Annotated in this window: 56 protein-coding genes (1 of these 56 cut by a window edge); 30 read left to right on the top strand and 26 right to left on the bottom strand. The window is 54.7% G+C overall.

Annotation, left to right across the window (positions count from 1 at the left end; all coding sequences use genetic code 11):
- The 3 genes from secB to QVF11_RS14910 all read right to left on the bottom strand — a co-directional run.
- Positions 1–445, bottom strand: partial view of a protein-export chaperone SecB gene (gene secB, locus QVF11_RS14920; protein ID WP_110276985.1) — the 5' portion only. 23 nt of this gene lie to the left of the window's left edge; only the first 445 of its 468 coding nucleotides appear in the window; it begins with the start codon at positions 443–445; its stop codon lies beyond the left edge, outside the window.
- 59 nt (positions 446–504) lie between these two features.
- A complete protein-coding gene (gene grxC / locus QVF11_RS14915; protein WP_112215937.1) occupies positions 505–756 on the bottom strand; it encodes a glutaredoxin 3 in 252 nt (83 codons plus the stop codon).
- Positions 757–850: 94 nt separating this feature from the next.
- Entirely contained in the window at positions 851–1282 is a 432-nt protein-coding gene (locus QVF11_RS14910; protein ID WP_112215936.1) for a rhodanese-like domain-containing protein, read from the bottom strand.
- Between the two features lie 246 nt (positions 1283–1528).
- On the opposite strand from QVF11_RS14910, the gene gpmM reads away from it, so the two are divergent.
- From gpmM to QVF11_RS14895, 3 genes are read left to right on the top strand one after another with little or no spacing between them, the layout of a single operon-like run.
- Positions 1529–3073, top strand: coding sequence for a 2,3-bisphosphoglycerate-independent phosphoglycerate mutase (gpmM, locus tag QVF11_RS14905; RefSeq protein WP_287858012.1), 1545 nt, complete (start codon positions 1529–1531; stop codon positions 3071–3073).
- Positions 3074–3082: 9 nt separating this feature from the next.
- Complete coding sequence (envC, locus tag QVF11_RS14900; RefSeq protein ID WP_110276982.1) at positions 3083–4354, top strand: murein hydrolase activator EnvC; 1272 nt, start codon at positions 3083–3085, stop codon at positions 4352–4354.
- Positions 4355–4357: 3 nt separating this feature from the next.
- The gene (locus QVF11_RS14895) at positions 4358–5293 is read left to right on the top strand and encodes a divergent polysaccharide deacetylase family protein (protein WP_185930813.1); all 936 of its coding nucleotides are present in this window, start codon (positions 4358–4360) and stop codon (positions 5291–5293) included.
- On the opposite strand, the gene QVF11_RS14890 is transcribed toward QVF11_RS14895, so the two are convergent.
- From QVF11_RS14890 to kbl, 3 genes are all read right to left on the bottom strand, one after another.
- Positions 5290–6087, bottom strand: a complete 798-nt coding sequence (locus QVF11_RS14890; RefSeq protein ID WP_287858010.1) for a glycosyltransferase family 2 protein — start codon at positions 6085–6087, stop codon at positions 5290–5292. The genes QVF11_RS14895 and QVF11_RS14890 overlap by 4 nt on opposite strands.
- A 160-nt stretch (positions 6088–6247) precedes the next feature.
- Positions 6248–7273: an L-threonine 3-dehydrogenase gene (tdh, locus tag QVF11_RS14885; RefSeq protein WP_004855475.1), complete on the bottom strand. Its 1026-nt coding sequence runs from the start codon at positions 7271–7273 to the stop codon at positions 6248–6250.
- A gap of 9 nt (positions 7274–7282) precedes the next feature.
- On the bottom strand, positions 7283–8476 hold the full coding sequence (gene kbl, locus QVF11_RS14880) for a glycine C-acetyltransferase (RefSeq protein WP_112215933.1): 1194 nt from the start codon (positions 8474–8476) through the stop codon (positions 7283–7285).
- A 341-nt stretch (positions 8477–8817) separates the two neighbouring features.
- Between kbl and rfaD the strand changes: the two genes are divergently transcribed.
- From rfaD to QVF11_RS14855, 5 genes are all read left to right on the top strand, one after another.
- Entirely contained in the window at positions 8818–9762 is a 945-nt protein-coding gene (gene rfaD / locus QVF11_RS14875) for an ADP-glyceromanno-heptose 6-epimerase (RefSeq protein ID WP_110276979.1), read from the top strand.
- Between the two features lie 116 nt (positions 9763–9878).
- The gene (gene rfaF / locus QVF11_RS14870) at positions 9879–10937 is read left to right on the top strand and encodes an ADP-heptose--LPS heptosyltransferase RfaF (RefSeq protein WP_287858006.1); all 1059 of its coding nucleotides are present in this window, start codon (positions 9879–9881) and stop codon (positions 10935–10937) included.
- 3 nt (positions 10938–10940) lie between these two features.
- On the top strand, positions 10941–11912 hold the full coding sequence (gene rfaC, locus QVF11_RS14865) for a lipopolysaccharide heptosyltransferase RfaC (RefSeq protein ID WP_287858005.1): 972 nt from the start codon (positions 10941–10943) through the stop codon (positions 11910–11912).
- The gene (locus QVF11_RS14860; protein ID WP_112216015.1) at positions 11912–12820 is read left to right on the top strand and encodes a sugar glycosyltransferase; all 909 of its coding nucleotides are present in this window, start codon (positions 11912–11914) and stop codon (positions 12818–12820) included. Before rfaC ends, QVF11_RS14860 begins: the two co-directional genes overlap by 1 nt.
- Complete coding sequence (locus QVF11_RS14855; protein WP_167492714.1) at positions 12798–13964, top strand: O-antigen ligase family protein; 1167 nt, start codon at positions 12798–12800, stop codon at positions 13962–13964. The genes QVF11_RS14860 and QVF11_RS14855 overlap by 23 nt, the downstream gene beginning before the upstream one ends.
- 194 nt (positions 13965–14158) lie before the next feature.
- Here QVF11_RS14855 and QVF11_RS14850 read toward each other — a convergent pair whose 3' ends face one another.
- Together QVF11_RS14850 and QVF11_RS14845 are read right to left on the bottom strand one after the other, a co-directional pair.
- Positions 14159–15241, bottom strand: a complete 1083-nt coding sequence (locus tag QVF11_RS14850; RefSeq protein WP_287858003.1) for a glycosyltransferase family 9 protein — start codon at positions 15239–15241, stop codon at positions 14159–14161.
- A 21-nt stretch (positions 15242–15262) separates the two neighbouring features.
- Complete coding sequence (locus QVF11_RS14845; protein WP_112216017.1) at positions 15263–16225, bottom strand: polysaccharide deacetylase family protein; 963 nt, start codon at positions 16223–16225, stop codon at positions 15263–15265.
- A gap of 111 nt (positions 16226–16336) precedes the next feature.
- Here QVF11_RS14845 and rfaQ point away from each other — a divergent pair, with 111 nt between their 5' ends.
- The 7 genes from rfaQ (at position 16337) to coaD (ending at position 23270) form a co-directional block, all read left to right on the top strand.
- Positions 16337–17413 carry a putative lipopolysaccharide heptosyltransferase III gene (gene rfaQ / locus QVF11_RS14840; protein WP_287858002.1) on the top strand — a complete coding sequence of 359 codons (1077 nt, stop codon included), beginning with the start codon at positions 16337–16339 and terminating at the stop codon, positions 17411–17413.
- Positions 17410–18537, top strand: coding sequence for a glycosyltransferase family 4 protein (locus tag QVF11_RS14835; RefSeq protein ID WP_287858000.1), 1128 nt, complete (start codon positions 17410–17412; stop codon positions 18535–18537). The genes rfaQ and QVF11_RS14835 overlap by 4 nt, the downstream gene beginning before the upstream one ends.
- Before the next feature lie 2 nt (positions 18538–18539).
- Positions 18540–19634, top strand: coding sequence for a glycosyltransferase (locus tag QVF11_RS14830; RefSeq protein ID WP_287857998.1), 1095 nt, complete (start codon positions 18540–18542; stop codon positions 19632–19634).
- Between the two features lie 30 nt (positions 19635–19664).
- A complete protein-coding gene (locus QVF11_RS14825; RefSeq protein WP_112216021.1) occupies positions 19665–20654 on the top strand; it encodes a glycosyltransferase in 990 nt (329 codons plus the stop codon).
- 92 nt (positions 20655–20746) lie between these two features.
- A complete protein-coding gene (gene waaA, locus QVF11_RS14820; RefSeq protein WP_287857995.1) occupies positions 20747–22021 on the top strand; it encodes a lipid IV(A) 3-deoxy-D-manno-octulosonic acid transferase in 1275 nt (424 codons plus the stop codon).
- Complete coding sequence (locus QVF11_RS14815) at positions 22021–22791, top strand: glycosyltransferase family 2 protein (RefSeq protein ID WP_287857993.1); 771 nt, start codon at positions 22021–22023, stop codon at positions 22789–22791. Before waaA ends, QVF11_RS14815 begins: the two co-directional genes overlap by 1 nt.
- A gap of 2 nt (positions 22792–22793) precedes the next feature.
- Complete coding sequence (gene coaD / locus QVF11_RS14810; RefSeq protein ID WP_004106901.1) at positions 22794–23270, top strand: pantetheine-phosphate adenylyltransferase; 477 nt, start codon at positions 22794–22796, stop codon at positions 23268–23270.
- A 69-nt stretch (positions 23271–23339) separates the two neighbouring features.
- On the opposite strand, the gene mutM is transcribed toward coaD, so the two are convergent.
- The 8 genes from mutM to radC form a co-directional block, all read right to left on the bottom strand.
- A complete protein-coding gene (gene mutM, locus QVF11_RS14805) occupies positions 23340–24149 on the bottom strand; it encodes a bifunctional DNA-formamidopyrimidine glycosylase/DNA-(apurinic or apyrimidinic site) lyase (protein ID WP_112216024.1) in 810 nt (269 codons plus the stop codon).
- Positions 24150–24212: 63 nt separating this feature from the next.
- Positions 24213–26534 (bottom strand): energy transducer TonB family protein, encoded by a 2322-nt coding sequence (locus tag QVF11_RS14800; protein WP_287857991.1) that lies wholly within the window; start codon positions 26532–26534, stop codon positions 24213–24215.
- Positions 26535–27908: a DNA-binding protein gene (locus QVF11_RS14795; RefSeq protein WP_287857989.1), complete on the bottom strand. Its 1374-nt coding sequence runs from the start codon at positions 27906–27908 to the stop codon at positions 26535–26537. It abuts the gene before it with no gap.
- A complete protein-coding gene (locus QVF11_RS14790; RefSeq protein ID WP_287857988.1) occupies positions 27898–28623 on the bottom strand; it encodes a PP2C family serine/threonine-protein phosphatase in 726 nt (241 codons plus the stop codon). Before QVF11_RS14790 ends, QVF11_RS14795 begins: the two co-directional genes overlap by 11 nt.
- 4 nt (positions 28624–28627) lie before the next feature.
- Positions 28628–29305: a vWA domain-containing protein gene (locus QVF11_RS14785; protein WP_287857986.1), complete on the bottom strand. Its 678-nt coding sequence runs from the start codon at positions 29303–29305 to the stop codon at positions 28628–28630.
- A 201-nt stretch (positions 29306–29506) separates the two neighbouring features.
- Positions 29507–29674, bottom strand: a complete 168-nt coding sequence (gene rpmG / locus QVF11_RS14780; RefSeq protein WP_003024094.1) for a 50S ribosomal protein L33 — start codon at positions 29672–29674, stop codon at positions 29507–29509.
- A 20-nt stretch (positions 29675–29694) separates the two neighbouring features.
- The gene (gene rpmB, locus QVF11_RS14775) at positions 29695–29931 is read right to left on the bottom strand and encodes a 50S ribosomal protein L28 (RefSeq protein WP_002436699.1); all 237 of its coding nucleotides are present in this window, start codon (positions 29929–29931) and stop codon (positions 29695–29697) included.
- Positions 29932–30273: 342 nt separating this feature from the next.
- Positions 30274–30939, bottom strand: a complete 666-nt coding sequence (gene radC, locus QVF11_RS14770) for a RadC family protein (RefSeq protein ID WP_287857983.1) — start codon at positions 30937–30939, stop codon at positions 30274–30276.
- 172 nt (positions 30940–31111) lie between these two features.
- Between radC and coaBC the strand changes: the two genes are divergently transcribed.
- The 4 genes from coaBC (at position 31112) to QVF11_RS14750 (ending at position 34706) form a co-directional block, all read left to right on the top strand.
- The gene (coaBC, locus tag QVF11_RS14765; RefSeq protein WP_287857981.1) at positions 31112–32326 is read left to right on the top strand and encodes a bifunctional phosphopantothenoylcysteine decarboxylase/phosphopantothenate--cysteine ligase CoaBC; all 1215 of its coding nucleotides are present in this window, start codon (positions 31112–31114) and stop codon (positions 32324–32326) included.
- Positions 32304–32762, top strand: coding sequence for a dUTP diphosphatase (dut, locus tag QVF11_RS14760; RefSeq protein WP_167492712.1), 459 nt, complete (start codon positions 32304–32306; stop codon positions 32760–32762). The genes coaBC and dut overlap by 23 nt, the downstream gene beginning before the upstream one ends.
- A 175-nt stretch (positions 32763–32937) precedes the next feature.
- Positions 32938–33534, top strand: a complete 597-nt coding sequence (gene slmA, locus QVF11_RS14755; protein ID WP_110276960.1) for a nucleoid occlusion factor SlmA — start codon at positions 32938–32940, stop codon at positions 33532–33534.
- Positions 33535–33689: 155 nt separating this feature from the next.
- Positions 33690–34706 (top strand): SMP-30/gluconolactonase/LRE family protein, encoded by a 1017-nt coding sequence (locus QVF11_RS14750; RefSeq protein WP_287857978.1) that lies wholly within the window; start codon positions 33690–33692, stop codon positions 34704–34706.
- A 37-nt stretch (positions 34707–34743) separates the two neighbouring features.
- Here QVF11_RS14750 and pyrE read toward each other — a convergent pair whose 3' ends face one another.
- On the bottom strand, positions 34744–35385 hold the full coding sequence (pyrE, locus tag QVF11_RS14745) for an orotate phosphoribosyltransferase (RefSeq protein ID WP_287857975.1): 642 nt from the start codon (positions 35383–35385) through the stop codon (positions 34744–34746).
- Positions 35386–35450: 65 nt separating this feature from the next.
- Positions 35451–36167, bottom strand: coding sequence for a ribonuclease PH (gene rph / locus QVF11_RS14740; RefSeq protein WP_110276957.1), 717 nt, complete (start codon positions 36165–36167; stop codon positions 35451–35453).
- 125 nt (positions 36168–36292) lie between these two features.
- On the opposite strand from rph, the gene QVF11_RS14735 reads away from it, so the two are divergent.
- The gene (locus QVF11_RS14735; protein WP_110276956.1) at positions 36293–37156 is read left to right on the top strand and encodes a YicC/YloC family endoribonuclease; all 864 of its coding nucleotides are present in this window, start codon (positions 36293–36295) and stop codon (positions 37154–37156) included.
- A 60-nt stretch (positions 37157–37216) separates the two neighbouring features.
- Here the strand turns inward: QVF11_RS14735 and QVF11_RS14730 are convergent, their stop codons facing one another.
- Entirely contained in the window at positions 37217–38476 is a 1260-nt protein-coding gene (locus QVF11_RS14730) for a chloride channel protein (protein WP_287857970.1), read from the bottom strand.
- Between the two features lie 274 nt (positions 38477–38750).
- Between QVF11_RS14730 and QVF11_RS14725 the strand changes: the two genes are divergently transcribed.
- Positions 38751–39368, top strand: a complete 618-nt coding sequence (locus QVF11_RS14725; protein ID WP_110276954.1) for a trimeric intracellular cation channel family protein — start codon at positions 38751–38753, stop codon at positions 39366–39368.
- A gap of 5 nt (positions 39369–39373) precedes the next feature.
- On the opposite strand, the gene ligB is transcribed toward QVF11_RS14725, so the two are convergent.
- The gene (gene ligB / locus QVF11_RS14720; RefSeq protein WP_287857966.1) at positions 39374–41050 is read right to left on the bottom strand and encodes an NAD-dependent DNA ligase LigB; all 1677 of its coding nucleotides are present in this window, start codon (positions 41048–41050) and stop codon (positions 39374–39376) included.
- Positions 41051–41307: 257 nt separating this feature from the next.
- Here ligB and gmk point away from each other — a divergent pair, with 257 nt between their 5' ends.
- The 7 genes from gmk (at position 41308) to fpr (ending at position 49297) form a co-directional block, all read left to right on the top strand.
- Entirely contained in the window at positions 41308–41931 is a 624-nt protein-coding gene (gmk, locus tag QVF11_RS14715; RefSeq protein ID WP_112216035.1) for a guanylate kinase, read from the top strand.
- Between the two features lie 54 nt (positions 41932–41985).
- On the top strand, positions 41986–42261 hold the full coding sequence (rpoZ, locus tag QVF11_RS14710) for a DNA-directed RNA polymerase subunit omega (RefSeq protein WP_004106927.1): 276 nt from the start codon (positions 41986–41988) through the stop codon (positions 42259–42261).
- 18 nt (positions 42262–42279) lie between these two features.
- Positions 42280–44400, top strand: coding sequence for a bifunctional GTP diphosphokinase/guanosine-3',5'-bis pyrophosphate 3'-pyrophosphohydrolase (gene spoT / locus QVF11_RS14705; protein WP_142513443.1), 2121 nt, complete (start codon positions 42280–42282; stop codon positions 44398–44400).
- A gap of 214 nt (positions 44401–44614) precedes the next feature.
- Positions 44615–45304: a tRNA (guanosine(18)-2'-O)-methyltransferase TrmH gene (gene trmH / locus QVF11_RS14700; RefSeq protein ID WP_112216037.1), complete on the top strand. Its 690-nt coding sequence runs from the start codon at positions 44615–44617 to the stop codon at positions 45302–45304.
- 5 nt (positions 45305–45309) lie between these two features.
- Complete coding sequence (recG, locus tag QVF11_RS14695; RefSeq protein WP_112216038.1) at positions 45310–47391, top strand: ATP-dependent DNA helicase RecG; 2082 nt, start codon at positions 45310–45312, stop codon at positions 47389–47391.
- A gap of 53 nt (positions 47392–47444) precedes the next feature.
- The gene (gene glpX, locus QVF11_RS14690; RefSeq protein WP_112216040.1) at positions 47445–48455 is read left to right on the top strand and encodes a class II fructose-bisphosphatase; all 1011 of its coding nucleotides are present in this window, start codon (positions 47445–47447) and stop codon (positions 48453–48455) included.
- A 95-nt stretch (positions 48456–48550) separates the two neighbouring features.
- Positions 48551–49297 carry a ferredoxin--NADP(+) reductase gene (fpr, locus tag QVF11_RS14685; protein ID WP_287857958.1) on the top strand — a complete coding sequence of 249 codons (747 nt, stop codon included), beginning with the start codon at positions 48551–48553 and terminating at the stop codon, positions 49295–49297.
- On the opposite strand, the gene QVF11_RS14680 is transcribed toward fpr, so the two are convergent.
- On the bottom strand, positions 49298–49726 hold the full coding sequence (locus QVF11_RS14680; protein ID WP_004126694.1) for a DUF805 domain-containing protein: 429 nt from the start codon (positions 49724–49726) through the stop codon (positions 49298–49300). It abuts the gene before it with no gap.
- Positions 49727–49838: 112 nt separating this feature from the next.
- Between QVF11_RS14680 and QVF11_RS14675 the strand changes: the two genes are divergently transcribed.
- Both QVF11_RS14675 and tpiA read left to right on the top strand, forming a co-directional pair.
- On the top strand, positions 49839–50438 hold the full coding sequence (locus QVF11_RS14675) for a DUF1454 family protein (RefSeq protein WP_112216043.1): 600 nt from the start codon (positions 49839–49841) through the stop codon (positions 50436–50438).
- Between the two features lie 108 nt (positions 50439–50546).
- Positions 50547–51314, top strand: a complete 768-nt coding sequence (gene tpiA, locus QVF11_RS14670; protein WP_112216044.1) for a triose-phosphate isomerase — start codon at positions 50547–50549, stop codon at positions 51312–51314.
- A gap of 105 nt (positions 51315–51419) precedes the next feature.
- Here tpiA and QVF11_RS14665 read toward each other — a convergent pair whose 3' ends face one another.
- The 5 genes from QVF11_RS14665 to QVF11_RS14645 form a co-directional block, all read right to left on the bottom strand.
- The gene (locus QVF11_RS14665; protein ID WP_112216045.1) at positions 51420–52724 is read right to left on the bottom strand and encodes an SLC13 family permease; all 1305 of its coding nucleotides are present in this window, start codon (positions 52722–52724) and stop codon (positions 51420–51422) included.
- Positions 52725–52822: 98 nt separating this feature from the next.
- Positions 52823–53545, bottom strand: a complete 723-nt coding sequence (locus QVF11_RS14660) for a GntR family transcriptional regulator (RefSeq protein WP_112216046.1) — start codon at positions 53543–53545, stop codon at positions 52823–52825.
- 62 nt (positions 53546–53607) lie between these two features.
- Positions 53608–54648: an ADP-ribosylglycohydrolase family protein gene (locus QVF11_RS14655; protein WP_287857950.1), complete on the bottom strand. Its 1041-nt coding sequence runs from the start codon at positions 54646–54648 to the stop codon at positions 53608–53610.
- Between the two features lie 9 nt (positions 54649–54657).
- On the bottom strand, positions 54658–55617 hold the full coding sequence (locus QVF11_RS14650) for an aminoimidazole riboside kinase (RefSeq protein ID WP_142513446.1): 960 nt from the start codon (positions 55615–55617) through the stop codon (positions 54658–54660).
- 10 nt (positions 55618–55627) lie between these two features.
- Complete coding sequence (locus QVF11_RS14645) at positions 55628–56962, bottom strand: MFS transporter (protein ID WP_287857947.1); 1335 nt, start codon at positions 56960–56962, stop codon at positions 55628–55630.
- Positions 56963–56977 lie beyond the last annotated feature (15 nt).

Raw genomic sequence — 56977 nt, 5'->3', positions numbered from 1 at the left:
CACCTTCGCCAGACTGCTGCTGCAGATAGTTCATAAACAGCGCATCGAAGTTCACTGGCGCAAGGTTCAGTTGCGGGAAGGTACCGCGAGAAACCAGGCTGGTGATGCACTCACGCGCGTACGGGAACAGAATGTTCGGGCAGTATGCGCCGAGGCAGTGCGCCATCTGGGTGCCGTCGATGCCTTCGATGGAGAAAATACCGCCCTGCTGTACTTCACACAGGAATGCAGTTTCTTCGCCAAGGGAAGCGGTTACGGTGACACGCAGCACCACTTCATACACGCCTTCAGCCAGCTGGCTGGAAGCAGTATCCAGATCAAGTTTAACTTCCGGCTGCCAATCTTTCTGGAAAACTTGCGGAGCGTTTGGCGCTTCGAAAGAAATATCCTTGGTGTAGATACGCTGGATCTGGAAAGTCATTTCGGTGCTGTTTTGTTCTGACATAGTAAAACCCTTTCGTGTTGTCCTTAAGTACGCCTGTCCAATGGGGATGGGCGCAAAAATTAGCGCAAGAGGGGATCGAGTCCACCACGTGAATCAAGCGCGTACAAGTCGTCACAGCCGCCAATGTGCTGCGCATCAATAAAAATCTGCGGAACCGTCGTCCGACCGCTGCGCTGAATCATCTCTTCACGCTTCGCAGCATTGCCATCGATTGGCAACTCGTTGAACGCCACGCCCTTGCTCTTCAGCAGCGCTTTCGCACGCACGCAGAACGGGCAGGTCGCTTTGGTATAGATATCAATATTGGCCATGACTTCACTCCTGTTTTTACCCCCGAGGGTTTTACGCCGCAGCATCATTCTTCCCTTGGGGGGAAACGCGCTGCGTCATAAAGACGCGGGTAAATTATTTACCGCGTACCAGCGGAAGATTCTCGCCGCTCCAGCCTGCGATGCCTTCTTTCAGTACGAAGACCTTTTCAAAACCGGCTTTGTTCAGCGCGCTGGCGGGTTCTTGTGCCTGCATACCGGAACCGTCTACCACTATAATGGGTTGTGCTTTGTGCTTTTCCAACTCACCGACGTTATTTGCTTTGATATCGGTCGGCAGCAGGTTAACAGAACCCGCAATATGGCCTTTACGGAAATCGTCACGCTGACGCAGGTCGACAACCACGGCATCTTCTTTGTTGATTAGGCGCGTCGCTTCACCGCGGGTGATGACTTTAACTTTCGACATCAGCCCTTTAAAGGTGGTGAACAGCACCGCCACCAGCAGCGCGACCCACGCGATGCTCAGGACGGGGTGACGGCCGATGAATTGCATAATTTCTTGCATGGGGGGTTACAACTCCCGACTAAGTGATAAAAAAAACCAGGGAAGGAGTATACCTGTGCATTGCAGCAAATACAGCCAGTGAGCGCGATGTAATGTATTTTCTGCGGCCCGTCACGAAAAAAAAGCACTCTCAGCGGAATGATGCCGTCTGGCCGCTCCCTTTCTTTGATCTTTTACGGTGATTTGATCGATTCAGCTGTAGTAAAATTACGCAAATTTTCTGTCTTTGAGCATGAGGTTGTCGCAATGTCGGTTTCTAAAAAACCTATGGTACTGGTGATTCTGGATGGCTACGGCTACCGCGAAGACCAGCAGGATAACGCTATTTACAGCGCTAAAACCCCCGTTATGGATGCATTGTGGGCGAAGCGTCCGCATACCCTGATTGATGCTTCCGGCCTGGAAGTGGGTCTTCCGGATCGTCAAATGGGTAACTCCGAAGTGGGCCACGTCAACCTTGGCGCAGGCCGTATCGTGTACCAGGACCTGACCCGTCTGGACGTTGAAATTAAAGAACGCACCTTCTTCGCCAACCCGGTGCTGACCGCAGCGGTTGATAAAGCCGTTGCCGCGGGCAAAGCTGTGCATATCATGGGTCTGATGTCTCCGGGCGGCGTTCACAGCCACGAAGATCACATCCTGGCGATGGTTGAACTGGCCGCTGAGCGCGGTGCAGAAAAAATCTACCTGCACGCTTTCCTCGACGGCCGTGATACCCCGCCGCGCAGCGCTGAAAAGACGCTGGTTCGTTTCGAAGACAAATTTGCCGCACTGGGCAAAGGCCGTGTCGCCTCAATCATTGGTCGCTACTACGCCATGGACCGCGACAACCGTTGGGATCGCGTTGAACACGCTTACGACCTGATGACCCAGGCAAAAGGCGAGTTCCAGGCGGATACCGCCGTTGCTGGCCTGCAGGCCGCTTACGCTCGCGATGAAAACGATGAGTTCGTAAAAGCGACCGTTATCCGCGCCGAAGGCCAGGCCGATGCCGCCATGGAAGACGGCGACGCGCTGATTTTCATGAACTTCCGTGCCGACCGCGCCCGTGAAATCACCCGTGCCTTCGTCAACGCCGATTTCGACGGCTTTGCGCGTAAGAAAGTCGTTAACCTCGATTTCGTGATGCTGACCGAATACGCCGCCGATATCAAAGTTGCTTGTGCTTACCCACCGGCCTCGCTGGCGAACACCTTCGGCGAGTGGATGGCGAAAAACGACAAAACCCAGTTGCGTATCTCCGAAACTGAGAAATATGCGCACGTGACCTTCTTCTTTAACGGCGGCGTTGAAGAGCCGTTCAAAGGCGAAGACCGCATTCTGATCAACTCGCCGAAAGTCGCGACCTACGATCTGCAGCCGGAAATGAGCTCCGCTGAGCTGACTGAAAAACTGGTTGCTGCTATCACCGGCGGTCAGTACGACACCATCATCTGTAACTACCCGAATGGCGATATGGTTGGCCACACCGGAGTGATGGAAGCGGCAGTCAAAGCGGTTGAAACTCTGGATCACTGCATCGATCAGGTGACCAAAGCCGTTGAATCCGTCGGCGGTCAGCTGCTGATCACCGCAGACCACGGCAACGCCGAGCAGATGCGTGACCCGGCCACTGGCCAGGCTCACACCGCTCACACCAACCTGCCGGTTCCGCTGATTTACGTTGGCGATAAAAACGTGAAAGTCGCTAACGGCGGTAAACTTTCTGACATCGCGCCAACCATGCTGACGCTGATGGGAATGGAAATCCCGCAAGAGATGACTGGCAAGCCGCTGTTCATCGTGGAATAATCCTTCCCCATGAGGGGAAAGGCGACTTATTCAAATACATGGATCGCAACGGCAGTTCGGTCCGTCCTGTACGCCAGCGCGCTTAGCGCTGGCGTATTGCTGTGCGCCGCATCTGCCCACGCCGATGACCGCGACCAGCTGAAATCTATTCAGGCCGATATCGCCGCCAAACAGCGGGCGATTAAACAACAGCAGCAGCAGCGCTCTTCCCTGCTCGACCAGCTTAGAGCACAGGAAGAAGCCATCTCCGCCGCCGCGCGTCAACTGCGTGAAACCCAGAACACCCTGAACCAGCTGAATAAGCAGATCGACGAAATGAACGCCGCGCTCGCTAAGCTGGAACGTCAGCGTGCGTCGCAGGAACGCAATCTCTCTGCACAGCTTGATGCTGCATTTCGTCAAGGGCCGCATACCGGCATCCAGATGATCCTTAGCGGTGAGGAGGGGCAGCGTAATCAGCGTCTCCAGGCCTATTTTGGTTATCTGAACCAGGCACGTCAGGAAACCATCGCCCAGCTCAAGCAGACCCGCGAAGACGTGGCGGTGCAAAAAACCATGCTGGAAGAGAAACAAAGCCAGCAGCAAACTCTGGTTTACGAACAACGCGCCCAGCAAAACAAGCTGGAACAGGCGCGTAACGAGCGTAAAAAGACCCTCGCCAGCCTTGAATCCTCTATTCAGAAAGGCCAGCAGCAACTAAGCGAATTACGGGCTAACGAATCGCGCCTACGTGGTCGTATCGCCCAGGCGGAAGCGGCAGCTAAAGCGCGCGCGGAGCGTGAAGCCCGCGAGGCGCAAAGCGTTCGCGATCGCCAGCAGGAAGCCTCGCGCAAAGGTACCACCTACAAACCCACCGAGAGCGAACGCTCGCTGATCTCCCGAACCGGCGGTCTTGGCGCACCTCGCGGCCAGGCATTCTGGCCAGTACGCGGATCAATTCTCCATCGCTATGGCGAACAGCTGCAAGGTGAACTACGTTGGAAAGGGATGGTTATCGCTGCGTCTGAAGGCACCGAGGTCAAAGCTGTTGCCGATGGTCGGGTTATTCTCGCCGATTGGCTGCAGGGTTATGGCCTGGTGGTAGTCGTTGAACACGGCAAAGGCGACATGAGTCTTTACGGCTATAACCAAAGCGCGCTGGTCAGCGTCGGCACTCAGGTCCGGGCGGGCCAGCCGATTGCTCTCGTAGGCAGCAGCGGCGGTCAGGGCCGTCCGTCGCTCTATTTCGAAATTCGCCGCCAGGGTCAGGCGGTCAATCCACAGCCGTGGTTGGGAAGATAAGTTTTGCTTCAATTTCGCACAATTGCACTCGCGGTAACCACTACGCTGGTTATGGCGTCGCCGGTTTTTGCCGGCAAACTCTCCATTGTTATTGACGACTTTGGCTATCGTCCACAAACCGAAAACCAGGTGCTGGCGCTGCCAGCGACGATCTCCGTGGCCGTACTCCCTAATGCACCTCATGCTCGAGAAATGGCGACAAAAGCACATAACCTCGGCCATGAGGTGCTGATTCACCTGCCGATGGCGCCGCTGAGCAAGCAGCCGCTGGAAAAAGATACGCTCCGCCCGGATATGAACAGCAGCGAGATCGAGCGCATAATCCGCGAAGCTTATGGCAAAGTCCCGTACGCCGTGGGGCTGAACAACCATATGGGCAGCGCCATGACGTCAAATCTGTTTGGTATGCAGAAGGTGATGCAGGCTCTGGAGCGCTACAACCTCTATTTCCTTGATAGCGTCACTATCGGTAACACCCAGGCCATGCGCGCGGCGCAGGGCACTGGTGTGAAGGTGATCAAGCGTAAGGTGTTTCTCGACGATACGCAGAACGAAGCGGATATCCGCTATCAGTTCAACCGCGCAATCGCTCTGGCACGGCGCAACGGTTCGGCTATCGCCATCGGTCACCCCCATCCAACTACGGTGCGCGTGCTTCAGCAGATGGTGTATAACCTGCCGCCGGATATAACCCTGGTACGCCCGAGCAGCCTGCTCAACGAGCCGCAGGTCGATACCTCAACGCCGAATATCGCGCCGCCGCCTGCACAGCCGCCGCGCAACCCGTTCCGCGGCGTGAAATTGTGCAAACCGAAGCGTCCGCCGGAGCCTGTGAACGCCAGTCGCTTCTTTACTGTTCTGAGCGAAAGCATCAGCCAAAGCGCGCTGGTGCAGTACTATCAGTTGAAGTGGCAAGGCTGGGATAACCCCACTAACTAAATTTGCCGGGAATCCGGGCGCTTTTCCGCCACGGGTTCCTGCTTATCCTGATGGGCGTACCAGGCCTTGAAGTATTTGAGAAAGCTGTAAAAGGTCGCGTAAAGTCCGGTGACTACGCCAACTTTCCCCTTGCGCCACGCCCCGCTGAACAGATACCACTTAAAGAAAGCGCCAATTGCGCTGATAACCCCGCGTCCAATCGACGGCCTGACCTTCTGGTATTTAACCAGCCGCGTAGTATAGCTATTGAGCTTATTGAACACTTCATGCAGGGAGAAGAAGGTATCGTGGCGCACGAAGCCTGGCAGCTTGCTGGAGTGCTTATAGCCGACAACCTGATCGTCCACCGGTCTATCGTTAAAGCGCGCAACGGTACGATTAAATAAACGCACGGGAAAATCCGGCGATGAGACCGGGTAAATGGTTCGAACCTCTTCACCCAAAACGAACCAGTAGCGCGGCAGACGCCATGCGCAGTCAGGTGCAGGTTCATCGCCAGCTTTCAGCGCCAGAATAGCCGCCACGACATCATCATCGAGAATTTCATCGCTATCCATACACAACACCCAGTCATGGCTGGCCAGGGATGTCGCGTAGTTCATTTGTGCGCCGTGAGCGGTATAAGGATGGTGGTGAACAGTAAGACCGAATTGTTGGCAAATCTGCAGCGTGGCGTCCGTGCTGCCTGAGTCGATGACGATAAATTCATCGGCCACCTTAAGCAAAGGTGGTAAAACCTCCCTTAATAAGCGGGATGAATTACAGGTCAATAAGCATACAGAAAGTTTAAGCATAGTGTTTGTGCGGTTAAACGACGATTAAACTGACTGTATAAACGAATAGGCAAGAAAGCGATTTAGAAAAAGTGCGGAGTGGGTTAAGAATCAGAAAAGTGCAGGGTAACTCTCAAAAAAGCGCCCGCAGGCGCTTTTTTTATATACAACTCGAGTGGAATTAATCCCAGCTAAGAATCACTTTACCGGACTGGCCGGAGCGCATGGCGTCGAAGCCCTGCTGGAAATCATCAATGCCAAAGCGATGTGTGATGATCGGCGAGAGATCCAATCCAGACTGAATAAGTGCGGCCATTTTGTACCAGGTTTCAAACATTTCCCGGCCGTAAATCCCTTTGATAAACAGCCCCTTGAAAATCACCTTGGTCCAGTCGATAGACATATCTGACGGCGGGATGCCAAGCATGGCGATACGCCCGCCGTGGTTCATGGTATCCAGCATGGTGCGGAACGCCGGCGGAGCGCCCGACATCTCCAGACCCACGTCAAAACCTTCTGTCATCCCCAGTTCGGCCATCACATCGTTAAGGTTCTCTTTCGCGACGTTCACCGCCCGGGTCACGCCCATTTTGCGCGCCAGTTCCAGACGGTATTCGTTCACATCGGTGATCACCACGTTACGTGCACCGACGTGTTTCGCCACTGCCGCCGCCATCACGCCAATCGGGCCTGCGCCGGAGACCAGCACGTCTTCACCGACGAGGTCGAAAGAGAGCGCGGTGTGAACGGCGTTACCAAACGGGTCGAAAATCGACGCCAGATCGTCAGAGATATTGTCCGGGATCTTGAACGCGTTAAACGCCGGAATCACCAGATATTCAGCAAAGCAGCCCGGACGGTTTACGCCGACGCCCGTGGTATTGCGGCACAGATGCGTACGCCCGGCGCGGCAGTTACGGCAGTGACCGCAGGTAATATGCCCTTCGCCGGAAACGCGATCGCCAAGCTTAAAGCCGCGCACTTCCTGACCGATACCCACCACTTCGCCCACGTATTCATGACCCACAACCATCGGGACCGGAATGGTTTTTTGCGACCACTCATCCCAGTTGTAGATATGCACGTCGGTACCGCAAATTGCGGTCTTGCGGATTTTAATCAGCAAATCGTTGTGGCCGACTTCCGGTTCCGGTACGTCGGTCATCCAGATGCCTTCTTCCGCCTTCAGTTTGGATAACGCTTTCATCTCACACCCTTAGGCAATGACGCCCAGTTGTTTACCGATGCGGGTAAAGGCTTCCACCGCACGTTCAATTTGTTCAGGGGTATGCGCCGCAGACATCTGGGTGCGAATACGCGCCTGGCCTTTTGGTACCACCGGATAGAAGAATCCAGTGACGTAAATACCTTCTTTTTGCAACTCGCGCGCGAACGCCTGCGCCACGGAGGCTTCACCAAGCATCACCGGGATAATGGCGTGATCGGCACCCGCCAGGGTAAAGCCCGCAGCGGACATTTTTTCACGGAACAGACGCGCGTTAGACCACAGACGATCGCGCAGCTCGCTGCCCGCTTCCACCATTTCCAGCACTTTAATCGAGGCGGCGACAATTGCCGGAGCCAGCGAGTTGGAGAAAAGATACGGACGTGAACGCTGGCGCAACCACTCAACAACCTCTTTACGCGCTGCGGTATAGCCGCCGGACGCGCCGCCCAGCGCTTTGCCTAAGGTACCGGTGATAATATCGACCCGGCCCATCACATCGCAGTACTCATGAGAGCCGCGACCGTTTTCACCGACAAAGCCAACGGCGTGAGAGTCATCGACCATGACCAGCGCATCGTATTTATCCGCCAGATCGCAAACGCCTTTCAGGTTGGCAATGACGCCATCCATTGAAAATACGCCGTCGGTGGCGATCAGCACATGACGGGCCCCCGCTTCGCGAGCCTCTTTCAGGCGGGCTTCCAGCTCCTGCATGTCGTTGTTGGCGTAGCGAAAGCGCTTCGCTTTGCACAGGCGTACGCCGTCGATAATTGACGCATGGTTCAGGGCATCGGAGATGATCGCGTCTTCTGCGCCAAGCAGGGTTTCAAACAGGCCGCCGTTGGCGTCAAAGCAAGAGGAGTACAGAATCGCGTCTTCCATACCGAGAAAATCCGCCAGCTTCTTCTCAAGCACTTTGTGGCTGTCCTGGGTACCGCAGATAAAGCGCACAGAGGCCATGCCAAAGCCGTGGCTGTCCATTCCGCTTTTCGCGGCGGCAATCAGTTCCGGGTGGTTCGCAAGGCCCAGATAGTTATTGGCGCAGAAGTTAATCACCTGGCTCCCGCCGACGGTGATATCCGCCTGCTGCGCCGAAGTGATAATCCGTTCTTCTTTAAACAACCCTTCCGCGCGCGCGGTATCCAGGTCATTGGTTAACTGTTTGTAGAAATCACCACGCATTGCAACTCTCCAGATTCGGCAAAATTTGGCACATAATTACCCTAAATAATTCGAGTTGCAGGAAGGCGGTGACGCAGCGAATCCCCAGGAGCTTACTCTGGTAAGTGACTGGGGTGAGCGAGGAAAACCAACGTACCTGTAACTTGAAGTATGACGGGTATATTACCTAAAGATATACGCTGATACGAGATGATGCATTCCTGAATGAATTATTTGCAGCATAAATCACGAGACCCTCTACACCTTTTCGGCGAATGGCTGAAGCCTTTCCGATGTGGTGATATGATATGAGTATTCATGTCCGGATTGTCTCCGGGCACCCTACTTCAAAGGTTACAGTTATGATCATCGTTACCGGCGGCGCAGGCTTTATCGGCAGCAACATCGTTAAAGCACTGAATGACCAAGGCATTACCGATATTCTGGTTGTCGATAATCTGAAAGACGGCACCAAGTTCGCGAACCTGGTTGACCTGAATATCGCTGACTACATGGATAAAGAAGACTTCCTGATCCAGATTATGGCGGGTGAAGAGTTCGACGATATCGACGCAATTTTCCACGAAGGTGCCTGCTCTTCCACCACCGAGTGGGACGGCAAGTACATGATGGATAACAACTATCAGTACTCTAAAGAGCTGCTGCACTACTGCCTGGAGCGTGAAATCCCGTTCCTGTACGCCTCTTCCGCGGCGACCTACGGTGGCCGCACCAGCGACTTTATCGAGTCCCGCGAATACGAGCAGCCGCTCAACGTTTACGGCTACTCCAAGTTTCTGTTTGATGAGTACGTTCGCCAGATCCTGCCGGAAGCAAACTCGCAGATCGTTGGCTTCCGTTATTTCAACGTCTACGGGCCGCGCGAAGGCCACAAAGGCAGCATGGCCAGCGTTGCGTTCCATCTCAATACTCAGTTGAACAATGGCGAAAGTCCGAAACTGTTCGAAGGCAGCGACGGCTTTAAGCGCGACTTCGTCTACGTCGGCGATGTTGCTGCGGTAAACCTGTGGTTCTGGGAAAACGGCGTCTCCGGCATCTTTAACCTCGGCACCGGCCGCGCGGAATCCTTCCAGGCGGTCGCGGACGCCACTCTGGCTTATCATCAGAAAGGCAGCATCGAATACATTCCGTTCCCGGATAAACTGAAAGGTCGCTACCAGGCGTTTACCCAAGCGGATCTGACTAACCTGCGCGCAGCGGGCTACGATAAACCGTTTAAGACCGTGGCCGAAGGTGTAACGGAATATATGGCCTGGCTCAACCGCGACAGTCATGCGAATTCATAAAATCATTCGGGCAGTATCAAGGCGGCAACTGAGTGAATCTTCAGGAACATAGGATAACTATGTGACTGAAGTGAACGAAGGCAGCCAACGCAGAGACAGCTTGAAGGATGAAATGAATGAAGATATTGGTGGTAGGCCCGTCATGGGTGGGCGACATGATGATGTCGCAAAGTCTCTATCGTACGCTCAGGGCGCGCTATCCCCAGGCAATCATCGACGTGATGGCACCCGCGTGGTGCCGTCCGCTGCTGTCGCGTATGCCAGAAGTCAATGAAGCGATCCCGATGCCACTTGGTCACGGAGCGCTGGAAATCGGCGAGCGCCGCAAGCTTGGGCACAGCCTGCGCGAGCGTCGTTACGATCGCGCTTACGTGCTACCGAATTCGTTTAAGTCGGCGCTGGTGCCGTTCTTTGCAGGTATCCCACTTCGTACCGGCTGGCTTGGCGAGATGCGCTACGGCCTGCTGAACGATGCCCGCAAACTGGATAAAGAAGCCTGGCCGCTAATGGTCGAACGTTATGTCGGTCTGGCTTACGACAAAGGCGTGATGCGCTGCGCGAAAGACTTGCCGCAGCCGCTGCTGTGGCCGCAGTTACAGGTGACTGAAGGTGAGAAATCGCAGACTTGTAACGCGTTCAACCTCTCATCTGACCGCCCGATTATCGGTTTCTGCCCCGGCGCGGAATTTGGCCCGGCCAAACGCTGGCCACACTACCACTACGCTGAGCTGGCGAAACAGCTGATCGACGACGGTTATCAAATCGCCCTGTTCGGTTCTGCTAAAGATAACGAAGCGGGCAAAGAGATCATCGCCACGCTGAGCACGGAGCAGCAGGCATGGTGTCGCAACCTGGCCGGGGAGACCCAGCTTGAGCAGGCCGTCATTCTGATCGCCGCCTGTAAAGCGGTGGTCAGCAACGACTCCGGCCTGATGCACGTCGCCGCCGCGCTGGACCGTCCGCTGGTCGCGCTTTACGGCCCGAGCAGCCCGGATTTCACCCCGCCGTTGTCGCATAAAGCGCGCGTTATCCGCCTGATTAGCGGCTACCACAAAGTGCGTAAAGGCGATGCCGCCGAAGGTTATCACCAAAGCTTGATCGACATTACCCCACAGCGCGTACTGGAAGAACTAAACGCGCTGTTGACGGAAAAACTGGAAACAGAGGAAGCGTAGCGGATGCGGGTATTGATCGTAAAAACCTCGTCCATGGGCGACGTACTGCACACGCTGCCCGCACTAACCGACGCCGCGCAGGCCTTTCCCGGCATTCGTTTCGACTGGGTCGTTGAGGAAGGGTTCGCGCAGATCCCTTCCTGGCATGAAACCGTTGATCGAGTGATTCCGGTCGCGATTCGCCGCTGGCGTAAAGCGTGGTTTTCGGCGCCGATAAAAGCCGAGCGCAAGGCATTTCGCGAAGCGGTACAGGCGCAAAAGTACGACGCTATCATAGACGCCCAAGGGCTGGTGAAAAGCGCTGCGCTGGTGACCCGGCTGGCCCGTGGCGTTAAGCACGGCATGGACTGGAAGACCGCCCGCGAACCGCTGGCGAGCCTGTTCTATAACCGTCGCCACCATATCGCTAAACAGCAACACGCCGTTGAGCGCACCCGCGAACTGTTTGCCAAAAGCCTCGGCTACGCAAAGCCAAAAACTCAGGGCGACTACGCCATCGCTCGCCATTTTTTGCGCCAGGATGACGGCTCTGTCGCGCCGTATCTGGTGTTCCTGCATGCCACCACCCGTGATGATAAGCACTGGCCGGAAGAGAACTGGCGGGCGCTTATCGCCCTGCTGGCCGACAGCGGCCTGCACGTTAAGCTGCCGTGGGGCGCGCCGCATGAAGAGGCGCGGGCCAGACGCCTGGCGCAAGGGCATGATTTTGTCGACGTGTTGCCGCGCATGAGCCTGGAGCAGGTAGCCCAGGTGCTGGCAGGCGCGCGCGGGGTGGTTTCCGTCGACACCGGTCTGAGCCATTTAACCGCCGCGCTCGATAAACCAAATTTCACGCTATACGGCCCGACCGATCCGGGGCTGATTGGCGGCTACGGTAAGAATCAGTACGTTGTACGTCCCGAAAGCGGCAACTGCACGGGGGATATTGGCGCCACCCGGATTCTGCAATTGTTGAAATCTCAGGAACTGGCTTAATGGGTTCATTGTTTAAGCAGATCTATCGCTACACGCATCGACGAGCCTTTCGCCATAACGAAAATCTCTGGCCGTTTACCCACATCACCCGCGCGGCGAGCGGTGAAATTCGCACACTCGAATATAAGGGAAAAACGGTTCCGCTGGTTAACCTGAGCGAGCTAAAAGATAGCGCACAGGGTGAAGTGCTGCTGACGGCGACGGGTCCCTCGACCCGAAGCATCGATTTTTCTCTGCTGCCGAACAGCATTCCGGTGATGGGGGTAAATGGTGCCTGGCATCTTTCTGATAAGATTAAATTTTCTCTCTATACCATCGTGGATATGGAGTTTTACGACAAAAAACCGGACGTTATTCGTTCGGTGATTAGCCAACCCGATCTCATCCTCTTCACCACCATGCACGGTATTGCCAAAATCCTCGACCGCCATGGCTCAGAGCTTCGCTGTCGTTTGGCATTAATTGAAGACGCCTGTTATAAAATCTACCGGCCCAAAGTCGCCAAAAGCGCGATACAGCAAGCCTGGCGACATATCGATGCTCTGCGCTTTCACCCACAGCGGCAGGATATTTGCTTTAGCACCGATATCCGTCACGGGATTTTTGATGCTGGAACCGTGGTCTACTGGGCGCTACAAATCCTGATGTGGCTGGGATTTAAAACCATTCTGATAACCGGGCTGGATATGAGCAATTTCAACCAGCCGCGATTCTACGAAACGGAACAGGATAAACTCCCCTCCTGGCTGGCAAATAAGGTGGATGACCTGGTCATGCCGTCTTTTTCGCACGCTGCCAACGTGCTGCAACAAAACCATATTCGGGTCGTTAACTTCTCCTTAGAAAGCGCGGTTCCGGAAACGATTTTCGAAAAGGTTTCATTTGATGAGTACTTTAAAAATCAGTAGTTACGCCAGACAGGGTTACACCATTTTCTTTCCTTTGTTTCTGTTTTTTAGCGCTATTTTTTGCGTATCAACCCGGGCAAACAATCTTCTTCACTTATCTATTTTGCTGTTTTTGCTTTCACAACTGAACACAGACAACCGCCGGGCATTAGCGGAGAGCCTGCGCCAGCAGTGGCCGGTCTATGGTCTGCTGGTCGTATTCTGCGTGTACTATGCGCTGAGCAATATTTGGGGCCAGACGCCGCAGCATATCGATTCCCCTCTGACCCACGGCACCTATACCATTTTCTATCTTCTGCTGCTGACGACGCTACTTGGCCATCCTCGCACCCGGCATCTGACGCTGCTGAGCATCGTGGCCGGGATCACGGTGCTGTCTATCTGGACGATGGTTATCGACTTCACCCTGGTCCTCAAGGAGCGACTGGTTTCGCCGGATAATCCCGGCCCGACCAACGTTATCGACCTGGCGGGTTATTGCGGTATTGGAGTTCTTATTTGCGCCATGCTGCTGAAAGAAAAAGGCAGCCACCTTCTGTATGTGCCGATGGCTATCATGCTGGTGATGCTATTTCTGACCCAAAGCCGCGGCCCGATTATCGCCCTACTGGTGGCGTTTGTTTGCACCCTGCATCTGCACGTCTTTACCCGCCGTAATATCTTGATTGTCGCCGCGTTAGCGATGATTCTGGGACTGCTTTTCTTCTTCACCCCCACCGGGGACCTGCTGCTGGCGCGCTTTGAGGAGCTGGGGACGCAAAGCGGTTTGCGCATCAGCATCTGGCATCATACGATCGAGGAAGTGGCCAGCCAGCCGTGGCTGGGGCGAGGTTTTGACTACGAGCTGAACTTTACCAACTACAGCGGCGAACATATCACCACCACCCACAGCGTCTATCTTGGCGCCCTGCTGAAAGGCGGCATCATTGGCCTGGCACTGCTGTTGGCGGTGATTACCGGAGGGCTATGGCAGGCATGGCGCAAACAGCAGGATGGCCGCTACGGACTGGCGATTTTTATCTATGCGCTGATTTTTATGGCTTCGCAGGGGATGTTTATCATCAGCAACCCTCGGGAAACCTGGCCGCTGTTTTGGCTACCCTTAGGCATTGCGCTAAGCAGTCGCCTGAAGACGAAACACTGAATGCGGCACTCTGCACTCTTCCGTCATTGCCCGGTGGCGGCTCGCGCCTTACCGGGCCTACGGAGGTATATAACATGATGATATTGATGTTTTGGTAGGTCAGGTAAGGCGTAAGCCGCCACCTGACAGAAATGCGCGCACCGTATCTACAACAGGTTTGTCATCAGTCTCCAGGGCCCTGACGCGGGCCTTTTTTATACCTGCTTGCGAGAGGCAATAAGGCTATCCACCTGCGCCTTGATGACGGGCCAGACGGCATCAACCGTCATATCAGCAACATTTGTCTCTTCACAGACAACTTGTTCAGCTTTGTCATAGCCCGGGGCCCAGATGATATATCCCGGCAGGCCGGTGTCTTTTAGTTTGCGCTTGTTGTAAACCGCGACCATCGGCTTGTCGAACGCCCTGGCAATATGCACGACGGCGGTATCCGCCGTAATGACCAAATCGCAGCAACGAATAACCTCTACCGCCGAATTAATATTGCTATCAGGCAGATACAGCGCCGAATCCAGTTTTAGCTGACGAATTTTTTCGCTGTGCCCCACCATCACCACACTCACTTTATAAGGCAGCGCATGTAGTCGTTCAATTACAGCAGTAACCTGGTGACGACAAAAGTCTTTATCGGTTGAGGCGGTGAACGGGTTTATCGCGATACGCAGTTCGCTATCCTGCTCCTGAGCGAACAAGCATTTAACTTTTTCCTGCTCACCAGCGTCACCGGGAAGATGATAATGGTAATGCTCACTGGCTACGCCAAATAACCGGACCACTTCTTTATAGCGGGCAGAAATATGGCGGCTACTATCGAAAAAAGAGATCGAATGATCGTAAAGTTTATATTCTTCTTTATTAAAACCAATGACGCAGTCGAGGCGTAAATCGGCGAGTAATTTAAAACGCTCATAGGTTTTAACATCATCAAAATCGACAACCGCGTCAAACCCTGACGCGCGCAATTCATTTAGCGACATGCGGGGTTGATATAAATAGACCTGCTCCAGAAAATCTGCGCCCGCAAGCATGCGTTTACAGATTGGCCCCGTGAGCACGGAAACCTGATAGCCCTGGTCGGCCAGCAGCCTTGCACAGCCGGTTGTAACCACCATATTCCCGACCTTATCGTCCAGGCGCAATAATAAAACATGCCGGATATACTCGGGATTAAAAGGCTGGCGCGCGCTTTTATTTCTGTAACGATAGTTAATTAAACGAAATTTAATTTCGCGGAAGAATGCATTTTTCTTCCGCGTAAACTGCTTAACGATACGCATACGGTACCTGGTTATAGTCTCTTATCGCTGTGTGTGTTTCTGTTGGTAATACTCCGCCAACGTCATTCCCTTCACCTGCGGCGCCAGCCAGCTGAAAAAAGCCTCCAGATCGGCGTATAAGCGCTCGATATCCTGCTCGTTTTTAAACGTTGGGCTGCCGCCAGGCATGTACTCAGAAGAGTGGAGCATATATTCGACGTAGTCATTACCCTGAGTCAACGTCTGTTCCACGACTTTTTTCATCGTTTCGACGTTGCCGCCCATCGGACGCAGCCAGTGAACGGACGGTGAACGCACCTTGCCTCGCAGGCGATCGTAACCCTGCTTCAGACTGTTCATCCACGCAGAATGCTTGTACTGAATGCTCATCGGCACTTCCAGCAGCGGCGACTGCCCTTCACGGCGAATATCGTTCTCATCGAGGAAGTAGGCGTGCTGCGGGAAGTTGCGATAATCGGTACCACCGTCGCCCTGCGGCGCGCCTTTGGCCGTTTTCCAGTTCACCCGAGGGGTGACCGAGCAATCAACCAGATAGCCATACTCCACCAGCAGACGCGCATAGCGCTCATCAAAAGCCCAGCGCCCGGCGCGATGGCTAACCATTTTGGTCTGGAAGGTATCTTCCAGCAGACGAGTCATATAGTCGACTTTTTCTCGCATCGCCGCATCGCTGTACTCAATCAGATACGGTTTATGCCGCCAGTCGTCATCGGTAAGCGGCTCAGTCGGCGGGCTGTTCCAGGCGTGCAGATGCATGCCAACTTCTGCGGTTCCCCGGGCAATCACATCTTTGGCAAATTCGATATAAACCGGGTCGATGGCCATTTCATAGTTGGTCAAATAAACCGGTTTGAAACCATACTTTTCGCAAAGCTGCTGAAAACGCGGTAAATAGCGCGCATTCTCGGTGGTGATGCTGTCATGTTTTTGCCAGAGGTTATCGCCCTCTGTATCAATCGTGATGAGAAATGCGGGTTTGTGCACGAAAACGTCCTCAGGCCATACGTATCGGGTCATGGTAGAGCAAGACAACGCTTCTCTCAATCTATCTGATCCCCTAGAATCGGAACCCTTATCCTGGATGAAGAACAGAGTATGACGCCTGAAACCCGCACTTCCGGCCGCGTAAACCCGGCGCGAATCTTGGTTATCAAGCTTCGCCATCATGGCGACATGTTATTGATAACCCCGCTTATTCACGCGCTAAAACAGCAATATCCCGCCGCGCACGTGGATGTTCTGCTTTATGAAGAGACTCGGGATATGCTCGCGGCGAATGCCGATATCAACCACATTTATGGTATTGATCGGCGCTGGAAAAAGCAGGGAACCGGTCATCAATTGAAGATGGAGTGGCAGCTGATTCGCACGCTCCGCCAGCAGCGCTACGATATGGTGCTCAATCTTGCCGATCAGTGGCCGAGCGCGATCATCACTAAATTAACCGGCGCAGCAACCCGCATCGGCTTTGACTTCCCGAAACGCCGTCATCCGGCCTGGCGTTTTTGCCATACCGCTCTTGCCTCAACCGCACAGCATAACCAGCTGCACACGGTACAGCAGAATCTGTCGATTCTGGCACCGCTTGGGCTAAATGTTGATAATGCGCCAGCGAAAATGGGTTACAGCGAGCAGGACTGGGCCGGCAGTCGCGCGCGGCTGCCGGAAGGGTTTCAGGACAACTATATTGTTATTCAGCCAACCTCCCGTTGGTTCTTTAAATGCTGGCGCGAAGAACGCATGAGTGCCCTGATTAACGCCCTCTCTGAAGCGGGCTACGCGGTGGTACTGACCTCCGGGCCTGACGCCAAAGAGAAACAGATGATAAAAACCATTATGGCAGGCTGCCCCAATGCCCGCCTGCATTCACTCGCCGGGCAGCTAACCCTGCGCCAGCTGGCGTCAGTCATCGACCACGCCCGCCTGTTTATCGGCGTGGACTCGGTGCCGATGCACATGGCTGCCGCACTGAACACGCCGCTGGTCGCGCTGTTCGGCCCCTCCAAGCTCACCTTCTGGCGTCCGTGGCAGGCGCAGGGCGAAGTTATCTGGGCGGGTGATTTTGGCCCTATTCCCGATCCTGACGATATCGACACCGGCACGGACGAACGTTATCTCGATTTAATTCCCACCGACGCGGTTATCGCGGCGGCGAAAAAGGTACTGGCATGAGTAAATTCAGGCTGGCTCTGGTACGCCAGAAGTATCGCCCGGACGGCGGCGCGGAGCGCTTTGTCTCCCGCGCGCTGGAAGCCCTCGACGACAGCGATCTTGAACTGAACGTCATCACCCGCGAGTGGCAGGGGCCGGTGAAGCCCGAGTGGAACATTCACATCTGCAACCCACGCAAGTGGGGACGCATCAGCCGCGAGCGCGGTTTTGCCGAAGCCGCACGCCAGCTGTGGCAGCGCGAGTCTTTCGCCCTGGTGCAAAGCCATGAGCGCATCCCCGGTTGCGATCTGTACCGCGCTGGAGACGGCGTACACCGCCGCTGGCTACAGCAACGCTCGCGCATTCTGCCCGGCTGGAAAAGCCGCTTGCTGTTTGCTGACCGCTACCATCGCTATGTGATGCAGGCCGAGCGCGAAATGTATCAGGACTCTCACCTGCGCGGCGTCATCTGCAACGCGGAGATGATTAAACAAGAGATTATTGAAGACTTCGGCCTGCCGGCGGAAAAAATCCACGTTATCTATAACGCTATTGATAACCAGCGTTTTCTGCCGCCAACGGAAGAAGCCTTTGTTGCGCTGCGCGCCAAATGGCATCTACCGCTGCAGGCGACCTGCCTGATCTACGTCGGCTCCGGCTTTGAGCGTAAGGGGCTGGAAGCGGCAATTCGCGCCATCGCCCCGACCGATCGGTATCTGTTAGTGGTTGGCAAAGATAAAGAGCAGGGCCGCTATCAGCAGCTAGCGAAAACCCTGAACTGCGAGGAGCGGGTGCGCTTTTTTGGCATGCAGTCAGAAACCCTGCCGTTCTATCAGATGGCCGATGGTCTGCTGTTGCCAACGCTCTACGATCCGTTCCCCAACGTGATTCTTGAGGCGATGGCCTGCGGTCTACCGGTCATTACGACTACCGGCTGCGGCGGCGCAGAGTTTATCGTGCAGGGCAGCAACGGCTACGTTTGCGACGCGCTGGATATCCCGGCCCTGCAGGAATCCGTTATCGCTCTGCCCGCCCGTGCCTTAGGTTCTACGCAAGGCGAACGTGCCCGCGAGCGCATCATGGCCTGCACCAGCGAACGACTATCGGCGCAGCTGCTCTCCCTCTATCAGGATCTGGTGAAATAACGATGCGCATACTGTTTGTTATCGACGGCCTGCCCGGCGGCGGCGCGGAAAAAGTGGTGCTGACGCTGGCGGAACAGTTTCTTAAAGAGGGAGAGCAGGTGTCGCTTTTTTCCCTGCGCGACGTCTGCGATTACCCGCTGCCGGAAGGGCTGGACTATCAGGTGATCGCCGACCGCTGCCGCAAACCGTGGCGCAAACTCACCGAGCTGTCCCGGCGCGCGCGCCAGCTTGATGCGGCGATCGATAAAGCAGAACAGCACGGTCGTTTCGATCTGGTGCTGTCGAATCTGCATAAAACTGACCGCATCGTCTCCCGCAGCCGCCTGCTGAACGGGCGTAACGTTTGGTTCTGCCTGCACGGCGTGTTCTCCACTTCCTATCTCGGCCATCGCACCGGTTTTGACCGCTGGATGAAGCAGCAGAAGATCAAGCGCGTTTATCAGGGGCGCAACGTCGTGACCGTTTCCGATGCGGTCGGCAAGGATCTGGTCGAACAGTTCGCTATTCGTCCGGCACAACTGCAAACCATTTATAACCCGTTTGATATCGCCGCGTTGCGTGCCGCAGCTGAAGAACCCAGCCAGCGACCCGATGGCGACTATATTATTCATGTGGGCCGTTTCCACCCCGGCAAACGCCACGACCGCCTGATTGAGGCCTATGCGCAAAGCGGTATAGATGCGCCGCTGGTGCTGCTGGGACAGGGTAAACCGGAGCAGGAGCAGCGCCTGCGCCAGCTGGCGCTGCAACTACAGGTTAGCGATCGCGTCCTGTTTAAAGGCTTCCAGAAAAACCCGCTGCCGTGGATTAAAGGCGCGCGGATGCTGGTCCTGAGCTCCGATAGCGAAGGTTTTGGCAACGTGGTGGTTGAAGCGCTGCTGCTGGATACGCCGGTCGCCAGCACCCGCTGCCCGGGCGGTGTCACTGAAATTCTGATCGGCGAGCTATCGCGCGGCCTGTCAGAGCTAAACAGCCCAGCGCTGGCTCAGACGATGCAAAGCATTTACCATAGCCCGCCTGCCATCGACGCCCTAATGCTGGAAAAATTCAGCGTGGCGACAATTTGTCAGCAGTACCGTCAGCTACGTAGCGCCTGACGCCGTTATTCAACCAGGATCGAATGATTTATGAGTCAAACGCCTTTACTGAGCATCGTGGCCGCCGTCTATAACGGCGAAAAATTCCTTGCGCAATTCTTTGAGTGCCTTGAGCAACAGCAGCTGGAAAGCTATGAACTGATCCTGGTGAACGACGGGTCGACGGACGGTAGCCTTGCGGTCATCGACCAGTGGAAAGACCGCCTGCAAAACGTGATTGTGCTGGAGCAGGAAAATCAGGGGGTTTCGGTGGCGCGTAATACCGGCCTCGCCGTGGCTACCGGTAAATATCTGACCTTCCCGGATATCGACGATAAGCTCTACCCGGGCATGTTCCGCACCCTGCTGGAGATGGCGGAAAAGGGCAATCTTGACGTCGCCACCTGCAACGGCCGCTACGTCTACGAGAGCAAAAAAGATATTCACCCCATTTTTCCACTGGATCGGCTGCAGTCTACCGGCGTTCTGCCCGGCCACGTGTGGTTAAAGCAGGCGTTGGATTCTCGTAAGTTCCTGCATGTCACCTGGTTGAACATCTATCGTCGCGAGTTTATCGCCAGTCACAACTTCCACTTTGAGCCCGGCCTGCGCCATCAGGATATTCCCTGGACCACGGAAGTGCTGCTGGCGGCAGAACGCGTGCAGTACACCAGCGAGCAGTTCTACGACTACTATATTCACTCTGAATCGGTGTCGCACAAGCCGGACAACGACGATACGCTGATGCGTTCGGCGCGCCACTATATGAAGATTCTGGAGATGCTGGACGCCATCAACCAGCGCTATCCGGACAAGGTTCGCGATATTTCCGCCTGCCGTTGGCAGATAGCCAAAGAAGGGCTAGGGATTATCCATACTTTCGATAGCATGAAAGATGAGTCAAAAAAGCATATTATCATTAAAGAGTTCTTTGACCGCGGTATCTGGAACCTGATCTGGAAAAACGCCCGCACGTTCCGCCTACGCTGGCGTCTTGGACGCCGCTATCTGCGCATCAAGCGCTATCGCGACGCGGCGTAATACTGAATCCCTTAGTTTCCGCCAAAGAGATAGCTTTACGCGGGTTAAATGCTTAGAATTTGCCCGCAAAAACATTAATACGGATAAATCGCTTGGAATTGCTTTATACCGCCCTACTCTACCTTATTCAGCCGCTGGTGTGGCTGCGACTGCTGTTACGCAGCCGTAAGGCCCCTGCCTATCGTAAACGCTGGGCGGAACGTTACGGCTTCTGTCAGAACAAGGTAGAACCTAATGGTATTCTGCTGCATTCCGTTTCCGTCGGCGAAACCCTGGCGGCCATCCCGTTGGTGCGTGCGTTACGTCATCGTTATCCCTCTCTGCCGATCACCGTCACTACCATGACGCCAACTGGCTCTGAACGCGCAATGTCCGCCTTTGGTAAAGACGTGCATCACGTCTACCTGCCTTACGATCTGCCCGGCGCGATGAATCGCTTTTTCAATACCGTCCAGCCGAAGCTGGTTATCGTCATGGAAACCGAGCTGTGGCCGAATATGATCGCCACGCTGCATAAGCGTAAAATCCCGCTGGTCATTGCCAACGCCCGCCTGTCCGAGCGCTCGGCGAAGGGCTATGCCAAGCTGGGCAAATTTATGCGTCGGCTGCTGAGCCGTATCACACTTATCGCCGCGCAGAACGAAGAAGATGCTAACCGCTTTATCGCCCTTGGTCTGAAACGTAATCAACTGGCAGTCACCGGCAGCCTGAAGTTTGATATCTCGGTCACGCCTGAGCTGGCCGCTCGCGCCATCACCCTGCGCCGCCAGTGGGCACCGCATCGTCAGGTCTGGATTGCCACCAGCACCCACGACGGCGAAGAACAAATTGTTCTCCAGGCACATAAAAAGCTGCTGGAGACGTTCCCCAATCTGCTGCTGATCCTCGTCCCTCGCCATCCGGAACGTTTTAGCGACGCCCGCGAAATGGTGCAGAAAGCAGGAATGAGCTACACCCTGCGCAGCACTGGCGAAATCCCGTCAAGCAGCACCCAGGTGGTGATTGGCGATACCATGGGAGAGCTGATGCTGCTGTACGGCATTGCCGACCTCGCATTTGTCGGCGGTAGCCTGGTGGAGCGCGGCGGTCATAACCCGCTGGAGCCTGCCGCCCATGCGATTCCAGTGTTGATGGGCCCGCACACCTTCAACTTCAAAGATATCTGCGCCAAACTGCAGCAGGACGACGGTCTGATTACTGTGACCGATGCCAGCTCGCTGGTAACCCAGGTGTCTAACCTGCTGACCGACGAAGATTATCGCCTGTGGTACGGTCGCCACGCGGTGGAAGTGCTGCATCAAAATCAGGGCGCGCTCTCCCGTCTGCTACAGTTACTGCAACCCTATCTGCCGCAGCGGAGCCACTAATGTCGCCTCGACTCTCGGTCGTAATGATCGCCAAAAATGCGGCGGATCTGCTGCCTGATTGTCTGGCATCAGTAAGCTGGGCCGATGAGGTAATTTTGCTGGATTCCGGCAGCAGTGATAACACCGTTGAATTAGCCCGCAGCCTCGGAGCTCAGGTTCATATCAATCGCGACTGGCAGGGTTATGGCATTCAGCGCCAGCGCGCCCAGAGCTACGCCACCGGCGACTACGTGCTGATGATCGATACCGACGAGCGCGTCACCCCAGAGCTTGAGCAATCCATCCGCAGCGTGCTGACCGCGCCAAAAAGCGGAGCTATCTACAGCATCGCCCGGCGTAACTATTTTCTTGGCCGCTTTATGCGCCATAGCGGCTGGTATCCGGACCGCGTAATGCGCCTGTACGAACGTGACCATTACCGCTATAACGATAATCTGGTGCATGAGTCTGTCGACAGCAAAGGCGCGCAGGTTGTCGAACTCTCGGGCGATCTGTTGCATCTGACCTGCCGTGACTTTTCCGGCTTTCAGCAAAAGCAACTGGCCTATGCCGCCGCCTGGGCCCAGGAGCGCCACCAGAAAGGTAAGAAGACCTCGCTGACCGGTATCTTCGGCCATACGCTGGGTGCCTTCGTGAAAACGCTGCTGCTACGCGGCGGCGTTCTGGATGGAAAACAAGGTTGGCTACTGGCGGTGGTCAACGCGCAATATACGTTTAATAAATACACCGAGCTGTGGGCGCTAAGCCGCGGCTACTCGGAGAAAGTGTAATTATGAGCACAAAAGCGATCTATCCGGGCACCTTCGACCCTATTACTAACGGTCATATCGATATCGTCACCCGTGCGGCCAGTATGTTTGATAAGGTGCTGCTGGCTATCGCCGCCAGCCCGAGCAAAAAGCCGATGTTTACTCTCGATGAGCGCATCGCGCTGGCCACCCAGGCAACCGCGCATCTGGTTAACGTTGAAGTGATTGGCTTTAGCGATTTAATGGCCAATTTTGCTCGCGCACAGCAGGCGAATATTTTGATTCGCGGCCTGCGGGCGGTGGCGGATTTCGAATATGAGATGCAGCTGGCGCACATGAACCGCCACCTGATGCCAACGCTGGAGAGCGTGTTTCTGATGCCGTGCAAAGAGTGGTCGTTTATCTCCTCTTCGCTGGTGAAAGAGGTCGCGCGCCACCAGGGGGATGTCTCCCACTTCCTACCAGCTAACGTACATCAGGCGCTGCTGAAGAAGCTGTAGGGCTGTCTTCCCGGAGGCGGCGCTTAACGCGCCTGTCCGGGCTACCGGACCAAGCGCAACTACCGTACTTTACTTCTGGCACTGGCGGCAATAAAACGTCGCCCGCTGCGCATGTTTGCTGCCGATAATTGGCGTTCCGCAGATACGGCAGGGTTCACCTTTGCGGCCATAAACCTGTAATTCCTGGGCAAAATAGCCCGGCTTACCGTCGCTTTGCAGGAAATCTTTTAGCGTGGTACCGCCCTGCTCGATGGAGCGCAACAGCACCAGCTTAATCACCTTTACCAATTGCTCGCACTCGTCGCGTGAAAGCGATGAAGCGAGCCTGTCGGGGTGGATCCCCGCCGAGAACAGCGATTCGCTGGCGTAGATATTACCGACCCCCACCACCAACTTGTTATCCATCAGCCAGGGCTTAATCGCAGTTTTCTTCTTCGCGCACCTCTGCTGGAGATAGTCAGCATTGAAATCATCGCTTAGCGGCTCCGGTCCAAGATGCGCTAACACCGGATGGCCTTCCAGCTCTTTGGTCCACAGCCAGGCGCCAAAGCGTCGCGGATCGGTATAGCGCAGAACCTTACCGTTGCTCATGATCAGATCAACGTGATCGTGTTTCTCTGCGGGCAGCTCTTCGCTCAGAATGCGCAGGCTTCCTGACATGCCCAGGTGGATGATAATCCAGCCGTCGGGCAGCTCCAGCAGCAGATATTTAGCGCGGCGACGCACGCTGAGAACCGGAACGTCGCTCAGGCGATAGATCTCTTCGGAAACCGGCCAGCGCAGGCGTCCGTTACGCACCACGGCGTGCAGGATGGTCGCCCCAACCAGATGCGGCTCAATACCGCGGCGGCTGGTTTCTACTTCAGGTAATTCAGGCATATTTTTCTCATATGAAAACAGCAGGCGTTCCTATTTTACCTCGTTCAGAGGGCAACGACGCGGTTAGTGCTGAAAATTCACACCAACGGTTATCTGTCTACCATCGGGCTGTGGTTTAAATTTCCAGCGCCACAGCATATCGACCGCCCGCGCATCATCATCTTCCACTTCGCTGCTTTTGCTCACCAGCACCAGCGTCGGAACGCCGCTTTTATCAATATCAACGGTAAGCTCAGCCCGTTTATCACCCTGCGTCTGCGGCGTCTTCCACTTAACGTTGAAGAAAGGCGCGTTTAACACCTCATTCTGGTCGATATCAACCGTCATACTCACCGGTGGGTCAAAAGGAACGACCTTTTCATGACGGTCCAGTTTTTTGCTCGCAGGTAAGATTTTCCCGGCTTTTGCGGTATCTTCACCTTTCGCTCTTTCCCCGAGAATATCGGCATAATTCGCGTAAACTTTTGCCGAAAGAATCGCACTATGCTCACCCATGCCAACCCGCATCAGCAGCTTGGTTTTGATATTCGCGATTTTCTGCTCAGTATCCTCAGCAAGCGGTTGTAGCAGCAGAGAGTAGATCATCGCGCCGATATACAGTTCCGGATCGCGCTCGGCCCACAGGCTGCCCCAGGCCATCCACACCTGCGGATCCTCCGGAGCCAGCGCCAACAGCTGCGCCCACGTTGCCCGGTTCTCGTCAAAGGAAGCAAAGCTCTTTCTCAGCGCCAGATCCTTCAACAACGGCGCATAGTACGGATGCGTATCGACCAGCTTTTCCATCGCTTCCGTCATTTCAGTAAAGCCTTCCATTCTGCCTTTGGGACTTTTATCCCGCTTTTTGAAGTAGACAAGCTGTAGATTTCGCGCCTCTTCCGCGCTGAGTTTCTTCTGTGGAAAGAGCGCTTTCATCCGGGTGAACTGAGCGACCATCTCTTGCGCGGCAGTTTCCATCCCGGCTTTATTATGCCGGGCCGCCAGCCGGGCGATACGCGCCGCCCGTGATTCCATCTCCCGATAGTGCTCCTCAGGAGGCAGACGATCGCTGACAAATGTCACCGGCACCAGCAAGCGCTTTCCCTGCGGGTTAGAGTGAAAACGCCACTGCTGCGCATAATGCAACGCCGCTTTGTCAAACTCCGGAACGCCACTACTGCATTCGACCACCACGTTTAATAGATCGCCGCTTACCTCGGTATCCACCGAAAGCACCGCCGTCGCCGACTTGATAAATTTATTTATCGCCGGATAGAGCATCGGAGACACCGTCTCTTTCGTGATTCCATATCTTTCGGCCTCAATGCTCACATGTCCGGGAAAGCGCTCGTTAACCGGACTGACGCTACGCACGGGGCCTTGTTTAAACACGATCGAATGCGCCAGGGGTAAGACCTTGTCGGCCTCCCTATTTTCATTCTCTGCCAGCGGTGAATCGCATGAGCGCGTCTGCATTCTGGCCCGCAGAATTTGCAGGATTTGCCGATCTTCGGGCGGCATTTGCGCAATATACGCCTCTAACCGCTGTTGTAGCGCTGGCTGGCGCGGGCTCTCCTTCAGGCCCTCCGCCATCAATAATCCGCTAGTAATGCTTTGCGTGAGCGGCTGAAACTGCGAATTTCGCACCCGCTCATCATCACGAGACTGGATCAGTGCTAATGCCCAGCCCAGCCAGGCGTCAGGGTTTTCCGGCTCAATAGCGATTGCCTGGCGAAATACTCTTTCCGCCTGCGCTTTATTCTCATCCGTTGTCAGCGTCAGGATGGCCGTTGCCAGCGTCAGATCGCCACGGTCTGGCATCCAGCTCAGGTAATCATCCATCTTCGTGAGGGCTTTCGCTTCCTGCTCGCGATAGCCCAATGCCTGCTGCCAGAGCGCATCAGCGGCGGCGGCATCTTCTTCATTCCAGCCCAGCGGCAGCTCCGTCAGCGGTTTTTTCTGCGCGAGGAATAGCTCGATAATATTGTGCTGATTAAACGGCTGGGTTATATGGTTAAAACGGGCATGACGGTCATATAAAAAATCCTGCCAGGCGGGTAATTCCAGCTGATTCATACTCTGCCAGCGCCGCTGATTTTGCTCGCCTATGGGCACATTGAACAACGTGACACCGATGACAAAAACAATCTGCGCCACGGCGGCTGCCAGATAGCCTTTATTGCGGCGGGTAATCGCCACCCACATCAGGGCGAAAAAGTAGAGCGCGCCCCCCAGCCACAGGCCGTAGAGCAATAAACGCTGGGGAGCATTCAGCGCCGCCGGTAAAAACGAAAGCTTATCCACCAGCATGAAAGGCGCAGACCAGAGAAAAAGCACCATATTCGGCGCAACAAAAAGCGCAATCAAAGACAAGATGACCAACAGGTGTTTTAACTTCGGCGTAATCATTTATGGTTTACTCCGAAGAATCGCCAGCAGCCCCATCACGGCTATCCAGACAAAAATCAGGATTAACGCCGCGTTATCGTACCAGGCATGCCAGGGACCGCTCAGTTGGGTAAAATTACGCGCTAATATGGCCATCACCAGCGTGCTAATCAGGGCCAGCGCGCCATGCCAAACAAATGCAGGAACTTTACTGCGCATATTGCGCCACAGCAGCGTTAACGGCCCAGGCACGGTTGGCTGACGAGGTACCGCAACGGCTGGCGCAACGCGAGGCTGGCGCTTGATGGGCGCAGGACGCTGGCGAACAGTTTGCGTTTGCTTATGCTGCTTCGCCTGCTTTACGCCTTCTACAACCTGTTTTTCACGGGCGCAGACCAGGCATGGCATCCCAGCGAAATGCTGATGTTTCTTACTACAGAGAACAATTTTTTGCGTACTGCGTAGCGCATAAGGACGCAATACCTGTGCCCATTCATCGGCGCAAGGGCGTCGGGCAGGTGAGCCGCTAAAAGCGCGATCGAACAGCTTACGCAGTTCTGTCGGCAGCAGATGGTGGGTACTGGCCGGTACCGGGGTAATATTTTTTGCCGCATTGATACCGTAGGCATAACAGTTGGCGGCGATACGACCGGGTAAATCATCAGGCACCTTCGCTGTTTGCGAGCGACCGCTATAGGGATGAATACCGTGGTTGAGCAGTTGAAAAATAATCACCGCCAGAGAAAAACGGTCCTGCGCCTCTTCCTGCTCATCAGGTACCTGCCCGATGCGCTGGAACTCCGGTGCCAGGTAATCCGGCGTGAACTGCCCGGCAGGGAAACGCTCGCCCTCACCCTGAATGCTAAAACCATCGCAGTCCAGCAGCGCGATATACAGGCTGTCGCGATAGAAGCGCAGGTTAACCGGCTTCATGTCGATAACGCGGTGCTGTCGCGCATGCAGCGCAGAGACCAGGGTAGCGAGGTTGCAGGCCAGACTTACTTTTGCGCCGATCCCCTCCGGCAGATTCTGCGCCTTCGCTTGCCGCGACTGCAAAATATACTCCAGCTCAATAGTGCGCTGGGTATCAAGGACCGGCATAACAAAGCCGATAACGCGCTTGCGCTCGTCAAAGAGCAAATAGTCGGGCCACGCCAACTGGACAATTGTCTCACCGTCGGCAGGTGTGGGGATCTTCGGGCGCTGCGCAAGCATGGCGCGGAGCTTGCGCTGATAATAGCTGGCATCAGTATTGGGATGGTAAATTTTCGCAACACGGGAAGGGTCGTCGACCAGGAAGTAGACGCTGCCAGCACCACCGCTCTTGATGAGTTTCCCCAAACGTACCGCGCGGTGCTGCTCGTTATAACAACCAGGGATTTTTTTATGCTTCATTACGCAGAGCTACCAGAAGCGTCTTGTCATCACCGGTTATCGCCCAGGTGCGAGGGTCATCAAGCGTGGCGCGTATCGCTTCGCTCCCCTTCTCCTCTGAAACCTGCTGCAAATAGCTTACGACAGGGTCCATAAAGGGGGAAAACAGCGCATCACAGCTGCGGTTTAGCGCAAACGGCTGCACACCATCGGACATCATCACCAGCTGCATGGCTCTGCCAGCAAACTGATTGATGCGTAAATGTTCACGCCAGTCAGGGCTGGTGAGGAACCAGGTTTGGTTGGCGTATTCACCGTTTTCAGGTAAAGAGAAGTGCTGCTCATCGTTGATAGTGAGCGCTGCAACGCCATCACCGATATGCAGGACCAGCGACTGCGTTTCGCCCAGCCATGCAGCCAGAACGGTACAGGCAAAATCACCCGCGACAAGCTGCTGCTCTTTGGCTTGTAGCAGAACAGCCTCTCGGACATCCGCTATCAGCGCCACGACTTGCTCTTCATCAGGCACAACTGTCAATCGCGCCAGGCGCTCACACAGCGACCGGGCAACCAAAGCCGCCCCCTGTTCGCTATAAGCGGCTGAGCCTGCGCCATCACAAACGACAGCAACAAATCGATCGCCCAAATTGCGATAGCAAAAGGCATCCTGACAAGGACGGTTATTTTGTCGGTGGCTGCTGCCGATAACCGACGAAGCATAAACGCGCCAGTTCATCGCGTCAGACCGAAATTTCTGACCAGCTGTCAGTCGGCGGCAGCTGTGCTTTTCCGCCCGGCGTTGACTGCGACACCACCTGCATGCTGGCGCTTAGCCAGAGGAACAGTTCACGGAACTGCAGCCCCTTCAGCTGCTTCACGCCATTAATCCCGCTACGGCTGAAATGGCCCATTGATTCAGAGGCCTCGTCGCCAACGCTAATCGGAAATACGGCAACTTTATTTGCCGCCTGCGCCTCGCAGCACTCCTGAGCCGCCACCTGCCAGTTATCCGTTGGCGCACCATCCGACATCAAAAACAGCCAGGGCCGGGTATAGGGTACGCCAGCCGCTTTCAGACGCTGCTTTTCAGCTTCGATTTCGCCCAGAGCCAGGCTGACGGCCTGCCCGGTTGGCGTCAGACCACTCGCTTCAAGAACAGGGGCGGTAAAGTCCATCGCATCGCACCAGTCACCATGCAGTTGGCACTCATCGTAACCGCCGTATTTAATCACCAGCAGGCGAACACGTTTCGCGGCGATAACATCATTTTTAAGTTCGCTTTCCAGCAGCTTGAGCCCCTGATTTAGCTGGGCAATTGGCATGCCCTCCATGCTGCCGGAACAATCGAGAACAAGAATTAAGGGGGTTCGCTGTTCACTGTTATCAATAAATGAAACATCTGGAATGAATGACGTCATAACAATCCCTGTCGGTGGTTTTCTGTACCGGAAGAATAAACATCCCATCCCGGCAAGACAAGAAAAACCATTTCATTCATATGGTTAATGATTAACGACGAGAAGAAGAGTTGAGTGATAAATTTTGAAGAGGGGAAATAATATAAAACGGAAACAAAAAACCCCGCCAGGGCGGGGTTCTTCTTTACAAGGAAGCTAAAATTATTTGATTTTAGCTTCTTTGTATAAAACGTGCTGACGGACAACTGGATCGAATTTTTTCAGTTCCAGTTTTTCCGGTTTAGTACGTTTGTTCTTCGTAGTGGTATAGAAGTGACCAGTACCAGCAGAAGAAACCAGCTTGATTTTCTCACGAATACCTTTAGCCATGATTTAATTCCTCTAAGTACTTAGTACTTTTCGCCACGGGCACGCAGTTCGGACAGAACTGTATCAATGCCTTTCTTATCAATAACACGCATACCTTTAGCAGATACACGCAGGGTGACAAAACGCTTCTCGCTCTCAACCCAGAAACGGTGAGAGTGCAGGTTAGGCAGGAAACGGCGTTTAGTCGCGTTCAGTGCGTGGGAACGGTTGTTACCGGTCACCGGACGCTTGCCAGTAACTTGGCAGACTCGGGACATGTCTATTCTCCAAAAATCAAATTAGCTCGAGCTTCGTATGGGGTATTGGCGCCTCGTCAGGCTTCACAGCCCGGTCATCGCATAGTTCTATACACTTTATCCTTCAAGCTGTCTCTTTGTTGGCTGCGCTCGCTCACCCCAGTCACTTACCTATGTAAGCTCAGGGGATTCACTCCCTTGCCGCCTCAATACAACTTGAATGATTTCGTGTACACGCGAACTCTCGATTGCCAGGCCCAAATGCCAAACCCGAGATTCTCAAAGGTGGCGTAGTATACGCTGACTCGGCGATGTGCTCAAGTCCCGAACAGACAAAGATCCCGATGGATCGCATGATCGGGGCTAAATCCAGCCGCGCTCAGCAAAAGATACGTACGCTCCGCGGCCGATAACAAGGTGATCAAGCACGCGTATATCCATGAATCGGCAACATTTTATCACTCTTTCGGTAATCAACCTGTCGGCCTTACTCGGCTCAGGGCTACCGGATGGATGATTATGAGCCAGGATCACCGCGGCGGCGTTCACTTTGATGGCTTCGCGTACGATTTCTCGCGGATGCACCTCAACGTGGCTAAGAGTACCAGAAAAAAGTCGGCTATGTTTCAATACCCGGTTCTGATTATCTAAAAAGATCACCATAAAGATCTCACGTTCTTCGTCAGCCAGCTGGCTTTGCAGAAATTCCCGCGTCATCGATGGCGTAACCAGAGAGGGCTCTTCAGTTATCCGCATACAAAAATAGCGCCGCGCCAGCTCAGCAATCCCCTTCAATTGCGCATATGTCGCCGGGCCAATCCCCTCAACCCCATCAAACTGCTCTTTTTCCGCCGATAGCAGACCGTATAGCGAGCCAAAGCGCTGCAGCAAATCCCGGGAAAACGTTATGACATCCTGCGTGCGCGTGCCGGTGCGTAAAAACAGCGCCAGCAGCTCAATATCCGACAAAGCTTCGATACCGTAGCACTGCATTTTTTCCCTCGGCATCAGGGGTTCCTGTATATCCATGGCGGCTTCTCCTTTCCTGTGTACGCTATCCTGGCACAGCCTTCCAGCGCTGCTGATCGGCAAATTTTATCCGTGCGTAGCGGCTCGCAAAGTGGATCTCTGCCAGACACACGATGACGATCGGATTGTGATAAGATGCGCGAATTCTGGTGTACCGCAACAGGAAAAAATCATGATAAGTCTGGCTGGTAAAAAGATCGTTCTTGGCGTGAGCGGCGGTATTGCTGCCTATAAAACGCCGGAACTGGTGCGCCGCCTGCGTGACCGTGGAGCGGATGTCCGCGTCGCCATGACGGAAGCCGCCAAAGCCTTCATTACGCCACTGAGTCTACAGGCGGTATCCGGTTATCCGGTCTCCGACAGCCTGCTTGACCCGGCCGCAGAAGCGGCAATGGGCCATATTGAGCTGGGAAAATGGGCAGACCTGGTGATTCTCGCCCCCGCTACCGCCGATTTAATTGCACGTATTGCGGCAGGAATGGCTAACGACCTCGTTTCCACAATTTGCCTCGCCACGCCGTCGCCAGTCGCCGTCGTGCCCGCAATGAATCAGCAGATGTATCGCGCCGCCGCCACCCAGCATAATCTTGACGTTATCTCCTCACGCGGTCTGCTGGTTTGGGGCCCGGATAGCGGCAGCCAGGCCTGTGGCGATATCGGCCCAGGGAGAATGCTGGATCCGCTGACTATTGTTGATATGGCCGCGCAGCATTTCTCTCCTGTCAAAGATTTGCAACATCTCAACATCATGATTACCGCGGGCCCAACCCGCGAGCCGTTGGATCCAGTGCGTTATATCACCAACCACAGCTCTGGTAAGATGGGCTTCGCGATTGCCGCCGCTGCCGCGCGTCGCGGGGCGAACGTGACGCTGGTTAGCGGCCCGGTTTCTCTGCCAACGCCGCCGTTTGTGCAGAGGATTGATGTCACCACAGCGCTGGAAATGGAAGCCGCCGTGCAAAATAGCGCTTCTCAGCAGCATATTTTTATTGGCTGTGCGGCAGTTGCTGACTACCGTGCGGTCGCCATCGCCGAAGAAAAAATCAAAAAACAAGGTGATGAATTAACCCTGAAAATGGTTAAAAATCCGGATATTGTCGCTGGGGTCGCGGCGCTTAAGGCCGACCGCCCCTACGTCGTTGGATTTGCCGCCGAAACGAATAATGTGGAAGAATACGCACGGCAAAAACGCGCCCGTAAAAATCTCGATCTGATTTGCGCTAATGATGTTTCACAGCCAAATCAGGGATTTAACAGCGATAGCAATGCATTACACCTTTTCTGGCAAGAGGGAGATAAGCGCTTACCACTTGAGCGCAAGGAACTCCTGGGCCAATTATTACTCGACGAGATCGTGACCCGTTATGATGAAAAAAATCGACGTTAAGATTCTGGACCCGCGTGTTGGTCAGCAGTTTCCACTACCAACTTATGCCACCTCCGGTTCCGCCGGACTTGACCTGCGAGCCTGTCTCGATGACGCCGTAGAACTGGCGCCTGGCGCTACCACGCTTGTGCCAACTGGCCTGGCGATTCACATTGCCGACTCGTCTCTGGCAGCGGTGATTCTGCCGCGCTCCGGGCTGGGTCATAAGCATGGCGTTGTTTTGGGCAACCTGGTGGGCCTGATTGATTCTGACTACCAGGGCCAGCTGATGGTTTCCGTCTGGAACCGTGGCCAGCAGAGCTTCACTATTGAACCCGGCGAGCGTATCGCTCAAATGGTGTTTGTGCCTGTCGTGCAGGCGGAATTTAACCTGGTGGAAGATTTTGACGCCACCGATCGTGGCGAAGGTGGCTTCGGTCACTCCGGGCGTAAATAAGCCCAGCGATACACCCAATCACTCGGGATGCCGCCAACAGCAGGGCAGCCCGAAGGATAAAGTGTAACCTGCATTCCAAAGCGTAATAATGCAATAACATCGCCGCAGGCAGCAGCTTGCGGTCGCTTTGCGGATGCCTGCCTGGCAAGTGCTTTTTTCAGGGGTATTTTAAAACATGGCAGAAAAACAAACTGCGAAAAGGAATCGTCGCGAAGAAATACTTCAGTCTCTGGCGTTGATGCTTGAATCCAGCGATGGGAGTCAGCGCATTACCACAGCGAAACTGGCGGCGTCCGTTGGCGTATCCGAAGCGGCTCTGTACCGACATTTTCCCAGCAAAACCCGCATGTTTGACAGCCTGATCGAGTTTATCGAAGACAGCCTGATTACGCGCATCAATTTGATTTTAAAAGATGAAAAAGATACTTCAGCGCGCCTGCGCCTGATCGTACTGTTGATTCTTGGGTTTGGCGAGCGTAATCCTGGGCTGACGAGAATTCTGACCGGCCATGCGCTGATGTTTGAACAGGACAGATTGCAGGATCGAATCAATCAACTGTTTGAGCGCATTGAAGTACAGCTACGCCAGGTGTTGCGTGAAAAGAAAATGCGCGAGGGCGAAGGCTACACCGTCGATGAAGCCCTGCTGGCTGGACAGCTGCTGGCATTCTGTGAAGGGATGCTGTCGCGCTTTGTGCGCAGTGAGTTTAAATATCGTCCGACCGATGATTTTGACGCTCGCTGGCCGCTGGTCGCCGCCCAGCTGCAGTAATCCGCACCTTATATGCAGCCACAATGGCTGCATCTCCTTTTTGATTTTTCTGTCATAAAGCCCAGGACAATTCGTTGAATTGCCAGATGTTTTCAATCCGCACTCTCTCCTAACATCCGTAAATCGTTTCTTTTTATCGGATAAGGAGAAGGCTGATGGCGACATCACGGCGGGAATTGCTCAAACTGGGAGGTCTGGCAACCGCATCATTACTGGTAAGCCAAAAAAGTTTCGCGGCCTGGGCACCATCTGCACGTTATCCCGATCCACGTATTGTGGCAGTGGATGATAGCTTTCGCCGCTATATGCTTGCCAGCGCAAAAGTCGAGCAGATTGCAACCGGTTTTCGCTGGGCGGAAGGGCCTGTGTGGTTTGGCGATACGCGCATGTTGCTCTGGAGCGATATCCCCAACAACGCCATCATGCGCTGGGATGAAGCTACTGGTGAAACTAGCGTGTTCCGTCATCCGGCAAACTACGCTAACGGCCATACCCGCGACCGGCAGGGGCGACTGATTAGCTGCGAACATGATACCCGACGCATTACCCGCACCGAATACGATGGCACCATTACCGTACTGGCGGATAGTTTTGACGGCAAGCCGCTGAACTCACCAAACGATATCGTCGTGAAGTCAGACGGCAGTATCTGGTTTACCGATCCGCCTTTCGGCATCAGCGGGTTCTACGAAGGACATAAAGCCACGCCGCAACTGCCGCAGAACGTTTATCGGCTGGATCCGGAAAGCCGTAAGCTGAGCGTCATGCTGGGCGATGTGAAAGGGCCAAACGGACTCTGTTTCTCCGCCGATGAGAAAACGCTGTACGTCGTGGAGAGCCGCGCGACGCCAAATCGGTTAATACTCGCGTGGGACGTGATTGATAACGAGTTGAAAAATAAAAGAGTACATATTGACTGCGGTAACGGCACCGCCGACGGTATCGCCTGCGATATGGACGGTAATCTGTGGTGCGGTTGGGGGACGGGCAGCGAGGAGCTTGATGGCGTGCGCGTCTTTAATCCTCAAGGGAAAAACATCGGCATCGTTCAGTTGCCGGAACGATGCGCTAACCTGTGCTTCGGCGGCGAGCAGCGCAATCGCCTGTTTATGGCCTCCAGCACCTCGATTTACTCGCTCTACGTCAATGCACAAGGGGCAAAACTGGTTTGAAACCTACCCGGCAGGTATTGACCTGCCGGGTCGATTCTTATACCCCGTACGCTTCGCGATAGGCGCGAACCGACGCCAGATGTTCAGCCATTTCCGGCTTCTCTTCCAGATAGCTGATCAGATCTTTCAGGGTCACAATAGAAATCACTTTGCAGCCGTAATCACGCTCGACTTCCTGAATCGCGGAGATTTCGCCGCGTCCGCGCTCCTGGCGATCCAGAGAAATCAGTACACCGGCTAACTTCGCGCCGTTGGCCTGAATAATTTCCATTGATTCACGAATCGCAGTACCTGCGGTGATGACGTCATCCACCAGCATCACGCGGCCCTGTAGAGCGCTTCCCACCAGGTTGCCGCCTTCGCCGTGAGTCTTCGCCTCTTTACGGTTAAAGCAGTAAGGCAGATCGCGGTCATGGTGTTCCGCCAGCGCGACCGCCGTGGTGGTGGCGATTGGAATACCTTTGTACGCAGGGCCAAACAACAGATCAAAATCAATCCCGGAATCCACCAGCGCTTCGGCGTAAAAACGGCCTAACAATGCCAGATCGCGCCCGGTATTAAACAGGCCGGCGTTGAAGAAATAGGGGCTCTTACGCCCGGATTTCAGCGTAAATTCGCCAAACTTAAGGACCTGCTTGCTAAGCGCAAACTCAATAAACTGGCGCTGATACGGCTTCATGGATTCGCTCCTCATCATACTTTTCTACAGATATAAAAAAGGCGACTTTTCAGTCGCCTTAAAAACTAGTTTTCTAACGCCGCTTTCTGCGCCGTCACAATGGATTCGATACCCCCTCGGGCCAACGCCAGGAGGGTGAGGAGCTCTTCGTGGGTGAACGGTTCGCCTTCCGCCGTGCCCTGCACCTCAATGATACGACCGTCTTCGGTCATCACTACGTTCATATCTGTTTCCGCCGCGGAATCTTCGACATATTCCAGATCGCAAAGCGCTTCGCCTTTGACGATACCGACGGAGACCGCCGCCACCATACCTTTCATCGGGTTGGTTTTCAGCTTACCGGCTGCAACCAATTTGTTCAGCGCATCGGCCAGCGCAACGCAGGCTCCGGTGATAGAGGCGGTGCGGGTTCCACCGTCGGCCTGCAGCACGTCGCAGTCCAGCGTAATAGTGAATTCACCCAGCGCTTTCAGGTCAACCGCAGCACGCAGCGCACGCGCGATCAGGCGCTGGATTTCCATTGTACGCCCGCCCTGCTTACCTTTCGCAGCTTCACGCGCGTTACGGGTATGGGTCGCACGTGGCAGCATGCCATATTCTGCGGTGATCCAACCCTGACCCTGGCCTTTCAGAAAGCGCGGAACACCTTCATCGATAGAAGCGGTACACAATACTTTGGTGTCACCGAATTCGACCAGCACGGAGCCTTCTGCGTGTTTCGTATAATTACGGGTAAAGCTTACTGGGCGCACTTGGTTAGCGCTACGATCTGCTGGACGCATGAGGTTCTCTCCGGCTTGAAACGAATGTGGCTGCGCATTATACGGATAATGCGTGCTTATTCCTATCCTGATAAGGCCTCGAAAGCTATAATCCCCACCACTCTCCTTTAAAAACAGGAACGTCTATGATCCGCAGTATGACCGCCTACGCCCGGCGTGAAATCAAGGGTGAATGGGGTAGCGCCGCGTGGGAACTGCGCTCGGTAAACCAACGATATCTGGAAACCTATTTCCGTCTGCCGGAGCAGTTTCGTAGCCTGGAGCCTGTTGTACGCGAGCGTATTCGCTCCCGTCTGACCCGCGGTAAAGTCGAATGTACCCTGCGTTTTGAGCAGGATCCGAGCGCCCAGGGCGAGTTGATTCTCAACGAAAAACTGGCAAAGCAGCTAGTTAACGCCGCCAACTGGGTAAAAATGCAGAGCGACGAAGGCGAAATCAACCCGGTCGACATCCTGCGCTGGCCTGGCGTTATGTCTGCTCATGAGCAGGATCTGGACGCCATTGCCGCTGAAATTCTGAACGCGCTGAATGGCGCGCTGGATGACTTTATCGTCGCTCGCGAAACCGAAGGTCAGGCACTGAAGGCGCTTATCGAACAGCGGCTTGATGGCGTGACCGCCGAAGTGACCAAAGTGCGCGCCCATATGCCGGAAATCTTGCAATGGCAGCGTGAGCGTCTGGTCTCTAAGCTGGAAGACGCGGAAGTGCAGCTGGAAAACAACCGTCTGGAGCAGGAGCTGGTGCTCATGGCGCAGCGCATTGACGTCGCCGAAGAGCTGGATCGCCTGGAAGCACACGTCAAAGAGACGTGGAACATCCTGAAGAAGAAAGAAGCAGTCGGCCGCCGTCTCGACTTTATGATGCAGGAGTTTAACCGCGAATCAAACACGCTGGCGTCTAAATCCATTAATGCTGAAGTGACGAAATCTGCAATCGAGTTGAAAGTACTGATTGAGCAAATGCGCGAGCAGATCCAGAACATCGAGTAACATCGGGTTCTACCAACATTAAGGGCCAACACTCCGGCCCTTTTTTATTTTCAGCACATCTCAGAAGAAATACTTTTTATCCAACACCCGACAGGTTAAAAATGCCCCCGCCGCGCACAGCAGCATGGGAGCCAGATAGCTGTGACCCATATGGGTAAACTCCATCACCAGTACTACCGCCGTTAGCGGCATCTGCATAGATGCGGCAAGAAATGCCGCTGCGCCGACAAGAGCAAAACTGCTGTAATCCCCTCCGGGAAATATCTGCTGCCAGAGCATGCATAGCAGCAGGCTGCTCAGACCGCCTACCGCCAGCCCCGGCGTCAGTAGCCCGCCCTCCGCGCCTCCGCGCAGCACCGCCAGGATGACGACCATTTTTAACACCAACAGTATCGCCGCCCCAGGGAAACCCAACTCATCGCTGAGAGTCAGCTGCATAGGCCCTTTGCCATTTCCCGGAAGCTGGGGGAAATGGAGACTCAGGACGGCAAGCAGGGAAAATGCCAGCAGGCAGAAAACCGGCATCTGCCAGTTCGTTCGAACGTGCGAGCGAGCGGTGCTGGTTGCTTTGCGAAAAAGCCAGGCCCCGGTACCAAGAATGGGCCCCGCGATAATCGCCCACCAGAGAAATGAATGCGGAAGCACGCCGGAAGTAAAATGGTATTGCGATTCATCACCCAGCCCCAATGTTGCCGTCCATGCAGCAATAGCCGACGTGATGATAGCCGCCAGCGTTTTTTCCCAGCTAAACGACAGCAGCATCACTTCAAGGCTAAACAACGCGCCCGCCAGAGGAACGTTATACACTGCCGCCAGGCCCGCTCCGGCACCACAGGCAATCAGCGTTCGGGTTTCATCCTCATAAAGCCCCATTTTACGCGCCACTATACCGGCCCCCAGCGCCCCCATTTCCCGCGGAGCTACCTCGCGTCCCAGGGGAGATCCCAGCGCAACGGTGACTATCTGCAACAGTGCATGGAGAGTCGTCGTCCCGGTAGGCATTGGCACAGAAGGTTTAGCCACAGCCGCCGCGATAGAAATCCGCTTCTGACCATAGCGCGCAAGCAGCCACCAGCCGAATCCTGCTATCGCACCACCTGCCACTATTGCCGTGATACGACGAGGCCAGGGCGAAGCCGTTACACCCTGTAAAAATGACTCCGATCCGACGATCCGTTCAAGGCTATAGCCAAAAGCCAGGTGTTGAATCGCATGTAAAATCATCGCCAGAACCATACCTGATAGGCCGGCCAGCACTCCCGTTAAAACAACGGCAATCAGGCGGGTCAGATAATTTTTATTGTCAGCGACTGTGGTCATTTTCTCATGCCTTGAATAAGGAAAATAAAAGCATAAAGGTCGAGAGTTAAATATTAGGTATTCATAGCGTATACAATATAGATACAGAATAACGCCTTAATCATTATTTTTTCTAATCTATAGAATTTTAAAAATAACCAACAAACCCTATTTAAAAGGCAATAAAAACAACATACGCATTACTTTTTCCTGGCCAGACTCATTCACTTTAGAAAATCTCAATCGTGATCTTCCGCACAAATCACTAACCTTTCGCCATCATTGTGGGGGAACTATGCTGCTTCATATTCTTTATTTAATTGGTATTACGGCGGAAGCGATGACCGGTGCACTGGCTGCAGGGCGCCGCCGTATGGATACGTTCGGCGTTATTATCATCGCAACCGCGACGGCCCTGGGCGGCGGTTCGGTGCGCGACATTCTGCTTGGCCACTACCCGCTGGGCTGGGTGCAACATCCTGAATACGTCATTATTGTCGCCGTCGCCGCGGTCCTGACTACCATCGCCGCACCGGTCATGCCGCATCTGCGCCGCCTGTTTTTGGTACTGGATGCCCTGGGCCTGGTGGTGTTCTCAATCATCGGCGCTCAGATCGCACTGGATATGGGCGAAGGCCCGGTGATCGCCTCCATTGCCGCAGTGATAACCGGCGTCTTCGGCGGCGTACTGCGCGATATGTTCTGCAAGCGCATCCCACTGGTGTTTCAGAAAGAGCTGTACGCTGGGGTCTCGTTCGCCGCCGCCGTTCTTTATATTGCCCTACAGCACTACGTCAGCAGCCACGATGTGGTGGTTATTTCCACCCTGCTGTTCGGCTTTACCGCCCGCATGCTGGCACTGCGCTGGAAGCTGGGCCTCCCGGTCTTTCATTACAACCATAGCGCACATTAATTCTTTCAGAACCCCGCAATTCGTTGCCCGCTGAGCCACTTCGCCAGCGAGGCAACATCCGGGTTATGTAAAAAAGCCACTAGCTGCCGCGCCCTTTCTGCCCCAATTCCAGGTAAACGTCGCCACTGTTCTTCGTTTCGATCCTGTAACTGCTGCCAGTCGTCCTTCGCCATCTCTGAAAACGCTGTTTTTGGGATGGGTATCCCCATAGCCTGTATCCAGCGCAAAAAGGGCTGCTCACGCGCCAGATTAAACTGGTGCCACAACTGCTGCCCGCGCAGTGCAGATATTCCCGGAATTGTTTGCAGTTGCTCTGGTGTAAACGCCAGCCATGAAAAGAGATTATCCATGCGTCGGGCATCGTGTACAGTGCGCCACAATGTCTCTCCAGCGCCGTCAATATCAAGGATCGATCGGGATGAGAGCCAGACTAGTCGTGAGAGAAACTGCTCTGCGCACTCAGGGGTGGCGAAAAAACAGCTTAATGCATTGAAACGAGATGGAGGGGGCTGGGGTTTATTACGCTGAGCGGTACGCCAGACCACCGAATCGATACGCGGTATACCCTGCCCGGCGAGGCTGATTTGCAGCTGATCGCCAATGCCGATATCAAGATTTTGCCAACGGGATACCGAGCCGACGCTCACCCGCTGCACGCGCTTATCATCCAGGTGCTGCGGCGTGAGCTGCGCTACCACGGCGATTTTACCGCTGCGCCCGATGCTAAAGCTGATACCGCGAACCTCCATAACCCGTGACGTGGGCGGATATTTCCACGCAATCACCCAATCAGCCTGCCCCGGCACCCAGAAACGCCCGGCTGACTCTTGCCCCTGGCGCACCACAACACCATCAGTAGCAAAAGGCAGCGGTGAAGTGAACCAACGTTGACGCCACTGCCCAACCTGCTGCGCATTAGCAACAGAATGCGAAAAAAGTGCGCTATGAAGAAAGCCGCTCTGGCGCAACAACGCCTGGCGCTGATTCATATCTGCCGGGCCATCAGGCCATGCCCAGATAAACACACCCAACTTATCAAGCTCGGCCGCAACGTCCTGTCTCATCATCATGCCCGCGACTTTTGCCCGCGCGTTCATACCACCCATCTGCTTTTGCACATGCCCCGCGTTATGCAGGAACAGCTCGCCCTGTAACACGCTGTTAGCAAGTTCAGTACCAACCACCTTAGGTATGGAAGGGATCTGTAATACCCTGGCCGTCCAGTCCTCTCCCGCCAATCCGTTTCCCCGACTGATTGCCTGCGTCAAACGCCCTTGCCGATAGACCAGCGTAACCGCTACGCCATCCACTTTTGGCTGCACCCAGAGGTCGGTTTTGCCACGCATCCAGCGGGCAACGCTGGCTTCATCCGCCAGTTTACGCACGCCAGTGTGAGCAACCGGATGCCGGGCATTGCCCTTTAATGGCGGAAGTTCATCGTGAGCGGGGGGGTCACTGACAAAACAGCGTTGCCAGTAGGACAGTCGCGCCGCAAGCTGGTCGTAGACCTCATCGCTGACTACGCTCTTACCTTGATGCCAGTAAGCGTTTTTCCACTCGTTCATCTGCTGACTGAGACGTTTAATTTCCTGTTCAGCCCTGGTCTGTGACCACGTTGGGCAGGCTGCCTGCCCGTATCCCACCAACATCCATAACACCAGCACCCAAATTCCCTTATGCATGGCGATGCCCTCCTGTTTTCTCGCAGCGCATTGTGCCGCAGGTTTATTTTCGTCAGCGATAAGGGATTTTTAACCCTGCGAGCAGGCATCCAGGTTTTCTACGTTATTTCTGCAACGCTCAGAGAAATCAGGGAAACAGCAAGCAAAATGAAAGAAACAGCGCAAAAAGTGTGACAGAGACTGCGTCACGCGGCGGCGGCGTGTATAATAGGCTCGTATGTAAGCTTTATTTCGACCACAACATACAAAAGACACTCATGGCTCAAGGCACGCTTTATATTGTTTCCGCCCCTAGCGGCGCGGGTAAATCCAGCCTGATTCAGGCTTTATTAAAAACCCAACCGTTGTACGACTCTCAGGTTTCTGTTTCGCATACCACACGCGCTCCGCGCCCGGGTGAAGTGCACGGTGAACACTATTTCTTTGTGGATCACGATGAATTCAGAACGATGATTGGCAGAGACGCTTTTCTTGAACATGCAGAAGTCTTTGGCAACTATTACGGCACCTCGCGCGAAACTATCGAGCAGGTACTGGCGACCGGCGTCGACGTCTTCCTCGATATCGACTGGCAGGGCGCGCAGCAAATCCGCAACAGAATGCCCGGCGCGCGCAGCATTTTTATTCTGCCGCCGTCAAAAGATGAGCTTGATCGTCGCCTGCGTGGCCGCGGTCAGGACAGCGAAGAGGTTATCGCGAAACGTATGGCGCAGGCAGTTGCAGAAATGAGCCATTACGCGGAATATGATTACCTTATTGTGAATGATGATTTTGATACCGCCTTAAGCGATTTGAAAATCATTATTCGCGCCGAACGTCTGCGCATGAGCCGCCAAAAGCAGCGACATGGCGCTTTAATCACCAAACTGTTGGCAGACTGAACCCACATTCAGTATCATGCCCAGTCATTTCTTCACCTGTGGAGCATTTTAAGTATGGCACGCGTAACTGTTCAGGACGCTGTAGAGAAAATTGGTAACCGTTTTGACCTGGTACTGGTCGCCGCGCGTCGCGCTCGTCAGATGCAGGTAGGCGGAAAGGATCCGCTGGTACCGGAAGAAAACGATAAAACTACCGTTATCGCACTGCGCGAAATCGAAGAAGGTCTGATCAACAACAAGATCCTCGACGTTCGTGAGCGCCAGGAACAGCAAGAGCAGGAAGCCGCTGAATTACAAGCCGTTACCGCTATTGCTGAAGGTCGTCGTTAATCACACAGCGGGTCGCCCTTGTATCTGTTTGAAAGCCTGAATCAGTTGATTCAAAACTACCTGCCCGAAGAGCAAATTAAACGTCTTCGGCAGGCTTATCTCGTTGCACGTGACGCTCACGAGGGCCAAACACGTTCAAGCGGTGAACCCTACATCACGCACCCGGTAGCGGTAGCCTGTATCCTGGCCGAGATGAAACTCGACCACGAAACGCTGATGGCCGCCCTACTGCACGACGTGATAGAAGATACCCCTGCCACCTACCAGGACATGGAACAGCTTTTTGGTAAAAGCGTTGCTGAGCTGGTAGAGGGGGTGTCAAAGCTTGATAAACTTAAGTTTCGCGATAAGAAAGAGGCTCAGGCCGAAAACTTTCGCAAAATGATTATGGCGATGGTGCAGGATATCCGCGTCATCCTCATCAAGCTTGCTGACCGTACCCATAACATGCGCACACTGGGCTCATTGCGCCCGGACAAACGCCGCCGCATCGCCCGCGAAACGCTGGAAATCTACAGCCCTCTGGCGCACCGTTTAGGTATTCATCACATCAAAACCGAGCTTGAAGAGCTGGGCTTTGAAGCGTTGTATCCTAACCGCTATCGCGTCATTAAAGAGGTCGTAAAAGCGGCGCGCGGCAACCGTAAAGAGATGATTCAAAAGATCCTCTCCGAAATCGAAGGGCGTTTGCAGGAAGCAGGGATCCCCTGTCGCGTTAGCGGTCGCGAAAAGCATTTGTACTCTATCTACTGCAAAATGGTGCTTAAAGAGCAGCGTTTTCACTCGATTATGGATATCTACGCCTTTCGCGTGATTGTTCATGATTCTGATACCTGCTACCGCGTGCTTGGCCAGATGCACAGCCTTTATAAGCCGCGCCCGGGTCGCGTCAAAGACTACATTGCCATTCCGAAGGCGAACGGCTATCAATCTTTGCACACCTCGATGATCGGCCCGCACGGCGTCCCGGTTGAGGTACAAATTCGTACCGAAGACATGGACCAGATGGCGGAGATGGGGGTTGCGGCGCACTGGGCTTATAAAGAGCACGGCGGCGAAAGCAGTACCACGGCGCAAATCCGCGCCCAGCGCTGGATGCAGAGCCTGCTGGAGCTCCAGCAGAGCGCTGGTAGTTCATTTGAATTCATTGAGAGCGTGAAATCCGATCTGTTCCCGGATGAGATTTACGTTTTCACCCCGGAAGGGCGCATCGTCGAGCTGCCCGCTGGCGCGACGCCGGTGGATTTCGCCTACGCGGTGCATACCGATATCGGCCATGCCTGCGTCGGCGCACGCGTCGACCGCCAGCCGTATCCGCTGTCGCAGTCGCTCTCCAGTGGCCAGACGGTGGAAATTATTACCGCGCCGGGCGCACGACCAAACGCCGCGTGGCTGAACTTTGTTGTCAGCTCGAAAGCGCGCGCCAAAATTCGCCAGTTACTGAAGAATCTCAAGCGTGACGACTCCGTAAGTCTCGGACGCCGCCTGCTCAACCACGCCCTCGGCGGCAGCCGTAAGCTGGCCGAAATTCCGCCAGAGAACATTCAGCGTGAACTTGAGCGCATGAAGCTGGCGACGCTTGACGATCTGCTGGCCGAAATCGGCCTCGGCAACGCGATGAGCGTCGTGGTAGCCAAAAACCTGCAGCAGGGTGAAACCACCGCCGTGCCTATACAGCCAGCACCTATCGGTCATAATCATCTGCCAATTAAAGGCGCAGATGGCGTGTTGATTACGTTCGCCAAGTGCTGTCGTCCGATTCCCGGCGACCCGATCATTGCGCACGTCAGCCCTGGTAAAGGTTTAGTTATCCACCATGAATCCTGTCGTAACATTCGCGGTTATCAAAAAGAGCCGGAGAAATTTATGGCGGTCGAGTGGGATAAAGAGACGGCGCAGGAATTTATCACCGAAATCAAGGTGGATATGTTTAACCACCAGGGTGCGCTGGCTAACCTGACGGCCGCGATCAACACCGCGTCCTCCAATATTCAAAGCCTGAATACGGAAGAAAAAGATGGCCGCGTTTACAGCGCCTTTATTCGCCTCACCGCGCGCGACCGTGTGCATCTGGCGAATATCATGCGCAAAATTCGCGTCATGCCGGATGTGATAAAAGTCACCCGTAACCGAAATTAGCTCTGACACAAAATCATTCGTATTGCATCACAAAACGCTTTAGCGTTTTGAACAGCGCTTGCGCTGGCCCCTAAGGGGTGAGGCTGCAAGCCGAATAATGCGGCAAGCGAATGACAAATCTGCCGGGAGTAGATTTGAACGCTGTTTGCAGCGGCCCAGGGATGGGCCGAGTAATCCGCAGCGACTAGAGAGATAATTTGAAGGATGAAGTGTAATGAATCCACAGCGTTATGCGCGTATTTGCGAGATGCTCGCCAGGCGTCAGCCTGATCTGACGGTCTGCATGGAGCAGGTCCACAAGCCTCATAACGTCTCTGCGGTCATTCGTACCGCAGATGCCGTTGGTGTGCATGAAGTACACGCCATCTGGCCCGGCAGCCGCATGCGTACCATGGCCTCTGCGGCGGCTGGTAGCAACAGCTGGGTACAGGTTAAAACGCACAGCACCATTGGCGATGCAGTTACGCATTTGAAAGATCAAGGAATGCAAATCCTGGCAACGCATCTCTCCAGTAAAGCCGTTGATTTTCGTGAAATCGACTACACCCGCCCCACCTGTATCCTGATGGGTCAGGAAAAAACCGGTATTACTCAGGAAGCATTAGACCTGGCGGATCAGGACATCATCATTCCAATGATTGGCATGGTGCAATCGTTGAATGTCTCTGTCGCCTCAGCGCTGATTCTCTATGAAGCTCAGCGCCAGCGGCAAAATGCCGGTATGTACCTGCGTGAAAACAGCATGCTGCCGGAAGAAGACCAGCAGCGGCTGCTGTTTGAAGGCGGCTATCCGGTGTTGGCGCGGGTCGCGAAACGTAAAGGGCTGCCTTATCCCCACGTCAACGAGCAGGGTGAAGTCGAAGCCGATACCACATGGTGGTCCACGATGCAGGCCGCAGGATAAAATATATGCAAGGTCGCCTGTTAGATGCCATTCCCCTCAATACCCTAACCGGCGTTGGTGCGGCGCAGAGCAGCCGACTATCGAAAATCGGTCTGCATACGGTGCAGGATCTCCTCCTGCATCTTCCGCTGCGTTACGAAGACCGCACCCACCTGTACCAAATAGGCGAACTGTTACCCGGCGTGTACGCGACCGTTGAAGGCGAAGTCCTCAACTGCAACATCACTTTCGGCGGACGTCGGATGATGACCTGCCAGATTAGCGACGGCTCCGGCATCCTCACCATGCGCTTTTTCAACTTCAGCGCGGCAATGAAAAATAGCCTGACAACCGGGCGTCGCGTGCTGGCTTACGGCGAGGCGAAACGTGGTAAATACGGCGCGGAGATGATCCATCCGGAATACCGCGTGCAGGGCGATATGAGCACGCCTGATTTACAGGAAACGCTGACCCCGGTTTATCCCACCACTGAAGGCATCAAGCAGGCTACGCTGCGCAAGCTGACCGATCAGGCGCTCGAACTGCTTGAGACCTGCGCCATCACCGAACTGCTGCCACCTGAGCTGGCGCAGGGGATGATGAGCCTGCCGGAGGCACTGCACACGCTGCATCGCCCGCCACCCTCACTGCAGCTTAGTGAGCTGGAAAGCGGCAAGCACCCGGCGCAGCAGCGCTTAATTCTGGAAGAGCTGCTGGCGCATAATCTCAGCATGCTGGCGCTGCGAGCGGGAGCCCAGCGTTATCACGCTCTCGCACTCAGCGCAAACAACACGCTAAAAGACAAACTACTGGCATCACTGCCCTTTACGCCTACCGGCGCGCAGGCACGCGTGACGGCTGAAATCGAGCGCGATATGGCGCTGGACGTGCCGATGATGCGTCTGGTGCAGGGGGATGTAGGTTCCGGTAAAACGCTGGTCGCCGCGCTTGCCGCCCTGCGCGCCATCGCCCACGGTAAGCAGGTGGCGCTAATGGCACCCACCGAGCTGCTGGCTGAACAGCACGCCAATAACTTCCGCAGCTGGTTCGAACCGCTGGGCATTGAGGTTGGCTGGCTGGCCGGGAAACAAAAAGGTAAAGCGCGTCTGGCACAGCAGGAAGCTATCGCCAGCGGACAGGTGCAGATGATTGTCGGTACCCACGCTATCTTTCAGGAGCAGGTACAGTTTAACGGCCTCGCGCTGGTGATTATCGACGAACAACACCGTTTCGGCGTTCACCAACGCCTGGCGCTGTGGGAGAAAGGCCAGCAGCAGGGTTTTCACCCGCACCAGCTGATTATGACCGCCACCCCCATTCCTCGCACCCTGGCGATGACCGCTTATGCCGATCTCGACACCTCAGTTATCGATGAACTGCCGCCGGGTCGTACGCCGGTCACTACGGTGGCCATCCCCGATACCCGGCGTAGCGATATTATCGACCGCGTGCGTAACGCTTGTACCCACGAAGGCCGTCAGGCCTACTGGGTCTGTACGCTGATTGAAGAGTCAGACCTGCTGGAAGCCCAGGCCGCGGAAGCTACCTGGGAAGAACTGAAGCTCGCACTGCCGGAGCTGAATATCGGCCTGGTGCACGGGCGCATGAAATCCGCCGATAAACAGGCAGTGATGAGCGCATTTAAGCAAGGTGAGCTACATCTTCTGGTCGCCACCACGGTTATCGAAGTCGGGGTGGACGTGCCCAATTCCAGCCTGATGATCATTGAAAACCCGGAACGTTTGGGGCTGGCGCAGTTACACCAGCTCAGGGGGCGCGTCGGGCGCGGCGCAGTAGCCTCCCATTGCGTACTGCTCTATAAATCGCCACTCTCGAAAACCGCTCAGAAACGATTACAGGTACTGCGCGACAGCAACGACGGCTTCGTTATTGCCCAGAAAGACCTCGAAATACGCGGTCCCGGCGAGCTGCTCGGCACCCGCCAGACCGGCAACGCTGAATTCAAAGTGGCGGATTTACTGCGCGACCAAGCCATGATTCCGGAAGTTCAGCGCATCGCGCGCCATATTCATGAACGTTACCCGCAGCAGGCCATTGCGCTTATCGAGCGCTGGATGCCGGAAACCGAACGCTATTCCAACGCGTAGCGCGAACGTCATCTCGCCACGCTGCGCATAATTTTTATTCAGATGAGTGGATTATGAAACGAGAACTGGCCATCGAATTTTCGCGCGTCACCGAAGCCGCCGCCCTGGCAGGCTATAAGTGGTTAGGCCGTGGTGATAAAAACACCGCCGACGGCGCCGCCGTCAACGCCATGCGCATTATGCTCAACCTGATCAACATTGACGGCACTATTGTCATTGGCGAAGGTGAAATCGATGAAGCGCCGATGCTGTACATTGGTGAACGTGTTGGTACCGGTAAAGGCGATGCGGTAGATATCGCCGTAGACCCCATCGAAGGTACCCGAATGACGGCCATGGGCCAGGCCAACGCGCTGGCGGTCATGGCGGTGGGCGATAAGGGCTGCTTCCTGAACGCGCCGGATATGTACATGGAAAAGCTGATTGTCGGTCCGGGCGCGAAAGGCGCTATTGATCTGAACCTACCGCTGGCGGAGAACCTGCATAACGTCGCCCGCGCGCTGAATAAACCGCTGAATGAATTAACGGTCACCATCTTAGCTAAGCCTCGTCACGACGACGTTATTGTTGAGCTGCAAAAACTGGGCGTGCGCGTGTTCGCCATCCCTGACGGCGACGTCGCGGCCTCCATTCTGACCTGTATGCCGGACAGCGAAGTAGACGTCATGTACGGCATCGGCGGCGCACCGGAAGGCGTTGTTTCTGCGGCAGTGATTCGCGCGCTGGATGGCGATATGAACGGCCGCCTACTGGCACGTCATCACGTTAAGGGCGACAGCGAAGAGAACCGCCGCATCGGTGAAAACGAGCTGGAACGCTGCCAGGCGATGGGTATCGAAGCGGGCAAAGTACTGCGTCTGGACGATATGGCGCGCAGCGACAACGTTGTTTTCTCCGCCACAGGCATCACCAAAGGCGACCTGCTGGACGGCATCACTCGCAAGGGCAACATGGCGACCACTGAAACGCTGCTGATCCGCGGAAAATCCCGCACCATCCGCCGCATTCAGTCGATTCATTATCTCGATCGTAAAGACCCGGATATCCAGCTGCACATCCTGTAAAACATTTGATCAATAGAGCTTTCCGGCCTTTTTGGGCTGGAAATCTTCTCTCGTCGCGGTGAAGATAAACTAATGAGATTGAGGGGAGAGACGCGATGGCAAACTGGGTTACAGGAAAAGTGGTAAAAGTACAAAACTGGACTGATGCACTGTTTAGCCTCACCGTTCACGCACCGGTTGATCCGTTCACCGCAGGGCAATTTGCCAAACTGGGCCTTGATGTTGACGGCGAACGCGTGCAGCGCGCCTATTCCTATGTTAACGCCCCCAGCAACCCCGATCTTGAATTCTATCTGGTGACGGTTCCGGAGGGCAAACTCAGCCCACGGCTGGCCGCTCTGAAGCCGGGAGACGAAGTTCAGGTTGTCAGCGAAGCCGCCGGTTTCTTCGTACTGGAAGAAGTGCCGGATTGCAACACGCTGTGGATGCTCGCCACCGGCACGGCAATTGGCCCGTACCTGTCGATTCTGGAAGAAGGGAAAGATCTGGATCGCTTCAATAATCTGGTGCTGGTCCACGCCGCACGCTATGCCGCCGATCTCAGCTATTTGCCGCAGATGCAGGCGTTGGAACAACGCTATGCGGGCAAACTGCGCATCCAGTCGGTCATCAGCCGGGAAAGCGTACCGGGTATGCTGACAGGTCGTATTCCGTTCCTGATCGAAACCGGCGCGCTGGAAGAGGCCGTTGGTCTACCGATGAGCGCTGAAAGCAGCCACGTCATGCTGTGCGGTAACCCACAGATGGTGCGCGATACCCAGCAGTTGCTCAAAGAAACCCGGCAGATGAGCAAACATCTGCGCCGCCGACCGGGCCATATGACCGCCGAGCACTACTGGTAATCAGGACTCTGCTTTCCAGCGTACGTCCAGGGTCTCTTTACCAAACTTATTTGCGCCCTGGGTGCCGACAAACGCGCCCAGGTCAATAAGCATCATAACGATAATCAGCGTCGGTATAAACCGCCCGACGCCCCACTGCCAGACGCCAGGCAGCATCGACCAGTTTCCCGCCAGCAGCATCCACGCCAGAATCATCAATAGCGCCCACAGGCCTGATTTACCACGATCGTGTAAACGTTTAATCGTGACCGCCGCCGTAGGCCACAGCAGGCATACCAGGATAAAAGCCGCAGTCTGTAAATTGAGAAGATTACTGCCAGCCAGCGTGAACAGCGCGCTCATGGTCATAATCCAGATGGCAATCCAAATCCAGAAATCACGACGCCCGATGCGCCCTTTAATTGAGAACAGCCACTGCTGTAGGGTCATATTTTATTCCTTATCATCATCACCTGCGTAGTTTACCCTGAAGGCGTGACTTTTTGACAAGCGTGGCGGTTCCCGTTTTAATCGTCAGCAGGCAAAAAAAGGAAGGACGGGCATGAAGAAGTGGGCAACCTTGTGTTTGATTGGGCTGACAGCGCTATCTGTCGGCCAAAAGGTGCTGTCCGCCGAATCTGATTCCGCCGCTACGGCTCCCTATGTTCTCTCCGGTGCGCCGGTCTTTGACATCTCGATCAGCGAGTTTCGGGAAAAATTTAATACCGATAACCCAAAGCTACCGCTTAATGAATTCCGTGCAATCTCCTCCAACCGCGATCGGGTAAACCTGACTCGCGCAGCCAGCAAAATCAACGAGAATCTTTACGCTTCTACTGCACTTGAGCGCGGAACGCTCAAAATTAAATCGATGCAGATTACCTGGCTACCGATTCAGGGGCCGCAGCAAAAAGCGGCAAAAGCCAAAGCGCAGGAGTATATGAGCGCCGTTATACGCGCTTTCGTACCGACGCTTAGCGCAGCGCAGAGCCAGCAGAAGCTGCAAAAACTGCTGACAGCCGGGAAAGGTAAACGTTACTTCACGGAAACCGAAGGCGCGGTGCGCTATGTGGTCGCGGACAACGGCGAAAAAGGGCTGACCTTCGCTGTTGAACCGATTAAGCTGGCGCTATCTGAAACGCTGGAAGGCAACAATAAATGACAAAAAGCAAAGCCTTTCCAGTGATGAATCTCTATACTGTTTCACAGACCATGCTGCCCCCGGGGGCGGCTATATTCCTTAATTCGCTTTGACGCGTGGAGAATAAAAATGCGACATCCTTTAGTGATGGGTAACTGGAAACTGAACGGCAGCCGCCACATGGTAAACGAACTGGTCGCAAACCTGCGTACCGAACTGGCTGGCGTGACCGGTTGTGCAGTTGCCATTGCTCCGCCTGAAATGTATATCGACCTGGCTAAACAAGCCGCTGCGGGCAGCCACATCCACCTGGGCGCGCAGAACGTTGACCTGAACCTGTCCGGCGCATTCACCGGTGAAACAAGCGCTGAAATGCTGAAAGACATCGGCGCTCAGTACATCATCATCGGCCACTCCGAGCGTCGTACCTACCACAAAGAGTCCGACGAGCTGATCGCTAAGAAATTCGCAGTACTGAAAGAACAGGGTCTGATCCCGGTTCTGTGCATCGGTGAAACCGAAGCAGAAAACGAAGCGGGCAAAACTGAAGAAGTTTGCGCACGTCAAATTGACGCCGTTCTGAAAACTCAGGGCGCAGCCGCATTCGAAGGCGTAGTTATCGCTTACGAACCAGTATGGGCTATCGGTACCGGCAAATCTGCGACCCCAGCTCAGGCTCAGGCGGTTCACAAATTCATCCGTGACCACATCGCTAAAGCTGATGCGAAAGTTGCTGAACAAGTGATCATCCAGTACGGCGGTTCCGTTAACGCAGGCAACGCAGCTGAGCTGTTCACCCAGCCGGACATCGACGGCGCGCTGGTTGGCGGTGCATCTCTGAAAGCAGACGCTTTCGCAGTGATCGTTAAAGCAGCAGAAGCGGCTAAAAACGCGTAATAGCTTTTAACAGGCACCTCCCCGGCGGCGCTTCGCAACCGGGGTTAATCGTCTGGTAGCCCGGACAAGGCGCGTTAAGCGCCGCCTCCGGGTTTTCTTATCCCGCTACAGTTTTCCCAACGCTTGATACCACAAATAATCCAGCGGTAGCAGAATTAAATAGCTCACCGCCGCCAGCGCAATACACAGCAGCATCCCCGCTCGAGCAGGTACTTTCCCCAGCCCCATCGCCACTACAATCGGTGACGCCTGATACGGCAGCAGCGGCGTGGAATATCCCAGCACCTGAATCATAATCACGCTCAACAGCGGAAAACCAGTAGCATCGGAGAAGCTCTGCGCGAAGGTGGTATACAGCGCCGGAACGCCGTTAGCAGTCATAATAAAGTTCAGCGCGCTGGTAATACCGGTCAATGCGAGGAAGCTGGTAAACGGACTCTCTTTATCCAGCGGCATAATATGCAGCAGCGCATTTCCCATCACGCTACCGATACCCGTCTGAGTGACAGTGATCGCCAGCCCAAGGATCCCGGCGACGTAAATACAGGTACGGATATTCACGCCGCTGGAAAACTCTTCGCCGTTGATAAAACCAACGCGCGGCAGAAGCGTTATCACCGCCGCCGCCAGGCCCGTCCAGGCTGGCCCCACGCCGTGCCAGCTCTCCGTCACCCACAGAGTCAGTACCACCGCTAACAGCCATGCAAGGCGCTTCTCATCATGGCTCATCGGCGGCAGCGGCGTCATGTCGCGCGGCGGATGCGGTTTACCGGGAAACAGCCAGCATATCAGCGCAATCAGTACCGCCCCTTTTAACCAACCGAGCACCGGCGTATGCAGAAGTAAATAGGGTACATAATTCAGATGGATGCCGTATGAACCTTCCGCCGCGCCGCTCATCACCAGATTCGGGACATTAGCTGGCAAAATGGTGGCCGACAGTTGGAAAGTACCGAATCCCACCGCCAGCGCCAGCCCATACCAACCGCGCGAACCATCCTCAATCCCCGCGCGTTTCGCCATGGCCGCCACAATCGGCATCAGCAGCGCAATGCGCCCCATATTTGAAGGCATAACAAAGGCCAGGGCATAGCTGAGCAGCACCACGCTGCCGACCATCAGCGGCCAGGAATCAGTCAGCCGTGACGAGAGCGAGCGGGCCGCCCTGTCCGCCAGCCCGGTTTTGCGAATAGCGATCCCCAGCACAAAACCGCTGAACACCAACCAGAAGGCTGATGAGGCAAAGCCGCCGAAGATAACCTCCGGCGGCGCGATTTTGGCGATCATCGCGGCGGCAAAAAACAGCAACGCGGTCATAAACTCCGGCAGCAGCGAAGTCGCCCAGAGCAGAATGGTGATGCCAACGATGATAGAAGGAAGGAACAGAGGATGGGACAACCAGAGCGACATACCTGTCTCCTGTCGATTTTTTCAGCAAGAATACGATGGACGGTAAGACAGGTAAATGCCAGATATAGTGGGGTTATCGCAGGATTGGAGCAGATAGATCAGTGATAATGAATTTCGCCAAAGTATTCAGACAGCACATAATAACGGCAATATTCAAACGGGCTATCGTGTCCAGCCTGAAATGTCTGTCTGGCGACGGATAACAGCGGTTTATTCGCGGCAATTTGCAATTTTTCACACAGGTCGGCGGAAGGTAAAATCGCCTCAACTTTTTCTATCGCCGAGTCGCTTGTGACGTTTAATAAAGAATAGAGCGACGTATGCTCCAGCGCCTGCGCCGTGAGTTCCAGGTCCGGGAAGAAGCTGAGATCGAGATAAATTTTCTCATGGTTAAATGGACGGTTATTCAGGCAACGAATACGCGAAATATAGAGATAGTGATGATGTGCAGGCAGGCTTAAACCATCAGCCTGAGCATCGCGCGCCCGGCGCGGCGCGATCTCCAGAATACGGTTTTCAATCGCCACGCTGGCGTCTTGTAGATCGCTGGTAATACCGCGAAACGTATGGCCGTAGCTCACACCTTCCGGCATGGAGCAGACTACCGAACCGCTCCCGCGCTGCGACGAAATAATCCCCGCATTAATCAGCTCGCTCCAGGCCTGTTTCACCACAATCAGTGAGACGTTATAGGTCCTGGCAATCTCTTTTTGCGTCGGCAACTGGCTGCCCAAAGGCAAAGACCCGTTCTGGATCTGCTGACAGATGATAAAAAATAGTTGCTTATAAAGCGGAGTAAAGCTCGTTTTATCAACCTGCAAACTGCGCACCTCACGTCTTCGCCAGCAGGGGACGTTTTACCGTCCCCGGCAGGGTGAATTCGCTACCCTGCGATTTGCCTGGCCAGTTCTGCCAAATCGAAATGATTCATACGATCCAAGGTCGTTAAATAATCGGCGGGAAAAGCCTCCACGCCATGGAATGCGCCGGAAATCGCCCCAACCATGGTGGCGACGGTATCAGTATCATTGCCGATATTAACGCCGGAGATAATAGCATCTACCGCAGAATTCGGACAACACGCGAACAGGCCAAAGGCCGCGGGCACCGCTTCACTCACGTGCAGCCCGGAGCCAATAATATCAGCAATGTCCACTATCGCGGTTTCCCAATGGCGATGACGTTTACCGATATCCACGGCCAGCTCAATGCGCCGGGCGACGGAAGGCCCGGCGACCATCATCGCCCCTTGCTCCTGCGCCAGCAGATAGCCTCTTTGCGCACCGTAGATACCGGCAGCAATGATACTGTCTGCGTCGGTCTGCGCTCTTAAAGCCTCGCTGGTTGCCGCAGCCATCGCCGCTGCTCCGGACATCGCCAGCACGTTGTTATGGGTAAAGCGGCAAATCTGTAGCGCACATTGAATTGACGCGTCGATATTACCAGGATGCAGCACCGCAGCTGGCCAAATCTTCATAGCCGCGCCGTTCGTCGCCTCAGCATTTCCCTTATTGATAATCTGCACCGACTGCTTTTCACCTTCCAGCTCACCCTGTAAAGAGGCGCGATTGTCGTTAAAGATCGCTTTCATCGCCGCGCGCGTCGTGGGCCCCGTAAAGTTGGCATAATAAGGATATTCCAGCCACTGCTGGAAGGCCTCGCGCATCGCCTCGTCGCTGACCTCACGCTGATGGCGCAGCAACGCATCCATAATGTACTTGGCCTGGATAAAATCATCCGTGCACATACCCGCTTCATTGCAGCGGCCAAAAGTATCGGCTGGCGGTTTTTGAAAGGTCGTCACCCAGCCGCCAAAATAGTCTTTTATTTGCTGCTGGGTACGTACTTCCGTCGCCGCTCCCATCGCGTCCGCGGCGGCGGCGCCAACCAGGCATCCCAGTATTTTGTTTTGATCAACGTGCATGATGACTCCTTATTTCACGGTCATGGCTTGTGCCAGCGAATGGCTGGAAAGAAAAGTATTTAGCTGGTCGGGAAACGGCAGAGCGGTCATTGCCCCTTTTGCCGTCACCGCCATTGCGCCGCAGGCGTTGGCATTGCTGATGGCTTCCGCCAGCAGGGCATGATCCCAGCAATTTGCGCGGGCAAGGGTGAACAGCAGGCCGCCAACAAAAGCATCACCCGCGCCGGTGGTGTCGATGACCTCAACGTGAGGTGCCGGAAAACAAAACTCACCTTCAGGGTTAATCAACAGCGCGCCATCAGCGCCTAATGAGATGATGGTGGTGTCGCAGCCCAGATCGCGCAGGTAATAACGCGCATCCTGCCAGTGGCTGGCACCACTCAGTTGACACAACTCATCTGCCGAGACTTTGCAGATAGAAGCCAGCGCAGCGGACTGGGCGATCAGTTCAGGGATTTCATCGGTATCCCGCCACATTTTGCTGCGCAGATTGACGTCAAACAGTACGTAACCACCCGCTTCACGCATTCTTCTCGCTCCCTCAAGGCACGCCTCGCGAGCGGGTCTGTCGGTTAAGCCAATCGAGCTGAAGTAAAACCATTCATGCTCCCTGAACGGCGGCAGATCCTGCGGCGAGACGTAGGTATCGGCACCGGGATGCACCAGATAGGTAAAGCTGCGTTCCCCGTCAGCCGTCAGGTTGACGATTAGCACCGCGCTGGTCAGGGCCATATCCATGCGTAGAAAAGAGACATCCACGCCGTTATCCTGAAAAACCTGACGCAGGAAACGGCCGGCGTCATCGTCACCAAGACAACCGATAAAACCGCACTCTCCGCCCAGCCTGGCAACGCACACTCCCACGTTCGCCGATGCGCCGCCGGGGCATTTCAGGTAGCTATTCTGTTTTTCCGGCACCAGATCAACGGAGGCATCGCCGATAACCCAAACCTTATTCATGGCCTTCATTTGCGCCTCCTTATGCCTGTTTCTGCGCCAGAGCGAGCTGAATATCACGATAATATTCGTTGTTAATCAGATACTTTTTCATAAGCAGCCCAACCGCAAGGTGGAACAGAGCGGGAATGAGCGTCATCATCAGCGCAATACCGGTGAGCGAACGCGCGGTTTGTTCAACATCGGCTTGATAGCCAAAGTGGCTCAGCAAGAATCCAAGTACGCCGCCAGCGATCCCCATACCAAACTTCTGAAAGAAGAGGATGCCGCCAAATGCGAGACCGGAAACGCGCAGACCGGTTTTCTTTTCTCCATAATCCACCGCTTCAGCGATAGAGGACCAGAACACCGGCATTTGCATGTCGCAGAAAAAATTAATGAGGAAATAGAATGTAAATGCCAGCACGAGATTTTCACGACCGACGAAGAAATACATCAGTGCACTCAGAACAAAAGTGACGAGCTGGGTATAGCGGAACATTTTAATTTTGTCCCAGAACTTGGTTATCCAGGTGGTAGCAATCATCGCCAGAATTGAAGCAATGACGCCGGTCGTCAGGAAGGGTGAAATCAAGCTGTCGCCGCCGTTCAGATAATACTTGGCGTAATAAGCCGCGACGGAACCGCGAATAACATAACCGCACATCAGTAGCAAAATAACAACGCCGAGAATAATCCACTGATCGTTACGTAACAGATACTTAAACTGCTTTCCTACTGATAACGACGTAATTTCCGGTTCGCTGCGTTCGCGAGTGGTGAGAAAACAGAAGATAAACAGCAGCGCACCCATCGCCCCCATTAATCCCATCGAAAACTGATAGCCCAAAGCCTTATTACCCTGCCCCAGCCAGACGGCAAGCATCGGTACCACAATAGTCACCAGGAAAGCGGCAATTTTGGTCATTACAAAGCGATAACCGTTTGCGCTAAGTCGTTCGACAGGGTCGCTGGTAATCACGCCAATCATCGAAATATAGGGGATGGTGATGGCGGTATACACCAGGGTCATAAGAATATAGGTGCCATAGGCCCATGCCAGTTTGGCCATATAAGCCATATCCGGCGTAATAAACATCAAATAAACGGCGAAACCAAAGGGAATAGCAAACCACAGCAGCCACGGGCGATAGCGCCCCCAGCGGGTATTGAGCTTATCGGTGAGGATACCCATAGCCGGGTCGATAATGGCATCAATCATTCGGACAACCACAAACAATACGCCAACATCAGCGGCGCTCAGGCCATAGATATCGGTATAGAAATAGGCGAGCAGCAGCTGCATGGCAATAATCACTACGTTTATTGCCATATCCCCTGCGCCGAAACCGATTTTTTCCACAATAGAAAGTTTCATGTTGATATTCCTTTA

Source organism: Klebsiella sp. (assembly GCF_027492335.1).
In the GTDB taxonomy this organism is placed as follows: Bacteria; Pseudomonadota; Gammaproteobacteria; order Enterobacterales; family Enterobacteriaceae; genus Klebsiella; species Klebsiella huaxiensis.
This window is presented reverse-complemented; position numbering and strand designations above follow the sequence as displayed.

What these genes read in the sequence shown, in the direction of transcription:
- grxC (WP_112215937.1), bottom strand. Translation starts at nt 756, where the DNA reads ATGGCCAATATTGATATCTATACCAAAGCGACCTGCCCGTTCTGCGTG.
- QVF11_RS14910 (WP_112215936.1), bottom strand. Translation starts at nt 1,282, where the DNA reads ATGCAAGAAATTATGCAATTCATCGGCCGTCACCCCGTCCTGAGCATC.
- gpmM (WP_287858012.1), top strand. Translation starts at nt 1,529, where the DNA reads ATGTCGGTTTCTAAAAAACCTATGGTACTGGTGATTCTGGATGGCTAC.
- envC (WP_110276982.1), top strand. Translation starts at nt 3,083, where the DNA reads ATGAGGGGAAAGGCGACTTATTCAAATACATGGATCGCAACGGCAGTT.
- QVF11_RS14890 (WP_287858010.1), bottom strand. Translation starts at nt 6,087, where the DNA reads ATGCTTAAACTTTCTGTATGCTTATTGACCTGTAATTCATCCCGCTTA.
- tdh (WP_004855475.1), bottom strand. Translation starts at nt 7,273, where the DNA reads ATGAAAGCGTTATCCAAACTGAAGGCGGAAGAAGGCATCTGGATGACC.
- kbl (WP_112215933.1), bottom strand. Translation starts at nt 8,476, where the DNA reads ATGCGTGGTGATTTCTACAAACAGTTAACCAATGACCTGGATACCGCG.
- rfaD (WP_110276979.1), top strand. Translation starts at nt 8,818, where the DNA reads ATGATCATCGTTACCGGCGGCGCAGGCTTTATCGGCAGCAACATCGTT.
- rfaF (WP_287858006.1), top strand. Translation starts at nt 9,879, where the DNA reads ATGAAGATATTGGTGGTAGGCCCGTCATGGGTGGGCGACATGATGATG.
- rfaC (WP_287858005.1), top strand. Translation starts at nt 10,941, where the DNA reads ATGCGGGTATTGATCGTAAAAACCTCGTCCATGGGCGACGTACTGCAC.
- QVF11_RS14860 (WP_112216015.1), top strand. Translation starts at nt 11,912, where the DNA reads ATGGGTTCATTGTTTAAGCAGATCTATCGCTACACGCATCGACGAGCC.
- QVF11_RS14855 (WP_167492714.1), top strand. Translation starts at nt 12,798, where the DNA reads ATGAGTACTTTAAAAATCAGTAGTTACGCCAGACAGGGTTACACCATT.
- QVF11_RS14850 (WP_287858003.1), bottom strand. Translation starts at nt 15,241, where the DNA reads ATGCGTATCGTTAAGCAGTTTACGCGGAAGAAAAATGCATTCTTCCGC.
- rfaQ (WP_287858002.1), top strand. Translation starts at nt 16,337, where the DNA reads ATGACGCCTGAAACCCGCACTTCCGGCCGCGTAAACCCGGCGCGAATC.
- QVF11_RS14835 (WP_287858000.1), top strand. Translation starts at nt 17,410, where the DNA reads ATGAGTAAATTCAGGCTGGCTCTGGTACGCCAGAAGTATCGCCCGGAC.
- QVF11_RS14830 (WP_287857998.1), top strand. Translation starts at nt 18,540, where the DNA reads ATGCGCATACTGTTTGTTATCGACGGCCTGCCCGGCGGCGGCGCGGAA.
- QVF11_RS14825 (WP_112216021.1), top strand. Translation starts at nt 19,665, where the DNA reads ATGAGTCAAACGCCTTTACTGAGCATCGTGGCCGCCGTCTATAACGGC.
- QVF11_RS14815 (WP_287857993.1), top strand. Translation starts at nt 22,021, where the DNA reads ATGTCGCCTCGACTCTCGGTCGTAATGATCGCCAAAAATGCGGCGGAT.
- coaD (WP_004106901.1), top strand. Translation starts at nt 22,794, where the DNA reads ATGAGCACAAAAGCGATCTATCCGGGCACCTTCGACCCTATTACTAAC.
- mutM (WP_112216024.1), bottom strand. Translation starts at nt 24,149, where the DNA reads ATGCCTGAATTACCTGAAGTAGAAACCAGCCGCCGCGGTATTGAGCCG.
- QVF11_RS14800 (WP_287857991.1), bottom strand. Translation starts at nt 26,534, where the DNA reads ATGATTACGCCGAAGTTAAAACACCTGTTGGTCATCTTGTCTTTGATT.
- QVF11_RS14795 (WP_287857989.1), bottom strand. Translation starts at nt 27,908, where the DNA reads ATGAAGCATAAAAAAATCCCTGGTTGTTATAACGAGCAGCACCGCGCG.
- QVF11_RS14790 (WP_287857988.1), bottom strand. Translation starts at nt 28,623, where the DNA reads ATGAACTGGCGCGTTTATGCTTCGTCGGTTATCGGCAGCAGCCACCGA.
- QVF11_RS14785 (WP_287857986.1), bottom strand. Translation starts at nt 29,305, where the DNA reads ATGACGTCATTCATTCCAGATGTTTCATTTATTGATAACAGTGAACAG.
- rpmG (WP_003024094.1), bottom strand. Translation starts at nt 29,674, where the DNA reads ATGGCTAAAGGTATTCGTGAGAAAATCAAGCTGGTTTCTTCTGCTGGT.
- rpmB (WP_002436699.1), bottom strand. Translation starts at nt 29,931, where the DNA reads ATGTCCCGAGTCTGCCAAGTTACTGGCAAGCGTCCGGTGACCGGTAAC.
- radC (WP_287857983.1), bottom strand. Translation starts at nt 30,939, where the DNA reads ATGGATATACAGGAACCCCTGATGCCGAGGGAAAAAATGCAGTGCTAC.
- coaBC (WP_287857981.1), top strand. Translation starts at nt 31,112, where the DNA reads ATGATAAGTCTGGCTGGTAAAAAGATCGTTCTTGGCGTGAGCGGCGGT.
- dut (WP_167492712.1), top strand. Translation starts at nt 32,304, where the DNA reads ATGATGAAAAAAATCGACGTTAAGATTCTGGACCCGCGTGTTGGTCAG.
- slmA (WP_110276960.1), top strand. Translation starts at nt 32,938, where the DNA reads ATGGCAGAAAAACAAACTGCGAAAAGGAATCGTCGCGAAGAAATACTT.
- QVF11_RS14750 (WP_287857978.1), top strand. Translation starts at nt 33,690, where the DNA reads ATGGCGACATCACGGCGGGAATTGCTCAAACTGGGAGGTCTGGCAACC.
- pyrE (WP_287857975.1), bottom strand. Translation starts at nt 35,385, where the DNA reads ATGAAGCCGTATCAGCGCCAGTTTATTGAGTTTGCGCTTAGCAAGCAG.
- rph (WP_110276957.1), bottom strand. Translation starts at nt 36,167, where the DNA reads ATGCGTCCAGCAGATCGTAGCGCTAACCAAGTGCGCCCAGTAAGCTTT.
- QVF11_RS14735 (WP_110276956.1), top strand. Translation starts at nt 36,293, where the DNA reads ATGATCCGCAGTATGACCGCCTACGCCCGGCGTGAAATCAAGGGTGAA.
- QVF11_RS14730 (WP_287857970.1), bottom strand. Translation starts at nt 38,476, where the DNA reads ATGACCACAGTCGCTGACAATAAAAATTATCTGACCCGCCTGATTGCC.
- QVF11_RS14725 (WP_110276954.1), top strand. Translation starts at nt 38,751, where the DNA reads ATGCTGCTTCATATTCTTTATTTAATTGGTATTACGGCGGAAGCGATG.
- ligB (WP_287857966.1), bottom strand. Translation starts at nt 41,050, where the DNA reads ATGCATAAGGGAATTTGGGTGCTGGTGTTATGGATGTTGGTGGGATAC.
- gmk (WP_112216035.1), top strand. Translation starts at nt 41,308, where the DNA reads ATGGCTCAAGGCACGCTTTATATTGTTTCCGCCCCTAGCGGCGCGGGT.
- rpoZ (WP_004106927.1), top strand. Translation starts at nt 41,986, where the DNA reads ATGGCACGCGTAACTGTTCAGGACGCTGTAGAGAAAATTGGTAACCGT.
- trmH (WP_112216037.1), top strand. Translation starts at nt 44,615, where the DNA reads ATGAATCCACAGCGTTATGCGCGTATTTGCGAGATGCTCGCCAGGCGT.
- recG (WP_112216038.1), top strand. Translation starts at nt 45,310, where the DNA reads ATGCAAGGTCGCCTGTTAGATGCCATTCCCCTCAATACCCTAACCGGC.
- glpX (WP_112216040.1), top strand. Translation starts at nt 47,445, where the DNA reads ATGAAACGAGAACTGGCCATCGAATTTTCGCGCGTCACCGAAGCCGCC.
- fpr (WP_287857958.1), top strand. Translation starts at nt 48,551, where the DNA reads ATGGCAAACTGGGTTACAGGAAAAGTGGTAAAAGTACAAAACTGGACT.
- QVF11_RS14680 (WP_004126694.1), bottom strand. Translation starts at nt 49,726, where the DNA reads ATGACCCTACAGCAGTGGCTGTTCTCAATTAAAGGGCGCATCGGGCGT.
- QVF11_RS14675 (WP_112216043.1), top strand. Translation starts at nt 49,839, where the DNA reads ATGAAGAAGTGGGCAACCTTGTGTTTGATTGGGCTGACAGCGCTATCT.
- tpiA (WP_112216044.1), top strand. Translation starts at nt 50,547, where the DNA reads ATGCGACATCCTTTAGTGATGGGTAACTGGAAACTGAACGGCAGCCGC.
- QVF11_RS14665 (WP_112216045.1), bottom strand. Translation starts at nt 52,724, where the DNA reads ATGTCGCTCTGGTTGTCCCATCCTCTGTTCCTTCCTTCTATCATCGTT.
- QVF11_RS14655 (WP_287857950.1), bottom strand. Translation starts at nt 54,648, where the DNA reads ATGCACGTTGATCAAAACAAAATACTGGGATGCCTGGTTGGCGCCGCC.
- QVF11_RS14650 (WP_142513446.1), bottom strand. Translation starts at nt 55,617, where the DNA reads ATGAAGGCCATGAATAAGGTTTGGGTTATCGGCGATGCCTCCGTTGAT.
- QVF11_RS14645 (WP_287857947.1), bottom strand. Translation starts at nt 56,962, where the DNA reads ATGAAACTTTCTATTGTGGAAAAAATCGGTTTCGGCGCAGGGGATATG.